The sequence below is a fragment of the Actinomyces graevenitzii C83 genome (assembly GCF_000239695.1).
Taxonomy (GTDB): domain Bacteria; phylum Actinomycetota; class Actinomycetes; order Actinomycetales; family Actinomycetaceae; genus Actinomyces; species Actinomyces graevenitzii.
In genome coordinates, this window is the sequence record NZ_JH470338.1 from 860,998 (window position 1) to 918,668 (window position 57,671).

Annotated in this window: 46 protein-coding genes, 1 tRNA gene and 1 riboswitch (1 of these 48 running past the window's edge); of the genes, 20 read left to right on the forward strand and 27 right to left on the reverse strand. The window is 59.1% G+C overall.

What is annotated here, in order from left to right; genetic code table 11:
- Positions 1–166 precede the first annotated feature (166 nt).
- A complete protein-coding gene (locus tag HMPREF0045_RS09530) occupies positions 167–1,141 on the forward strand; it encodes an alpha/beta hydrolase (protein ID WP_005985669.1) in 975 nt (324 codons plus the stop codon).
- Positions 1,142–1,272: 131 nt separating this feature from the next.
- Here HMPREF0045_RS09530 and HMPREF0045_RS03745 read toward each other — a convergent pair whose 3' ends face one another.
- The 6 genes from HMPREF0045_RS03745 to sucC form a co-directional block, all read right to left on the reverse strand.
- On the reverse strand, positions 1,273–1,587 hold the full coding sequence (locus HMPREF0045_RS03745) for a hypothetical protein (protein WP_005985671.1): 315 nt from the start codon (positions 1,585–1,587) through the stop codon (positions 1,273–1,275).
- A gap of 16 nt (positions 1,588–1,603) precedes the next feature.
- Positions 1,604–2,668, reverse strand: coding sequence for a MauE/DoxX family redox-associated membrane protein (locus tag HMPREF0045_RS03750; RefSeq protein WP_005985673.1), 1,065 nt, complete (start codon positions 2,666–2,668; stop codon positions 1,604–1,606).
- A gap of 150 nt (positions 2,669–2,818) precedes the next feature.
- Positions 2,819–4,510 (reverse strand): bifunctional phosphoribosylaminoimidazolecarboxamide formyltransferase/IMP cyclohydrolase, encoded by a 1,692-nt coding sequence (gene purH / locus HMPREF0045_RS03755; RefSeq protein ID WP_005985675.1) that lies wholly within the window; start codon positions 4,508–4,510, stop codon positions 2,819–2,821.
- Positions 4,511–4,539: 29 nt separating this feature from the next.
- A riboswitch (ZMP/ZTP riboswitch) is annotated at positions 4,540–4,646 on the reverse strand.
- A gap of 75 nt (positions 4,647–4,721) precedes the next feature.
- Positions 4,722–6,527 (reverse strand): phosphoribosylglycinamide formyltransferase, encoded by a 1,806-nt coding sequence (gene purN / locus HMPREF0045_RS10945; RefSeq protein ID WP_005985677.1) that lies wholly within the window; start codon positions 6,525–6,527, stop codon positions 4,722–4,724.
- Positions 6,527–7,459 (reverse strand): succinate--CoA ligase subunit alpha, encoded by a 933-nt coding sequence (sucD, locus tag HMPREF0045_RS03770; RefSeq protein ID WP_005985679.1) that lies wholly within the window; start codon positions 7,457–7,459, stop codon positions 6,527–6,529. Before sucD ends, purN begins: the two co-directional genes overlap by 1 nt.
- Positions 7,459–8,649: an ADP-forming succinate--CoA ligase subunit beta gene (sucC, locus tag HMPREF0045_RS03775; RefSeq protein ID WP_005985681.1), complete on the reverse strand. Its 1,191-nt coding sequence runs from the start codon at positions 8,647–8,649 to the stop codon at positions 7,459–7,461. The genes sucD and sucC overlap by 1 nt, the downstream gene beginning before the upstream one ends.
- A gap of 173 nt (positions 8,650–8,822) precedes the next feature.
- Here sucC and HMPREF0045_RS03780 point away from each other — a divergent pair, with 173 nt between their 5' ends.
- Positions 8,823–11,084 (forward strand): 6-phosphofructokinase, encoded by a 2,262-nt coding sequence (locus HMPREF0045_RS03780; protein ID WP_005985683.1) that lies wholly within the window; start codon positions 8,823–8,825, stop codon positions 11,082–11,084.
- A 250-nt stretch (positions 11,085–11,334) separates the two neighbouring features.
- On the opposite strand, the gene HMPREF0045_RS03785 is transcribed toward HMPREF0045_RS03780, so the two are convergent.
- The 9 genes from HMPREF0045_RS03785 to argS all read right to left on the reverse strand — a co-directional run bounded on the left by HMPREF0045_RS03785 (position 11,335) and on the right by argS (position 24,040).
- The gene (locus HMPREF0045_RS03785; RefSeq protein ID WP_005985685.1) at positions 11,335–14,262 is read right to left on the reverse strand and encodes an ATP-dependent helicase; all 2,928 of its coding nucleotides are present in this window, start codon (positions 14,260–14,262) and stop codon (positions 11,335–11,337) included.
- A gap of 81 nt (positions 14,263–14,343) precedes the next feature.
- Positions 14,344–15,300 (reverse strand): peptide chain release factor N(5)-glutamine methyltransferase, encoded by a 957-nt coding sequence (prmC, locus tag HMPREF0045_RS03790; protein ID WP_005985687.1) that lies wholly within the window; start codon positions 15,298–15,300, stop codon positions 14,344–14,346.
- A 1-nt stretch (position 15,301) separates the two neighbouring features.
- On the reverse strand, positions 15,302–16,393 hold the full coding sequence (prfA, locus tag HMPREF0045_RS03795) for a peptide chain release factor 1 (protein WP_005985688.1): 1,092 nt from the start codon (positions 16,391–16,393) through the stop codon (positions 15,302–15,304).
- A gap of 85 nt (positions 16,394–16,478) precedes the next feature.
- Positions 16,479–16,691 (reverse strand): 50S ribosomal protein L31, encoded by a 213-nt coding sequence (rpmE, locus tag HMPREF0045_RS03800; protein ID WP_005985689.1) that lies wholly within the window; start codon positions 16,689–16,691, stop codon positions 16,479–16,481.
- A 180-nt stretch (positions 16,692–16,871) separates the two neighbouring features.
- The gene (rho, locus tag HMPREF0045_RS03805; RefSeq protein ID WP_414105156.1) at positions 16,872–18,806 is read right to left on the reverse strand and encodes a transcription termination factor Rho; all 1,935 of its coding nucleotides are present in this window, start codon (positions 18,804–18,806) and stop codon (positions 16,872–16,874) included.
- 414 nt (positions 18,807–19,220) lie between these two features.
- Positions 19,221–20,141 carry a homoserine kinase gene (gene thrB, locus HMPREF0045_RS03810; RefSeq protein ID WP_040315989.1) on the reverse strand — a complete coding sequence of 307 codons (921 nt, stop codon included), beginning with the start codon at positions 20,139–20,141 and terminating at the stop codon, positions 19,221–19,223.
- A 2-nt stretch (positions 20,142–20,143) separates the two neighbouring features.
- On the reverse strand, positions 20,144–21,265 hold the full coding sequence (thrC, locus tag HMPREF0045_RS03815; protein ID WP_005985692.1) for a threonine synthase: 1,122 nt from the start codon (positions 21,263–21,265) through the stop codon (positions 20,144–20,146).
- A 127-nt stretch (positions 21,266–21,392) separates the two neighbouring features.
- Positions 21,393–22,361 carry a homoserine dehydrogenase gene (locus HMPREF0045_RS03820; RefSeq protein ID WP_005985693.1) on the reverse strand — a complete coding sequence of 323 codons (969 nt, stop codon included), beginning with the start codon at positions 22,359–22,361 and terminating at the stop codon, positions 21,393–21,395.
- 2 nt (positions 22,362–22,363) lie between these two features.
- Complete coding sequence (argS, locus tag HMPREF0045_RS03825; RefSeq protein WP_040315992.1) at positions 22,364–24,040, reverse strand: arginine--tRNA ligase; 1,677 nt, start codon at positions 24,038–24,040, stop codon at positions 22,364–22,366.
- 95 nt (positions 24,041–24,135) lie between these two features.
- Here argS and HMPREF0045_RS03830 point away from each other — a divergent pair, with 95 nt between their 5' ends.
- The 3 genes from HMPREF0045_RS03830 to HMPREF0045_RS03840 all read left to right on the forward strand — a co-directional run bounded on the left by HMPREF0045_RS03830 (position 24,136) and on the right by HMPREF0045_RS03840 (position 27,801).
- Positions 24,136–25,368 (forward strand): Nramp family divalent metal transporter, encoded by a 1,233-nt coding sequence (locus tag HMPREF0045_RS03830; RefSeq protein WP_005985695.1) that lies wholly within the window; start codon positions 24,136–24,138, stop codon positions 25,366–25,368.
- 418 nt (positions 25,369–25,786) lie between these two features.
- Complete coding sequence (locus tag HMPREF0045_RS03835; protein ID WP_005985696.1) at positions 25,787–26,599, forward strand: sugar phosphate nucleotidyltransferase; 813 nt, start codon at positions 25,787–25,789, stop codon at positions 26,597–26,599.
- Complete coding sequence (locus HMPREF0045_RS03840) at positions 26,596–27,801, forward strand: GHMP family kinase ATP-binding protein (protein ID WP_005985697.1); 1,206 nt, start codon at positions 26,596–26,598, stop codon at positions 27,799–27,801. The genes HMPREF0045_RS03835 and HMPREF0045_RS03840 overlap by 4 nt, the downstream gene beginning before the upstream one ends.
- A 58-nt stretch (positions 27,802–27,859) precedes the next feature.
- On the opposite strand, the gene HMPREF0045_RS10405 is transcribed toward HMPREF0045_RS03840, so the two are convergent.
- Positions 27,860–28,027, reverse strand: a complete 168-nt coding sequence (locus HMPREF0045_RS10405; RefSeq protein WP_155813086.1) for a hypothetical protein — start codon at positions 28,025–28,027, stop codon at positions 27,860–27,862.
- A gap of 53 nt (positions 28,028–28,080) precedes the next feature.
- Between HMPREF0045_RS10405 and HMPREF0045_RS03845 the strand changes: the two genes are divergently transcribed.
- Positions 28,081–28,153: transfer RNA gene (locus HMPREF0045_RS03845), tRNA-Arg, on the forward strand.
- Positions 28,154–28,374: 221 nt separating this feature from the next.
- Here the strand turns inward: HMPREF0045_RS03845 and HMPREF0045_RS09535 are convergent.
- Positions 28,375–29,055: a DUF805 domain-containing protein gene (locus HMPREF0045_RS09535; protein ID WP_005985698.1), complete on the reverse strand. Its 681-nt coding sequence runs from the start codon at positions 29,053–29,055 to the stop codon at positions 28,375–28,377.
- Positions 29,056–29,297: 242 nt separating this feature from the next.
- On the opposite strand from HMPREF0045_RS09535, the gene HMPREF0045_RS03855 reads away from it, so the two are divergent.
- On the forward strand, positions 29,298–29,960 hold the full coding sequence (locus HMPREF0045_RS03855; RefSeq protein ID WP_005985699.1) for a phosphoribosyltransferase: 663 nt from the start codon (positions 29,298–29,300) through the stop codon (positions 29,958–29,960).
- A gap of 561 nt (positions 29,961–30,521) precedes the next feature.
- Positions 30,522–31,526, forward strand: coding sequence for a hypothetical protein (locus tag HMPREF0045_RS03860; protein ID WP_005985700.1), 1,005 nt, complete (start codon positions 30,522–30,524; stop codon positions 31,524–31,526).
- A gap of 602 nt (positions 31,527–32,128) precedes the next feature.
- Here HMPREF0045_RS03860 and HMPREF0045_RS10950 read toward each other — a convergent pair.
- The 3 genes from HMPREF0045_RS10950 to HMPREF0045_RS03880 form a co-directional block, all read right to left on the reverse strand.
- Positions 32,129–34,282 (reverse strand): M23 family metallopeptidase, encoded by a 2,154-nt coding sequence (locus tag HMPREF0045_RS10950; protein WP_050807429.1) that lies wholly within the window; start codon positions 34,280–34,282, stop codon positions 32,129–32,131.
- A 105-nt stretch (positions 34,283–34,387) separates the two neighbouring features.
- Positions 34,388–35,434, reverse strand: coding sequence for a hemolysin family protein (locus HMPREF0045_RS03875; protein WP_005985704.1), 1,047 nt, complete (start codon positions 35,432–35,434; stop codon positions 34,388–34,390).
- On the reverse strand, positions 35,431–36,771 hold the full coding sequence (locus tag HMPREF0045_RS03880) for a hemolysin family protein (protein WP_005985706.1): 1,341 nt from the start codon (positions 36,769–36,771) through the stop codon (positions 35,431–35,433). Before HMPREF0045_RS03880 ends, HMPREF0045_RS03875 begins: the two co-directional genes overlap by 4 nt.
- Positions 36,772–37,026: 255 nt before the next feature.
- Between HMPREF0045_RS03880 and HMPREF0045_RS03885 the strand changes: the two genes are divergently transcribed.
- Both HMPREF0045_RS03885 and HMPREF0045_RS03890 read left to right on the forward strand, forming a co-directional pair.
- Complete coding sequence (locus HMPREF0045_RS03885; protein ID WP_040315700.1) at positions 37,027–40,776, forward strand: multifunctional oxoglutarate decarboxylase/oxoglutarate dehydrogenase thiamine pyrophosphate-binding subunit/dihydrolipoyllysine-residue succinyltransferase subunit; 3,750 nt, start codon at positions 37,027–37,029, stop codon at positions 40,774–40,776.
- 105 nt (positions 40,777–40,881) lie between these two features.
- Positions 40,882–41,472: a GDSL-type esterase/lipase family protein gene (locus HMPREF0045_RS03890; protein WP_040315997.1), complete on the forward strand. Its 591-nt coding sequence runs from the start codon at positions 40,882–40,884 to the stop codon at positions 41,470–41,472.
- A gap of 79 nt (positions 41,473–41,551) precedes the next feature.
- Here HMPREF0045_RS03890 and HMPREF0045_RS11305 read toward each other — a convergent pair whose 3' ends face one another.
- The 3 genes from HMPREF0045_RS11305 to HMPREF0045_RS03900 form a co-directional block, all read right to left on the reverse strand.
- Entirely contained in the window at positions 41,552–41,626 is a 75-nt protein-coding gene (locus tag HMPREF0045_RS11305; protein ID WP_371327667.1) for a 50S ribosomal protein bL37, read from the reverse strand.
- 98 nt (positions 41,627–41,724) lie between these two features.
- Positions 41,725–42,111, reverse strand: a complete 387-nt coding sequence (gene rsrA, locus HMPREF0045_RS03895) for a mycothiol system anti-sigma-R factor (protein ID WP_005985710.1) — start codon at positions 42,109–42,111, stop codon at positions 41,725–41,727.
- Positions 42,104–42,730, reverse strand: a complete 627-nt coding sequence (locus HMPREF0045_RS03900; RefSeq protein WP_005985712.1) for a sigma-70 family RNA polymerase sigma factor — start codon at positions 42,728–42,730, stop codon at positions 42,104–42,106. Before HMPREF0045_RS03900 ends, rsrA begins: the two co-directional genes overlap by 8 nt.
- Before the next feature lie 146 nt (positions 42,731–42,876).
- Here HMPREF0045_RS03900 and HMPREF0045_RS09545 point away from each other — a divergent pair, with 146 nt between their 5' ends.
- The 4 genes from HMPREF0045_RS09545 (at position 42,877) to HMPREF0045_RS09550 (ending at position 46,952) form a co-directional block, all read left to right on the forward strand.
- On the forward strand, positions 42,877–43,500 hold the full coding sequence (locus HMPREF0045_RS09545; RefSeq protein WP_005985714.1) for a hypothetical protein: 624 nt from the start codon (positions 42,877–42,879) through the stop codon (positions 43,498–43,500).
- The gene (gene aroA, locus HMPREF0045_RS03910) at positions 43,500–44,918 is read left to right on the forward strand and encodes a 3-phosphoshikimate 1-carboxyvinyltransferase (RefSeq protein ID WP_005985715.1); all 1,419 of its coding nucleotides are present in this window, start codon (positions 43,500–43,502) and stop codon (positions 44,916–44,918) included. Before HMPREF0045_RS09545 ends, aroA begins: the two co-directional genes overlap by 1 nt.
- Positions 44,911–45,972, forward strand: a complete 1,062-nt coding sequence (gene rsgA / locus HMPREF0045_RS03915; RefSeq protein WP_005985717.1) for a ribosome small subunit-dependent GTPase A — start codon at positions 44,911–44,913, stop codon at positions 45,970–45,972. The genes aroA and rsgA overlap by 8 nt, the downstream gene beginning before the upstream one ends.
- Before the next feature lie 62 nt (positions 45,973–46,034).
- Positions 46,035–46,952 carry a helix-turn-helix transcriptional regulator gene (locus tag HMPREF0045_RS09550; RefSeq protein ID WP_005985719.1) on the forward strand — a complete coding sequence of 306 codons (918 nt, stop codon included), beginning with the start codon at positions 46,035–46,037 and terminating at the stop codon, positions 46,950–46,952.
- A 76-nt stretch (positions 46,953–47,028) separates the two neighbouring features.
- On the opposite strand, the gene HMPREF0045_RS10955 is transcribed toward HMPREF0045_RS09550, so the two are convergent.
- Positions 47,029–49,797: a multicopper oxidase domain-containing protein gene (locus HMPREF0045_RS10955; protein ID WP_005985721.1), complete on the reverse strand. Its 2,769-nt coding sequence runs from the start codon at positions 49,795–49,797 to the stop codon at positions 47,029–47,031.
- Positions 49,798–49,866: 69 nt separating this feature from the next.
- Positions 49,867–50,964, reverse strand: a complete 1,098-nt coding sequence (locus HMPREF0045_RS03930; protein WP_005985722.1) for a hypothetical protein — start codon at positions 50,962–50,964, stop codon at positions 49,867–49,869.
- Between the two features lie 111 nt (positions 50,965–51,075).
- On the opposite strand from HMPREF0045_RS03930, the gene HMPREF0045_RS03935 reads away from it, so the two are divergent.
- The 3 genes from HMPREF0045_RS03935 to HMPREF0045_RS03945 all read left to right on the forward strand — a co-directional run bounded on the left by HMPREF0045_RS03935 (position 51,076) and on the right by HMPREF0045_RS03945 (position 53,305).
- Entirely contained in the window at positions 51,076–51,387 is a 312-nt protein-coding gene (locus HMPREF0045_RS03935) for a DUF2249 domain-containing protein (RefSeq protein ID WP_005985724.1), read from the forward strand.
- A 67-nt stretch (positions 51,388–51,454) separates the two neighbouring features.
- On the forward strand, positions 51,455–52,423 hold the full coding sequence (gene moaA / locus HMPREF0045_RS03940) for a GTP 3',8-cyclase MoaA (RefSeq protein ID WP_005985726.1): 969 nt from the start codon (positions 51,455–51,457) through the stop codon (positions 52,421–52,423).
- A 42-nt stretch (positions 52,424–52,465) separates the two neighbouring features.
- Positions 52,466–53,305 (forward strand): undecaprenyl-diphosphate phosphatase, encoded by an 840-nt coding sequence (locus tag HMPREF0045_RS03945; protein ID WP_005985728.1) that lies wholly within the window; start codon positions 52,466–52,468, stop codon positions 53,303–53,305.
- Positions 53,306–53,341: 36 nt separating this feature from the next.
- Here HMPREF0045_RS03945 and HMPREF0045_RS03950 read toward each other — a convergent pair whose 3' ends face one another.
- Complete coding sequence (locus HMPREF0045_RS03950; RefSeq protein ID WP_005985730.1) at positions 53,342–54,238, reverse strand: LysR family transcriptional regulator; 897 nt, start codon at positions 54,236–54,238, stop codon at positions 53,342–53,344.
- A gap of 72 nt (positions 54,239–54,310) precedes the next feature.
- On the opposite strand from HMPREF0045_RS03950, the gene HMPREF0045_RS03955 reads away from it, so the two are divergent.
- Positions 54,311–54,640, forward strand: a complete 330-nt coding sequence (locus tag HMPREF0045_RS03955) for a CBU_0592 family membrane protein (RefSeq protein ID WP_021603810.1) — start codon at positions 54,311–54,313, stop codon at positions 54,638–54,640.
- 59 nt (positions 54,641–54,699) lie between these two features.
- On the opposite strand, the gene HMPREF0045_RS03960 is transcribed toward HMPREF0045_RS03955, so the two are convergent.
- On the reverse strand, positions 54,700–55,323 hold the full coding sequence (locus tag HMPREF0045_RS03960) for a TetR/AcrR family transcriptional regulator (protein WP_005985734.1): 624 nt from the start codon (positions 55,321–55,323) through the stop codon (positions 54,700–54,702).
- A gap of 136 nt (positions 55,324–55,459) precedes the next feature.
- Between HMPREF0045_RS03960 and HMPREF0045_RS03965 the strand changes: the two genes are divergently transcribed.
- Both HMPREF0045_RS03965 and HMPREF0045_RS03970 read left to right on the forward strand, forming a co-directional pair.
- Positions 55,460–56,662, forward strand: coding sequence for an ABC transporter permease (locus HMPREF0045_RS03965; protein ID WP_005985736.1), 1,203 nt, complete (start codon positions 55,460–55,462; stop codon positions 56,660–56,662).
- An 11-nt stretch (positions 56,663–56,673) separates the two neighbouring features.
- Positions 56,674–57,671: the 5' portion of an ATP-binding cassette domain-containing protein gene (locus HMPREF0045_RS03970; RefSeq protein WP_005985738.1), read on the forward strand. Its footprint extends 538 nt past the window's final position; only the first 998 of its 1,536 coding nucleotides appear in the window; its start codon is at positions 56,674–56,676; the stop codon falls past the right edge of the window.

Below are 57,671 nucleotides of genomic sequence, written 5' to 3' on the forward strand. Positions count from 1 at the left end.
GTCAGCGCCTAGGTATGCAACATAATCTCAATATTTGGCTTATAGCGCTACATTCTCCGCATAGTGAGATTTTCTTACATTATTTTCTAAAATATGCATTCGCAGCATATAGCGAAATTTCCGGTCTGGCATCGTTTTAACTGCTCAATCTGGTTATGGTGAAACTATGAGCGCTAAGCAGGTAAATTGGCCCCGTTCAAAGCACAGCTATATTGATTTAAGTGACGGGCGCCGGCTGCATGTGGTTGAGCATCTGCCATTTTCCGGGCTAGCTACGACGACGGCGCCAGCTACAGCGCCACTTGAGAGGCCAGCGACGACGACGGCGCCAGCGGCTGCGGGGGCGCCGACCGGGCCAGCTGTGGATCATGGGACGAGCACTAAACCCCCGGTGGTGTTTGAGTCCGGCCTGGGACTCTCGCGCCTACTGTGGGCAAATGTGGCTCATTTACTGGCAAAAGCCGGCTACCGCACGATCAGCTATGACCGCTCAGGCCTGGGATTATCGCCAGCTGCAACAGAACGCAGCCTAGAGGCCCTGGTGGCAGACCTAGAGCAAGTGGTGCAAACTTACGCACCCCAGGGGGCCATTATTGTGGGCCACTCCTATGGGGGTATCTTGGCCCGCACCCTGACGGCGCGCCAGCCGCAGCTAGTTAAAGCATTAGTGCTGGTTGATCCCTCAAGTGAATTTGTAGGGGCCCAGATCGGGCCGCTAGGTAAACGCCTGGAGGCATTTTTTGATTCGGCGATTACTTTTAGCCGCAATCTTAAACTGCTCCCCACCTTCCTGATGGCCGCAGGCTACAAGCATTTACCGGTGCGATTGCAGCAAAAGGTACGTGTTGAGGACGTCAGCGACACTTCTTTACAGACGCGGCGGCAGGAAAATGAGGGCTACTACCCGGCTCTAGCAAAGCTACGCGAGAGCCCCCTACCCTATCCGCAGGTACCGGTAGAGATTTTATTGGCCAGCTCTAGCCCTGAGTCACAGTGGTTTAAAGCCCACAGCGAGTATGCGAGCAAGCTGCCTGACGCCCACCTGTGGCAGGCTTCAACCAGCTCACATATGGTTCCACTGCTGCGTCCCCAGGAAGTGGCTTTGGCGGTTAAACAAGCCGACGCCCGCCGCAGTGCTTAAGCCAAAGTACACCTAAAGCCGCAGGGCTGCCTAAAGCTGCGGCGTCGGTTCTGGCAACTAAGCCAACTGGCGCCCCAACCCAGCCCAGCCAGCTACGCCGTCGACCCAGCCCAGCCAAAGCAGAGCAGGTTTTAGTAGATGCGCGGCAGGTTAGCGTAGGTGGACAGCAGCACTAAACCAACAGTTAAGCCAGTGCCCACCACTAAATCTTCAAAACGAGTGCGAGCCTGAATCCAAGTGCCCTCGGGGCGCAGCAGGCGAATTATGGTAAGGGCGCCGGTTAGAGTAGCTGCTTCCAAAACCGCAAAACGCGAGTAGCCCAGCAGCGCCGTGGTCACCACGATTAGCACGCAAACCGTCACCAGCCCTACCCCGGCCACGCGGTAGTAGTGGCGTGGCGGCAACTGGTTAGGGGAAAGTACGCTTTCAGCTGTTTCTTTGCTCATTTTTCTCCTTGGCAACCTACAGCATACCTTTTACCCCGCCGTAGCTGGATGCTTCAGCGGGTAGGTCACCGGTGTCGACGGCGTCGCTGATTTGTTCCAGCATCTGCTCTACCAGCTCAATTACGGCTTTTTTACCCTCAACTGGGCCACCGGCTAAGAGGCCGTCGGTACCCAAAAGCACGGCGGCGGGCACTGCCTCAATTGCCAGTAGGCGGGAAACTTCCTCGTTAACGTCACGTAGATAGTGTCCACGCAGCGAGTAGGGATCTCCCTTGGCAAAGTATTCCTCGGCGCTACGCGGGGAGACCACCTTAATGGCCACCTGGGGAATGGCCTTGATCCAGCCGGGCACTAGGGCTTTAATGTCATCGCAGTAGCCGCATTCCATGGACAGGAATAGCAACAGGTGAGCTTGCCGGGCTGAATAAGCGCGCAGGTTGTAGCCACTTTCAAACTCATCGTAGAGGGTGGCGATGGGGATTAGGGCGCGCAGATACTCGCCTTCTTGCTGGCTAGCGGGGGCGTCTAGATAGTCTTGGGCAAAGCCGCTTTGCTCTACCGGCGCTGGGGCTTTACCCAGTGAAGCTTGGGCTAGTAGCCAAGTAACTGCCGCCACCGCTGCCAGGGCTAGAACTGGCAGGTTAGTGGCCACTTGAAGCGCGAAAACTGGTGTGCCCCAAGCTAAGGCCACCAGCCACAGCAGGGCCAGGGCCACTAGGGCCAGGTTGCGGGCAATTAGCACCGGCCCCACTTCGGTGGCATTTTTAGCCCCAAAACAGTTGCAGCTGGCCTGATCTTGGCGGGCCAGGCGCACAATCAGCGCCAGGTAGAAGCTGACCAAAACCAGCGCGGCCAGAGCCACCGGCCAAGCCAATACTCCGGGCACAACCAGTAAAGCTAGCGCCAGGGCTAGCTCGCCCCAGGGGTGGGCGCGGCGCAGCCAGGTTTGGTTTAGGAATTTGGGTAGGCCCAGTTCACGCCAAGTATCGGCGTCATCGACGCCGGAGGTGAGCTTACCGATAGCAGCTGCGGAAAATACGGTCGCCAAAACTATGGGGGCGGCTACCAGTACTAAATCCATGGGGCTCCTTGTTTAACGCCTGGCTAACATATTGGTTTAACACGCTGGCGTGGGTGGGAACTTAAAGGGGGCGGAATTTAAAAGCGGCGGGACTTAAAGGGGTTGGGATATAAAGCGGGGACAGGTATAAACCTGCCCCCGCTAAATGTATCAGTGAGCGAAGTGGCGCGTACCAGTGAAGTACATGGTCACGCCAGCAGCCTGGGCGGCCTCAATCACTTCTGCGTCGCGGATAGAGCCACCAGGCTGCACCACAGCCTTAACCCCGGCGTCGATAAGCAGCTGCAGGCCATCGGCGAAGGGGAAGAAAGCGTCAGAGGCAGCTACGCTACCCACCGCACGCTGGGGGGCGCTGGCGGCTAGGATCTGGCTGGCATCCGCCCCACCGGCACTGTTGGCCTGATTGGCGGCGGCGTCACCAGTGGCGCGCGCGCCTAGGGTGTTGGCGCGCTCAATGGCCAACTTGCACGAGTCAACGCGGTTAACCTGGCCCATACCCACACCCACAGTGGCGCCAGCGTGTGCCAGCAGCACCGCGTTGGAGCGCACCGAGCGCACAGCGTTCCAGGCAAAACGCAGGTCAGCTAGGGTTTCGGCGTCGGCACTGGGGCCGGCCACCAGCTGCCACTGGGCCGGGTCGTCACCGGTGGCGTCAACATTGTCACGCTCTTGCACCAGTAGGCCGCCGGTTACCTGCTTGAACTCATAGCCACCACGTACCGGCTTAGGCAGGCGCAAAATACGTAGGTTCTTCTTGGCGCTGAGGATTTCTAGTGCCTGCGGTTCATACTCAGGGGCCACAATCACCTCAGTGAAAATCGGCTTAACCTGGGCGGCCATGGCGGCGGTGACGGTGGCATTAGTGGCGATTACGCCGCCGTAAGCAGACACCGGATCGCAGGCGTGAGCCTTAGCGTGAGCCTTAGCCACATCCTCATCTACCGCAATGCCGCAAGGGTTGGCGTGCTTAACTACCACCACGGTGGTGGCCTCGCCTTGATCGTAGGCGGCGCGCACAGCTGCGTCAGCGTCGGTGTAGTTGTTGTAGCTCATGGCCTTACCGTGCAGCTGCTCGGCGCCGGCAATGCCCTGGGCCTGGCCCTGGGTGTACAGAGCGGCACTCTGGTGCGGGTTTTCGCCGTAACGCAGGGCGTGGGCGCGGGTAAAGGTGGCGCCCACAAACTCCGGTAGGGCTGCCTCGGTCTCTAGCTGCTGGGAGAACCAGCTGGCAACGGCGACGTCGTAGCTGGCGGTGTGAGCGAAGGCGGCGGCGGCTAGGGCGCGGCGCTGAGAGAGGGTGAAGCCACCTGCAGACACAGCCTGGGCTACCTGCTCGTAACGGGCCGGGTCTACCACTACCGCTACTGCCGGGTGGTTTTTGGCGGCAGCGCGCACCATGGAGGGGCCGCCAATGTCGATCTGCTCAACGCAGGCGTCAAAGTCAGCGCCAGAGGCAACCGTGTCAGTGAAGGGGTAAAGGTTAACCACCACCAGGTCAATGGGGGCCACCTGCAGTTCACGCAGCTGGGCCAGGTGAGCGTCCTTGCGGCGGTCAGCCAGAATACCGGCGTGAATCTTGGGGTGCAGGGTCTTAACGCGGCCTTCTAGGCACTCGGGGAAGCCGGTAACCTGCTCCACCGGGGTGACCGGAATACCGGCGGCAGCAATGGTGGCAGCGGTGGAACCGGTAGAAATTAGCTCAACCCCGTTGGCGTGTAGCTGGGTGGCTAGCTCCACTAGGTTGGTCTTGTCATAAACGCTCAGCAGGGCGCGCTTAACCGGCACCTGATCAGGGTTTACTAGACCTTCCGTGGGCACGTGAGCAGTGGGGATTGCAGTCAATTTGACTCCTTGAAACTGGAAAATAACTGCCTAGGCACCCAGGCGGGCGGCGCCATGGTTTACCCCTTAAAACTTAAGTTTCAAGGGCTCGCCGCTCCCCGGTGGTGACCCACCCACGCCAGTTACAGCGATAACAACCCCAGTCTACTGTAGAGCTGGGGTTGCTTTAAGTTAGTGCGCGCACAATATTTAGCCGCGCTAACGCCAAAATCTAGCTGCGCACTAGTTTGCCCAGCTCAGAGACAAGCTGGGGAGTTTCGGCGGCCTTAATACGCTCAGTTAGGCTCTCGTGAGTGTCACCGGGTTTAACCGGCACCTGCACCTGGGCGATGATCTTGCCGGTGTCCACGCCCGCATCCACCCAGAACAAGGTGGCTCCCGAAACCGTGGCGCCGTCAGCCAAAGCGTCGCGTACTGCATGGGCGCCAGGGTACTTGGGTAGCAAAGCCGGGTGGGTGTTAATGGTTTTGCCTCCAAATTCAGCTAGGAAGCTCTCCCCCACCAGCTTCATAAAGCCCGCGCAAACCACCAGGTCAGGCTGGTATTTGGCGACGGCGTCGGTAAGGGCCTGGTCCCAACTGGCGCGGCTGGGGTAGTCCTTTAGCGGCACCACAAAGCTGGGCACCTTGTACTGGGCGGCGTAATCGAGTGCTTTACAGGTTTTGTCAGCGCCCACTGCCACCACCTTGGCCCCATAGGTGGGGTCTTGGCAGGCCTTTAGGATAGCCAGCAGGTTTGAGCCTGAGCCCGAAGCCAGCACCACCAGGCGCTTGGGTTCATTACCGCTGCGGGCACCAGCTTTAGATGCGCTCATGGAAACTACCTCAATCTTGTGTTTGGTTTGACTTGCACCTAGACGCACACGCGGATGGGGCAACACCAGCCCCAGCAGGGTTGCGGCAAATAGTTGGGCAGCTAAAGCACCCACCACCGCCAGGGTTCTGGGGCCAGCTACGCTCATGCGCCCCGGCCCCACAGAGCCACTAGCGGCCAGGCAAAGCAGCAAAATCACCAGTGAACTAGTAATAATCGCGGTTGCCCCCAGCGCCAGGGTGGCACGCAGGCTAATTAGCTTACTGTTGGCGGCCACTTTGCGCCCTATAGCCAGCCAGGTCACCAGGGTCAGCCCCAGTATTAGAACCACGATAATGATCCAGGCTGAGCCAAAAGCTGTTTTAGGTAGCGCCCCCAGCATTGGCAGGGCCGGCACGCTACCGGCGCGCACCGCCCCCGGGCTAAACAAGCTGCCTTGACCCAGGGCAAAACCGGGGCCCGCCAGCCAACTAAGCGCCCAAATAGCAGCGGTAGGCAACCACAGGATCTGCAAGGTAAGTAGCGAAACAGTGGCCACAGTACCGGCCCCCACCAGGGAGTCATGCAGGGTGGAGATACGTGAAAAACCGGTCACTAGCGCCAGCGCTAACACCACTAGCGCCGCCGTCGCTAAAGTCAGCAGCTCAAAGCCAGCCAGGCGTAACCCCAGGCCCAGCCACAGGGGCCGCCTAGCCCAGGCCCTACCTAAACGGGTGTCATCTAAATGGCCCGCGCGCCCCAGTTCAACTGCGGCCACAACCGCCGCCAAAAGCGCACTAAAACACACCACCGGGAAAAAACTGCTTGACGAAGGGGCGGTAAATGAACCCACAAAAGCTGCCCCCGCACTAGTACAGGCAGCTACCACAATGGCGGAAACATTAAACAGCTGAGCGCGCCTAATAAAGCTACGGGCCAGCCAGAGGTTGTAAACAGTCAGCCCCAGCAGCGGCAAAGATAGGGTGCCATCAATTTCAGAATGGCGCGCGCCCCCTAGCCCCAGCAGCCACAAATTAGTGCCTGAGGCCAGGGAGGACACAGTTGAATACTGCACTGAGGGGGTGACAATCAAAGCCACCAATAAGGTGGGGATAACAACACTCAGCCACCCCAAGGCAACCCATTCGACGCCGGCGCGTACGGCTCCAGGCCAGTCGCTAGGGACAGTCAGTTCGGTTCTAGTTGGGGTGGCTGAAGTGCTCATCAGTTAGCGTGGAGCTCCTGGTAGGCCGCACGTGCTAGCTCGGCGGTTTCGGTTGGGGTACGACCTACCTTAACCCCCACAGCCTCTAGCGCTACCTTTTTGGCCGCTGCGGTTCCTGAAGAACCCGACACAATCGCACCAGCGTGTCCCATGGTTTTACCCTCAGGGGCGGTAAAGCCGGCCACATAAGCCACCACCGGTTTAGTGACATGCTCGCTGATGTAGGCGGCAGCGCGCTCTTCGGCGTCGCCACCAATTTCACCGATCATCACGATCACTTCAGTGTCAGGGTCAGCCTCAAAACCAGCCAGGGCATCAATGTGGGTGGTGCCCACCACCGGGTCTCCACCAATCCCAATGCAGGTGGTAAAGCCCAGGTCGCGCAGCTCATACATGAGCTGGTAGGTGAGCGTACCGGACTTAGAAACCAAACCCACCGGGCCGGCGCCGGTAATGTCAGGCGGGGTGATACCCACATTGGACTTAGCCGGGCTGATAATTCCCGGGCAGTTGGGGCCAATGATCTGGGTGCCGTGGGCGGCGGCGTAAGCCCTAAACACGGTGGCGTCAGCTACCGGCACCCCCTCAGTGATAACCACAACCAGGCGCATACCGGCGTCGACCGCCTCAATTACGGCGCTCTTAGTAAAAGCCGGGGGTACAAACACTACCGAAACCTCGGCGCCAGTGGCGGCCTTACCCTCAGCTACAGTGCCGTAAACCGGAACCGATACCGTACCGGCCTTAACTTCGCCGCTGCCCGGCCCAATGGGGCTAACTTCAAAGTCAACGCTGGTGCCAGCCTTGCGGGGGTTAACCCCACCCACAACTTTGGTGCCCGCGCTTAGCATACGGCGGGTGTGCTTTTGGCCTTCGGAACCGGTCATGCCCTGCACCAGGACACGATCTGAGTGCGAAAGAAAGATGCTCATTAGTTTTCCCCTAGTTCCTGGGCGATGGCGGTAACGCGGTCGGCGGCGCCATCCATAGTTTCGGCAATGGTTACCTGCGGCAAGTTAGCTTCAGCCAAGATAGCGCGCCCGGCCTCAGCCTGGTTGCCATCTAGACGCACCACGATCGGCTTAGTGAAGGACTCCCCTAGCGAGGACACTGCCGCAACAATGCCTTCAGCCACTGACACGCAAGAAGTGATGCCGCCAAAAACATTCACCAAAATGGCGCGTACCTGTGGGTCAGAGGCAACTACCTCCAGGCCGGTGGCCATCACCTGGGCGCTAGAGCCACCCCCTAGATCTAGGAAGTTAGCTGGGCGCATACCGCCGTGGCGTTCACCGGCGCCAGCCACCACATCCAGGGTGGACATAACCAGGCCGGCACCGTTACCTAGCACACCCACCTCACCGGTTAGACGCACATAGTTAAGGCCCGCTGCCTTAGCGCGAGTCTCTAGCGGGTCGGCATCTACCGTGTCCACAAACTGCTCGTGGTCACGGTGACGCATACGGGCGTTGTCATCCAAGCTGACCTTGCCGTCCAGGGCTAGAACAGTGCCCTGCGGGGTTAGCACCAGCGGGTTTACCTCCACCAAGGTGGCGTCCTCACCAGTGAAAACCTCCCACAGCTTAAGGATTACCCCGGCGACGTCGTCGGCCACCTTACCGGGCTCAAAACCAGCCGCAGCCACAATCTCAGCGGCCTTAGCGGCGTCGATCCCCACTAGCGGGTCTACTGCCACCTTAGCCAAAGCCTCAGGGCGTTCCTTAGCTAAAGTCTCAATATCCATGCCGCCTTCACGCGAGCACATCGCCAGGTAGGCCCGCTGGGCGCGGTCTAGCAGCACCGAGAAGTAGAACTCCTGCTCAATGTCGGCACCATCGCTGATAAGCACCTTGTGCACGGTGTGGCCCTTAATGTCCATGCCAAGGATTTCCTGGGCGCGCTCAAAGGCCTCCTGCGCACTGCGGGCCAGCTTAACGCCCCCGGCCTTGCCACGCCCACCAGTTTTAACCTGGGCTTTAACAACCACTAGCTGGGAGCCGTTAGCAAATAGTTCCTGGGCAATCTCGCGCGCCTGCTGCGCAGTGCTAGCTACCTCGCCACCAAGAACTGGCACCCCATGTGCCTTAAACAGTTGCCGTGCCTGGTATTCGTAAAGATCCACCGGCGTATCCTTTCAAGGGTTGACGGCATTTATTTCTATTAGGTTAACTCGCCTGTTCACGCAGTGGGGACTAAAGGGCCAAATTGGTCTTGATTTGCGTGCATACATGGCGTAAGCCACTCTTTATGTAGGACAATACTACTGGAGTTTTTTTACCCGGAAGGAGATGCAAGGTGGCTACAGAAAACACCCCGGTGCGTATTGGGGTGCTTACCTCCGGAGGCGACGCGCAAGGTATGAACGCCGCCGTTCGTGCAGTGGTACGCACCACGCTACGTTTAGGAGCACAACCCTACGCAGTCATGGAAGGCTGGGCTGGGGCTGTTGCTGGTGGGGAGGGGATTCGCCCGCTTAACTGGGACAGTGTGGGTTCTATCTTGCACCGTGGCGGCACCATCATCGGTACCGCCCGCTCCAAGGAGTTCCCCACCCGTGAAGGTATGCTCTCGGCGGCAGCTAACCTACTAGAGCATGGCATTGACCGCCTAGTGGTGATCGGCGGTGACGGTTCGCTAACGGGCACCAACGAGTTCCGCAAAGCCTGGCCCTCGCTACTAGCTGAGCTTATGACCACCGGGCGTATCACCAGCGAAGTGGCTGCAGCCCACCCCCAGCTAATGATTGCTGGTCTGGTTGGTTCGATTGACAATGACCTGGTAGGCACTGACATGACTATCGGTGCAGACTCGGCTTTGCACCGCATTATGGAGGCTATTGACTCTCTATCGTCGACGGCGGCCTCCCACCAGCGTACCTTCGTAATTGAGGTTATGGGTCGTCACTGCGGCTACCTGGCGCTGATGAGTGCAGTAGCTGGCGGCTGCGACTATGTGTTCGTGCCCGAGCTACCCCCGGCTGATGGCTGGGAAGAAGACATGTGCAACAAACTGCAGGCCGGGCGCGCAGCTGGACGACGCGACTCCCTGGTGATTGTGGCTGAAGGCGCCCAAGACCGTGAAGGCAACCAGATTACTGCCGCTCATGTCTGTGACGTACTAGAAGAGCGCCTGGGTGAAGATGCCCGCGTAACCATTTTGGGTCACGTTCAGCGCGGTGGCCGCCCCAGCGCCTATGACCGCTGGATGCCCACCCTGCTGGGTTACGCCGCAGCTCAGGAAGTTTTGCGAGCCACTCCTGAAAGTGAGCCGCACATTATTGGGGTGCGCCACAACCGTATTGCGCACCTGCCGCTAATGGAGTCGGTGGAAAACACCCGTGCTGTGGCCTCCTACATTAAGGACGGCGACTATGAGGCGGCGGTAGCGGCCCGTGGCACTTCCTTCGCGCAGATGCTGCAAATCTTTGAAAACATGTCCACCCCGCCTTCGCAGAGCCGCCACGACGACTCCCCGGTGAAGGACAAGCGTGTAGCGATTTTGCACGCCGGTGGCCTGGCTCCCGGCATGAACACTGCCGCCCGTGCTGCGGTGCGTTTGGGTATCGACCACGGGCTAACCATGCTGGGTATTGAAGGTGGTTTCCCGGGTCTGCTTGACGGCGCCGTAAAGGAGCTGTCTTGGGCCGACGTCGAAGGCTGGGTAGGTGAAGGCGGTGCAGCCCTAGGTACTCACCGCGAATACCCCACCATTGAGCAGCTTTACAGCATTGGGCGCTCCCTGGAATCCAACCACATTGATGGTCTGATTGTGATTGGTGGCTTCAACGCCTACCTGGGTGCCCACACCCTAATTAAGGAACGTGACCGCTACCCTGCCTTCAACATTCCAATTGTGTGTGTGCCCGCCTCAATCGACAACAACCTGCCCGGCAGCGAGCTGAGCATTGGTGCAGACACCGCCGTGAACTCCACGGTTTCCACCCTGGACGCCATTAAGCTGTCTGCCTCAGCTTCTAAGCGCTGCTTCGTGGCTGAGGTTATGGGTCGTCGCTGCGGCTACCTGACCCTAATAAGTGGCCTAGCTACCGGCGCTGAAAAGGTGTACCTGCCTGAACACGACGCCAGTCTTGACGAAATCGCCTCCGCCACCAGCGACATGGTTAAGTCCTTCCGCGACGGACGGCGCCTCTACCTGGTGCTGCGTAACGAGGCCGCCTGCGGCCTGTACTCCACCAAGCTACTGGCTGACGTTTTCGCCCAGGAATCCAATGGTCTGTACGACGTGCGTGAATCTGTGATTGGGCACGTCCAGCAAGGTGGCAACCCCACCGCTTTTGACCGCCTGATGGCTACCCGCCTGGTCACCAACGCCATGCAGGTGTTGGTTGACGAACTAGTTGCCGGCACCGCCCGAGGCCACTATGTGGGTCTGGTTAACGGCGAGTTCCGTGACAGCCCGCTGGCCCACATGAACGACGAGCTTGACCTAGTTAACCGCCGCCCACGCGACCAGTGGTGGCTGCGCCTAGAGCACGTAATTCCAGTGGTCAGCCAGGATGAGGTAGCTATCGACAAATCCAAGTTGCCGCCTTTGTGAGCAACCAGGTGGTAGCTGGTGGGCGGCTAGGCCGCCCACAGATAGCGGGTTGAACCCCAAACAGGTGGGGGGCACGTAAATTTCTTTACGTGCCCCCCACCCATTGTTAGCACTGGCTCTTGGCCAGATTTGGCTAGCGCCCATTCTCTGGGCGCCACCAGGGCGCCCAAGAGCGGCAAATGTGCGCGCCGGCGCTCGCAGGCTGCTGCCAGCCTTGGGCAGCTGCCCCGCGCCGGCGCGCCTTGACCAGCTAGAGCTTAACCACTGGCGCGTAGCGCAACATCAGACGTTTAACTACCCCGTCGCTAAACTCCACCTTGGCTACCGTGGATTTACCGCTACCCTCCAGGGCGATCACCGTGCCCACACCGTAGGCGTCGTGGCGTACCTTGTCGCCTAGCTTAATACCCGATTCTTCTGCCTCCGGCTCAGCTTTAACACCTAGCTTCTGGCTGCGGCGGGCCTTGGCGCGGTCTTTGGCGCGGTCTTTAGCGCTCTCAACGCGCCCCAGCTTTCCGCTAGAGCGCCGCCCGCTGCCAATTGGCGCCGAAAAGTCATCGTCTTCGTCCACCCGGCGCCCACCGCCATAGCCGCTGCCGCCGCCATAGCCACCGCCATAACTGGATCCAGTGCCGCCTTGGTAGCCGCCACCATCGCCCCGGCCCCCTCGGTAGCTACCGCCACCGCCGTAGCCGCTGCCATCACCTCGGCCCCCTCGGTAGCCGCCGCTGAAACCACCGTAGCCGGCGCGCAAACTATCCATTGAGGACGCCTCCCGCTCCCAGCGCATAAGCTCGGGCGGAATATCGTCAAGGAAACGCGAAGCCACCATCACATTGGAAGCCCCCCAGGCGCTGCGCACCGCCGCCCGAGTCAGGTACAGGCGCTCACGGGCGCGCGTTAGCGCCACATACGCCAGGCGCCGCTCCTCAGCCAGTTCACTCTCGTCAGCTAAAGACCGCGAGTGCGGGAAAGTGCCGTCTTCAAAGCCGGTGACAAACACTACCGGAAATTCCAGGCCCTTGGCGGTGTGCACGGTCATGAGGGTGACTTGCCCCTGCCCGCCGTCGTCGTCGGGAATTTGGTCTGAATCTGCCACCAGCGATACGCGTTCTAGGAACTCAGCCAGGGTGCCGGTGGGGTTTTCCTGCTGGAAGTCTTCGGCTACTGCGTGCAGTTCAGCCAGGTTTTCTACGCGGCTGGCGTCTTGGGGGTCGTCGCTGGCGCGCAACTCCGCCAGGTAACCACTGGTATCTAGGGCTGAGTCGAGTAGCTCAGCCACCCCGGCGCCTTCACGCAGCTGGGTGCGTAAACCTTCCAAAATGTCGTCAAAGCGGCGCACCTGGGTGCGGGTGCGGGTGGCTAGCCCCGCAACTGGCGGAGTAAGCGTGATTTGACCATCAGGGGTTTGCGGGCGGGCCCTGCCGGCGGCGTCGCTAATGGCTTGGCCAAAAGAGATACCGTACTGTTCGGCGTGGGCGGCCAGGGTGGCTTCAGCTTTTTGGCCAAGTCCACGTTTGGGCACGTTGAAAATGCGGCGCAGTGAGACGGTGTCGTCTGGGTTATCTACGGCACGCAGGTAGGCTAGTGCGTCTTTGATTTCTTTGCGCTCATAGAAGCGGGTGCCACCCACTACTTTATAGGGCAGCCCGGCGCGCATGAAGGCTTCTTCTAGGGCGCGTGACTGGGCGTTGGTGCGGTAGAACACCGCAACTTGGCCGGGGCGCACCCCGTTTTCTTCACCTAGACGCTCGATTTCTTGGCTGACCCAGCGGGCTTCGTCGTATTCGGAGTCGGCCACGTAGCCCACGATTTTTTCGCCGTCACCTAGCGCAGTCCACAGGTTTTTGGCGCGCCGTCCATCATTTTGGCTGATCACGGCGTTGGCGGCGCTCAAAATGTTTTGGGTGCTGCGGTAGTTTTGTTCCAGCAAAATCGTGTGGGAGTTGGGGAAGTCTTTTTCGAACTCTTCGATGTTGCGGATGGTGGCACCTCGGAAGGCGTAGATGGACTGGTCTGAGTCACCTACTACGGTTAGTTCCCCGCTGGGGCCTTGCCCCCCAACCCCAACAAGTTCACGCACCAGCACGTATTGGGCGTGGTTGGTGTCTTGGTATTCGTCTACCAGTACGTGCCTGAAGCGGCGTCGATACAGCTGGGCGATGGCGGGTTTGGCGCGCAGTAGCTGGACTGTGCGCATGATGATGTCGTCAAAGTCGAGGGCGTTGGCGGCTTTGAGGCGTTGGTTGTAGGCGCGGTATACCTCAGCTAGGTGGCGCTCGAAGGGGTTGGAGGTGTTGGCGGTTTCAGCGAATTGTAGCGGTGTGATTAGCTCATTTTTTAGGTCGCTGATGCGGTTGGCGAAGGCTTTGGGGGTGAAGCGTTTGGGGTCGATGCCTAGTTCGCGCACGATCAGGGTGATTAGGCGCTGGGAGTCGGTGGCGTCGTAAATGGAGAAGCTTGAGCGTAGCCCGGCGGCTTCGTGTTCGCGGCGCAAGATGCGTACGCAGGCCGAGTGGAAGGTGAGCACCCACATGTATTTGCCGGCCCCTCCCACCAGGGTTTCTAGGCGTTCGCGCATTTCGGCGGCGGCTTTGTTGGTGAAGGTAATGGCTAGGATTTCGCTGCCTCGGGCCCGGCCGGTGGCTAGCAGGTAGGCGATGCGGTGGGTGAGCACGCGGGTTTTGCCTGAGCCGGCGCCGGCTACGATCAGTAGTGGCCCGCCTTGGTAGATGACGGCCTCGTATTGGGCTGGGTTTAGGCCCTGTAGAAGCTGCTCTGCTGCGGGGTTTGCGCTCTTGTTAGCGACGGCGCCCGTGTGGGGCTTGCTTGCAGTGGCACCCGCGTTGTAAGCGGCGACGGCGCCTGTGTGGGTTGCGTTTGCTGCGCTGCTCGCCTGGCTACCTGCCTGGCTAGGGTCAGCCGCGTCAGGGCCAGCTGTACCAGCCGCCGCGCCAGCGTAGTCGCCACCGCTGGTGAAGCCAGCGCCGCCAGGAATGGCGGTGGGCCACTGTTCATAGTCTTGAGCCGCCCAGGCGGCCAGGGCTGCTTTATCTTGACTATCTAGTTCGGGCATGTCGTAGCCCTCTTCATAGTCAGCAGGGGGCTCAACCAGCTGCCAAGCTTCCTCGTCGGCGTCGCTAAGGGACGGTAGTACGGCAGCAGGGTTTAGTCGCATGGGGTCGCCAAAAAGATCCACGGGCCCAGTCTAGCCATCCGCGCCCCTCGCCGTCGTCGAGCCTAAAGCCGCCACAAAACGCTACTTAACCGCCTGCAGGTAACGCTGGCGGCCAGTTAGATCCCGGTGGCACCCGCTCTGGCTAAAACCAGCTGCCTTAGCCGCCTTGACCAGGGCCTCTACCTGGCTGGGGTCATGCTCCATAACCAGTACTCCCCCCACTCGCAGCAAGCTAGAGGCCCGTTTAATCAGTTTTAGGGGTAGCTCCAAACCATCTACTCCCCCGCCAAAAAGCGCCAGGGGCGGATCATAACTAGCGGTTTCACTATCCTCAATAAGCCCTGCGGGCACATACGGCGGATTAGTTACTACCACATCCACCTGGCCCTCAATTTCAGCTAACTCAGTTAAGGGGCCGGTGGCGTCGGCTTCAATTACGTTCACGTTGGCCTGGTTTTTTTGCGCATTAACGCGGGCTAAAGCGGCTGCCTGGGAATCTAGCTCAACCGCCCACACCCGGCAGCCGGGCACCTCGCTGGCCAGCGCGCAGGCAATTGCACCTGAACCAGTACACAGGTCAACCACCAGCGGCGCAGCCAGGGTGCTGGCGGCCTCGATCGCGGCTCCGGCCACCACCTCAGTTTCTGGGCGCACAATAAACACCCCCGGCTGGCTTAATAGCTCCAGGTGGCGAAAATACATGCGGCCCGTGATTAGCTGTAGCGGTTCACGCCCAGCGCGCCGGGTGATCACCTGCTCATAGCGGTCAAAAAAGTCCTGCGGCGCCTGGCTAAGCAGGTAGAGTTTTTCGCCCAGCACAAACTCCGCCAGTTGGCGCGCGTCACTGTGGGCACTAGCCACCCCTCTTTCAGCTAGGCGCGCAGTGGCCTGGGAGATAGCCTGCATAACTTGGGCGCGTCCCTGCCCAGCCAGCGAAGTTATTGGCGTTTTCTCGCTCTGCCCAGCTGGCGCCCGCATTGCTCGCTCTGGGGCGCCAGAGTCTGCTGCCAGCGGCTGATCCGCCAGCGGCGCACCCATTTCAGTTACCTACAGCAGCTAGACGCGCGGCCTCATCCATAACAATCGCAGAGTCAATTACCGGCCCTAAATCACCGTCAAGCACATTAGACAGGTTATAGGCCTTGTAACCGGTGCGGTGGTCAGCGATACGGTTTTCGGGGAAGTTGTAGGTGCGGATGCGCTCAGAGCGGTCCACAGTACGTACCTGGCTTAGGCGCGCCGCGTTAGCTTCAGCCTCAGCCTGGGCGGCCTGCTCAGCTAGCAGGCGGGCCCGCAGCACGCGCATAGCCGCTTCCTTATTTTGCAGCTGGGACTTTTCGTTCTGCATAGACACCACAATGCCGGTGGGTAGGTGAGTGATGCGCACAGCCGAGTCGGTGGTGTTAACGCTTTGACCACCGGGACCTGAAGAGCGGAACACGTCAATACGCAGGTCGTTGGGGTCAATTTCAATCTCGCCAGGGTCATCAACTTCAGGCATCACAAACACACCGGCAGCTGAAGTGTGTACGCGGCCCTGAGATTCAGTCACCGGCACGCGCTGTACGCGGTGCACGCCACCCTCATATTTCAGGTGCGCCCACACCCCATCCTCAGGGGCCACCGTGCCTTTAGCTTTGACGGCCACCTGAATGTCTTTAAAACCACCCAAGTCAGAGTCGGTGAAGCTTAACACTTCGGTACTCCAACCCATACGCTCAGCATAACGGGTGTACATACGCACCAGGTCTCCGGCAAATAGGGCGGATTCTTCCCCACCCTCACCAGCTTTAACCTCAATGATTACGTCACGGGCGTCGTCGGGGTCACGCGGAATCAAAAGCTTACGTAACTTATCTGCAGCCTGCGCCTCAGCGTCCTGCAAAGCCGGAATTTCTGCGGCAAAGTCGGCGTCGGCTTCAGCTAGCTCACGGGCGTCAGCCAGATCCTGTCGTAGCGAATCCCAATCCCTATAGGCAGCTACTGTCTGTCCAAGCTCTGCATAGCGGCGTCCTAGCTTACGTAGAGCCACAGGATCAGTGGCCGCACTAGCCATTTTCGCTTCAATATCAGTGTATTCATCAACAAGTGCGCGGGCGGCAGAGAAATCCTCAGCATGGGTGTCAGACATACTTAAAGCCTACCAGGGTCATAAGGACGCAAAAATGCCCCGAACCTCTCGGCCCGGGGCACCATTTAGGGCAGTAAAACCCAGATCACTTCTTGCGCTTGCCGTAGCGAGCCTCGAAGCGAGCCACACGACCACCGGTGTCCAGAATCTTCTGCTTGCCGGTGTAGAAGGGGTGGCAGTTAGAGCACACGTCTACGCGGATCTCACCAGAGGTGACGGTAGAGCGAGTCTCGAAGGTGTTACCACAGGTGCAAGTCACCGTGGTGGGCACGTATTCGGGGTGAATACCCTGCTTCATTTAGGAATCTCCTTATAGCTTCAGAGGTTGCCGGGTCCTAAAACCGTTTTTTAGGTGAACCGGTCAACGTGGCGATTATGCCAGCCAATTACCTCGCATACAAGCAATGGGAACCTCACGCTCAGCGAGATTCCCACCACTTGTTTTATTCAGCTTTGCCGCAGTTGGCGTTGGGGCCACCTAGGCTTTGGCGTTAACTTCCTGCTCAGCAGCGCTTACTGCCGGTGTTTGACGTGAAACAGCCATCAGGAACTCAGCGTTGGAAGCAGTGTCTTTGAGCTTGTTAAGCACCAGTTCCAAGGCGGCCTGCTGGTCAAGACCAGCAAATAGGCGACGCAGTTTCCACATGATCTTTAGCTGTGCCGGGTCAATTAGTAGCTCTTCGCGGCGAGTACCCGAGGCGGCCACATCCACCGCCGGGAAGATACGACGCTCAGATAGCTGACGCGACAGGCGCAGTTCCATGTTACCGGTGCCCTTGAACTCTTCGAAGATCACCTCGTCCATCTTGGAACCGGTCTCTACCAGTGCGGTTGCCAAAATGGTTAGTGAGCCACCGTTTTCTACGTTACGGGCGGCACCGAAGAACTTCTTGGGCGGGTATAGCGCGGCAGCGTCCACACCACCGGAGAGGATACGGCCAGAGACCGGGGCGGCCAGGTTGTAGGCGCGGCCCAGGCGGGTGATGGAGTCAAGCAGCACCACCACGTCCTGGCCTAGCTCTACCAGGCGTTTGGCGCGCTCAATGGCCAGTTCAGCAACCACGGTGTGATCGGAGGCGGGGCGGTCAAAGGTGGAGGCAATAACCTCACCCTTAACCGTGCGCTGCATGTCGGTAACTTCTTCAGGACGCTCATCAACCAGCACCACCATTAGGTGCACTTCGGGGTTGTTAACCGCGATAGCGTTGGCGATTTGCTGCAGCACAATGGTCTTACCGGCCTTGGGCGGCGAAACGATCAGACCACGCTGGCCCTTACCAATGGGGGCTACCAGGTCAATTACGCGCGGAGTTAGAGCCTTGGGAGTGGTTTCTAGGCGCAGGTGCTCTTGCGGGTAAAGCGGGGTGAGCTTAGCAAAGTCGGGGCGACGCTTAGCCGCTTCCACATCCATACCGTTAACGGTTTCTACCGAGTGGATGGGGTTGTATTTGGGGCGGATCTGGCGTTGCTGTTGCTGTTTGCGGCCCTGGTAGCGGGTGTAGGGCTCAGGTGAGCCTTCACGTACCCAACCGGTTACCGCGTCACCGGGGCGCAATCCGTTGGCTTTAACCTGGGCGCTGGAGACGTAGATGTCGTTGGGGCCCGGTAGATAGCCGGAAGTACGCAGGTAGGAGTGGTTAGGGCCAACTTCAAGGATGCCGGCCACGGGCACTAGTACTTCTTCTTCGCGTTCGCGCGGCTCGTTGTTTACGTTGTCGCGGTTGCGTTTTCTATCACGGGGACGACGGCGCTCGGCGGGCTCTTCGGCGCTGGACTCAGCTCTGCGCTCAGTGGGCTCAACTGCGTTAGTGCCGGTCTGCTCGGCTAGTTCACGCATCAGCGCAGCCTTGGCGTTGATGTGTTCTTCAATGCCGCCGCGTTTGCCCGGGTCTTCCTCGATTGCCTGAGCGCCGGCTAGGCGACGACGCGGACGACGGGTGCGCATTTCTTCACGCTCACTCTTGTCGCCTCTCTCAGCGCGGCGCGAACGCTCAATTTCTCGCGCAGCAGCGCGGGCGGTAGCACGTGCGTTCATTTCAGCTTCGCTGCGCGGGGCCGGTAGCTCTAGGCCTAGGTCCAGGCTGCCCAGGTCAGTGCGGGGGGCGGAGGCAGGGGCGGAAGCACGACGGCGCCCCAAACGGCGGACACCTTCAGCTTGAGACTGTTCTAGCTCATTTGCCTCAGCTTCGCGGCGAGCCGCTAGACGCGGATTAATGCTTAGTTCGGGAATTTCGTTTGTATGCACGGTAGCGGCCGGGTTTAGTGCAGTGGCGGTACTAGTGTTAGCAGCAGCGTTGCTCTTAGCAGCTAGGCGGGCTGCACGAATTGCTGAAGTTAGCTCAACCTTGCGCATCCGCGAGGTACCAACAAGTCCCATGGAGGCGGCTAGCTCTTGCAGGTCAGCCAAACGCATGGTTGACAATGGTCGGGATGTGCCAGGCTTGGCATTGGGGGTCTCGGTCACGAGGATCCTTCTATGGTTTTTACCACCTATTTAACGCAGGTGGTAATGAGGATAATTCGAGTGCCGGATAAACGCGGACTTGTATTAAGCATCCAGTTGCGAAGACCTCGCATAAAAACTTGGGTGCTGAGCTTGAACTGCATCCAGTCCTTGCTCATGCATCACTGTAGCAGATAGATGCTAAAAACACCTATCTTCTACCATATTTGTGCCACAAATTCGACGCTTTCCAGCATTAAAGTAAACACTCTACTGCCCTTATGATACAGCTAAGGGCCGACGATTATTAAACCGTCAGCCCTTAAAGCTAAATTCAGCTGCTCAGCTGATCTAGTCAGCGCCGTCTTTAGGACGCAAACAGATCTAGTGCAGTTGCAGCGGCGACAGCGGCAGCGGCACTGCCCCCTGAGTGTCTACACCAGGACTAAGCACGCTCCAGCCGTGGCGGCGCAAAGTATTGCGAGTGTGGCTGGGGAGCTTATCTAACACCAGCACAGTTGGCCCAGCCCCACTAATAACCGCAGGCAGGCCCTCCTCACGCAGGGCGCGCATCACCGCCGTCGAGTCTTCAAGTACCCCAGCGCGGTAATCCTGGTGCAACCTATCCTGGGTGGCGCTCATTAGCAGCTGCCTTTGGCCAGTTAGCCCCAGCATCAGCAAAGCTGCTCGCGAGATGTTAAAGATAGCGTCTTCACGCGAGACCATCTCAGGTAGTACCTCACGAGCCTTAGCGGTAGACAGGCGGATACTTTCCGGGGGCACCAGTAAAGTCACCGGTAGGGAGGCGTCGAGGTGGATCTGGGCGCTGTGGGCTTTACCTGCTTCCATCCAGGAAACTGTGGCGCCACCGTAAACAGCTGGAGCCACGTTGTCGGGGTGGCCCTCCATTTCAGTGGCTAGCTGCAAGATGACCTCGTCGTTAAGCGCTTCAGGCTCGTCGATAAGGCCGCGTGCCAGCATCAGCCCGGCCACCGCCGCACTGGCTGAAGAACCCATACCTGAGCCGTGGGGCACCCGGTTGCGGCAACGCATATCAAAGTTGGCTTGCGAGGCCCCAACCGCTTCTAAACCAAAACGCAGGGCACGCACCACCAGGTTATTGTCGTCGGTGGGGACTTTGCCGGCCCCTACCCCTTCAACATCCACATGGGTGGCGTAGGTTACCGGGCGTACATCAACCTCGTCATAAAAACGCACCGCCAGCCCCAGGCTGTCGAAGCCTGGGCCCAGGTTGGCACTGGTGGCGGGAACACGAACTGAGGCGTATTCGGCGCTGATGCGCACGCTCATAGACCCAACAGCTCCACAGCAGCCTCCACGGTGGGGGCAATAGACTCAGTGGTGATTTCCTGGCGGCTAAGCGCAGTGGCGGTGTCTTTGAGACCATTACCGGTCACGGTGCACACGATCTTCCAGCCCTTTTGTACCAGGCCCGCCTCGCCAGCCTTGATCAGGCCGGCCACAGAAGCGGCTGAGGCCGGCTCTACGAACACGCCGGCTTCAGCGGCCAGTAGCGCCTGGGCGTCAAGGATTTCACTGTCGGAAACGGCGGAAATAAAGCCGTTTGAGTCGTCGCGTGCAGCCACGGCATAGTCCCAGCTGGCCGGGTTACCGATACGGATAGCGGTAGCTACAGTTTCGGGGTTGGCTACCGGGCCGCCGTGCACGAAAGGCGCGGCGCCTTCAGCCTGGATGCCCCACATGCGCGGCACGCGGGTAGCTACCGGCGCAAAGTCACGCGGGTCAGCAGCGGCGGCGTCGAAGTCGGCGCTCATTGTGGCCGCAGTAGTGCGCCCAGCGTACTCGTTGTAACCCATCCAGTAAGCGGAGATGTTACCGGCGTTGCCAACCGGGAGCATGTGTACATCGGGGGCGTCACCCAGGGTGTCTACCACCTCAAAAGCGGCGGTTTTCTGACCCTGCAGACGGTAGGGGTTAACTGAGTTAACCAGCGCCACCGGGTAGGAGCGGCTCAGCTCGCGGGCAATGTTTAGGCCGTCGTCGAAGTTACCGTCAATTTGTACCAGGCGGGCGCCGTGCACAATGGCCTGAGCTAGCTTGCCGGCAGCGATCTTGCCCTTGGGCAGCACCACTACGCAGTTAACGCCGGCGGCCACCGCGTAGGCGGCAGCGGAAGCCGAGGTGTTACCGGTGGAGGCGCAGATAACCGTGTTGGCTCCCGACTCGGCCACCTTGCTCATGGCCATGGTCATGCCACGGTCCTTGAAAGAGCCGGTGGGGTTCATGCCTTCAACCTTCACCCACACCTGGGCGTCAAGTTTCTTAGAAAGCGTGGGCACGGGCACCAGCGGCGTGCCACCTTCGCCTAGGGTGACGATCGGGGTTGACTGCGAAACGGGCAGTCGGTCGCGGTATTCGTTAAGCAGGCCTTGCCAGATGTGGGCCATGTTTTCTCCTCGCTGGTTCCTTAAATCTAAGTCTGTTTTTAGCTGTTTGCGGCGGCTGGGCGCCTAGCGCTGTGGCTCCTTTTAGTGGCGTGCCACTGGCACCTTTAGCGGCGAGCCACTGGCACCTTTAGCGGCGGGCCACTAGGGCGCGGGCGGCAGCCACTACGTCACCCATAACTGCGCTGGCAGTGGGGGCGCCGCCGGCACCGGGGCCGGTTAAGGTGAGGCGCCCGGCGTTTTCGCATTCAATTACGACAGCGTTGCCCGGGCCGTGGATTGCGGCTAGGGGGTGGTCGTTAGCTACAAATACGGGTTCGACGACGGCGCTGGGCTGGCCGGCGGGGGCCTGCACCGTGCCCAGCAGGCGCAGCACTCCCCCACGCGCGCCAGCCTGGTCAATGTCGGCCTTGGTGATCTTGGAAATGCCGGTGACCGACACGTCAGCTAAGGTAACTTCCTGACCAAAAGCCAAAGTTGCCAAAATGGCGGCTTTAGCGGCGGCGTCGAGACCTTCCACATCAGCGGTGGGGTCAGCTTCGGCGTATCCCAGCTGCTGGGCGGCAGCTAACGCAGTGTCGTAATCCAGGCCCTTGGTGGTCATTTCATCCAGGATGTAGTTAGTAGTCCCGTTCAAAATGCCGCTGATGGAGATGATTTTGTCGCCAGCTAAGCCTTCTTTAACGGTACGCACCACCGGGATAGCCCCGGCTACAGCCGCCTCAAAAAGCAGGTCTACGCCCTTGGCCTGGGCCAGCTCCAGCAGCTGGCCGCCGTGGGTGGCCAGTAGAGCCTTGTTGCCGGTAACCACGCTGGCACCTGAGTTTAGGGCGGTAGTGATTAGCTCACGAGCCGGGTTGATGCCGCCGATTAGCTCAATGACCAGGTCACATGAGCCGGCTAGGGCCATGGAGTCGGTGGTGAGCAGATCTGCTTCGGGCTGCCAGTCACGCTTAGCGTCAAGCGAGCGCACCCCGATACCTACTAGCTCTAGTTTTTCGCCTACTGCCTTTTCTAGGCGCTCGCTGTCCTGGGTGAGGATGCGCGCTACCTGGGCACCTACCGTGCCCAGGCCTAGCAAACCGATACGTACGCTCATACTTACATCCTCTCCGGGGCGCTAACACCTAGCAGGCCTAGGCCGTTAGCAAGTACCTGGGCGACGGCGTCGTTAAGCCACAGGCGGGCTACGTGTCCGCTGTTGACCGGCTCATCACCGCGCGGGGTGACGCGGGTGGCGGAGTACCAGGCGTGGTAGGCGCCGGCTAGCTGCTCTAGGTAGCGGGCCACGCGGTGCTGTTCGCGCAGGCTGGCGGCCTGGGCCACGATGGCGGGGTACTGGGCGAGCACCCCTAGCAGGGCGTTGTCTGCCGGGGTGTCTAGCTGGGCCGGGTCAAAGCCAGCGTCGCGGCTTACCCCGTGCTCGACGGCGTTGCGGGCCACGCTGCGGGTGCGGGCGTGGGCGTACTGGACGTAGTAGACCGGGTTTTCGTTGGAGCTGGAGGCCAGCAGATCCAGGTCAATGTCAATCATGGAGTCCATGGAGGAGCGTGCCAGGGCGTAACGGGCGGCGTCCACCCCTACTGCGTCAACCAGGTCGTTGAGGGTAACTACCGTGCCTGCGCGCTTGGACATGCGCACTGCCTGGCCGTTCTTGACCAGGTTAACTAGCTGGCCAATGAGGATCTGTAGGTTAACCCTGGGCTGGTCACCGAAGGCTGCACACATGGCCATCATGCGACCGATGTAGCCGTGGTGGTCGGCGCCCAGCAGGTAGATGGCGCAGTCGGCGCCGCGTGAGCGCTTGTCTAGGTAGTAGGCTACGTCGCCGGCAAAGTAGGCGGCCTGGCCGTCAGACTTGATTAGTACGCGGTCTTTGTCGTCACCAAATTCGGTGGTGCGTAGCCAGACGGCGCCGTCGCGGTCGTCAATCTTGCCCAGGTCACGCAGGCGGGCGATAGCGCGGTCAACTGCGCCGGACTCATGCAGGGAGTCCTCGTGGAAGAACACGTCAAATTCGCTACGGAATTCGCTTAGCTCCGCTTTGATCTGGTCAAACATGAGCCCTACGCCGACGGCGCGGAAAACTTCCTGAGCCTGTTCGTCTTCCAGCGTGGCCGGGTCGGGGTGACCGGCCTGAGCTTCAATGGCACGCACCTGGTCGGCGATTTCGGCGATGTAAGCGCCGCCGTAACCGTTTTCAGGAGTTTGCTCGCCGCGAGCGCTTGCCAGCAGGGAACGGGTGAAGTTGTCGATCTGGGAGCCGTGATCGTTGAAGTAGTATTCGCGCGTTACCTGGGCGCCGCTGGCCTTGAAGATACGTGCTAGTGAGTCACCTACTGCCGCCCAGCGGGCGCCACCTAGGTGTACTGGGCCGGTGGGGTTGGCCGAGACGTATTCAAGGTTGATGTTTTGGCCGGCCAAGGAGGTGTTGCAGCCGTAGTTGGCGCCGGCGGTGAGGATGGTGCGGGCTAGCTCGCCGGCGCTGGCGGCGTCGAGGCGGATGTTGATGAAGCCGGGGCCGGCGATTTCGGCGCTAGCAATGCCGGGGTTTTGGGTTAGTCGCTCAGTTAGTAGCTGGGCGAGGGCGCGGGGGTTGGTGCCGGCTTTTTTGGCCAGCTGCATGGCGACGTTGGTGGCCCAGTCTCCGTGGTCACGGTTGCGCGGGCGCTCAACTTTAGGTTCAGGAATTTCTTCGCTAGCCAGATTTAGGGAGCCGTCTGCTACCAGTTCGTGCAAAATCGCGCCGATGGCGCCGGAGAGTTCTTCTGGAGTCACGTTTAATAGGCTACCTTTTGACAGCGCTAGCCACATAGCCGCTAAACTGAGACATAAAGATTTCGGGTACCCTAACTTTTTTATGGAAGCACCTAATGTTAAGTTCATCGATCCGCTCTGCACGAGCCCGACTGGGATTACTAGGGCCAGCGTTTGTGGCCGCCGTCGCCTATGTAGACCCGGGCAACGTTGCCGCTAATATCACTGCCGGCGCACGCTACTCCTATTTACTAGTGTGGGTGTTGGTTCTTTCCAGTCTGATGGCCGTGATGATCCAGTACCAAAGCGCCAAGCTAGGTATCGTTACCGGCCGTTCCCTACCCACCCTGGTTGGTAACACCCTGGGGCGCAAAGCCCGCCTGGCCTACTGGGCCCAAGCTGAGCTGGTGGCTGCTGCCACGGACCTGGCTGAAGTAATTGGTGGCGCCTTGGCGCTGCACCTGCTTTTCGGGCTGCCGCTACTAGCTGGAGGCATTATTGTGGGTATTGCCTCGATTGCTCTGCTGGCTATTAGTGAAAGGCAAACCCAACGCCACTTTGAGGCGGCAGTTATTGCGCTGCTGATCGTTATTACTTTCGGCTTTCTGGGTGGATTGGTGATGGCCCCACCTAACTGGGGCGAAACCGCCGAGGGGATGATCCCAGCATTTAAGGGATCGGATTCAGTTTTGGTGGCCGCCTCCATGCTGGGGGCCACGGTTATGCCGCACGCTATCTACCTGCACTCCTCCCTGGTTAATGACCGTCACGGCAGCGAACATGACGATCAGCGCAAGTGGTCACTGATTCGCGCCACCCGCGTAGACGTTGTGGCCGCGCTGCTGCTGGCGGGCGCAGTAAATATTGGTTTGCTGCTATTGGCGGCCTCTGCACTTGGTGGCGTGGAGGGCACCGACACCATTGAGGGTGCGCACCAGGCTATCACCGCCCACCTGGGCCAAGGCGTGGGGGTTATTTTCGCAATTGGTCTGCTGGCTTCAGGTCTGGCTTCTACTTCTGTGGGCGCCTATGCCGGTTCAGAAATTATGGCGGGCTTGCTGCACATTCGCGTGCCGCTGCTGGCTCGGCGTCTGGTTACTTTGATTCCGGCTCTGCTGATTATTGGCTCTGGGGCTGAGCCCACTTGGTCGCTGGTGGTCAGCCAGGTAGTGCTTTCCTTCGGTATCCCGATGGCGCTGATCCCGCTAACTATGTCCACCGGCAATAAGGCACTGATGGGGCGCTACACTGACGGTTTGCCACTGCGTATAGCCAGCATCTTAAGCGCAACCATCATCATTATTTTGAACCTGTTCCTGGTTTACCTAACCCTTACTGGCCAGGACTAATACTAGCCACCGGCCAGGACTAAGCGACTGCGGCCAGCAGCACTACTAACGGTGCCCGAGGTCGGCAGCGTTCAAAACTAATAGTGGGAAACTAGTGGCCATTTAAGCCACTCACACCGGGCCGGCCTGTTTTGGGCCGGCCCGTGCTTTTGGGGCCAGTCCGCACTCTTTGAACTGTTCCGTGCTTTTGGGGCGGTCCACGTTCTTAGAACCAACGCGTGTCCTTCAGGGCCGGCTAGCCAGGCACAGTCGACGCCGCCATACCCCTCCCTACAAGCCCCAGGGGCGCCGTCGAGCCCTCGCATACAGACCACACGGGCGCCGTCGAGCCCAAAACCACAAACAAAAGCGCACAGAACCACACAAATTCTTAGCTATTTTGGCCCGCTAAGCCCCTTTTAGCAGCTAAGATTGAGCCATGACTTCAACTGTGACAAAGGCTGTCATTCTTGCCCGAGGCCTGGGCACCCGGATGCGTGCCAACGATGGTTCCCCAGACCCCACCCACAACAGCGCCGCCGTAAACGCCGGTGCCAAAGGCATGATCGATGTCGGCCGCCCCTTCCTTGACTTTGTAATCAGCGCCCTAGCCGATGTGGGCATCACCGACGTGTGCCTAGTGATCGGCCCCGAACACAACATTTTCCGCGACTACTACGACAACCTGGAGCTAAAGCGGGTGCGCATCCACTACGCCATCCAGGCCGAGCCCCTGGGCACAGCCAACGCCCTAGCCGCCGCCGCAGAATTTGCCGGCCAAGACCGCGTTGTGGTGCTTAACTCCGACAACTACTACCCCATCGAAGCTCTAAAGTCGCTGGTGGAGCTGCCGGGAGCGGGCGTGGTTGGCTTTGAACGCGAAGCCCTGATCGCCAAATCCAATATTCCCGCCGAACGCATCGCCGCTTTCGCGGTTATCAGCGTCGACGAACAAGGCAATCTCAGCGACATTATTGAAAAGCCCTCCCCCGCCGAACTTGAACGCCTGGGCAGCCACGCCCCCATCTCCATGAACGCCTGGCTGTTCACCGCCGACATCTTCCCCGCCTGCGCCGACGTCGATAAGTCCGTGCGCGGCGAATATGAGCTGGTGGACGCGGTGCGCCTGGCCCGCAGCCGGGGCCGCAGCTTCCGTGTCACCCCCGCCGCCCAAGGCGTACTAGACATGTCCCGACGCACCGACATTGACGCCGTGCGCCAGGCCCTAAGCCACACGCAGGTGTCCCTATGAGTCAGCACTCAGCATGGTTTGTGCCCGGACGCATTGAAGTGCTGGGCAAGCACACCGACTACGCCGCCGGGCGCTCGCTAGTGTGCGCCAGCAGCCAGGGCATCACCCTGCGCGGCCAGGCCATTGATGAGCCGGTAGTGCGGGTTCGCTCTGACGCAGCCAGCGACATGGTTGAAATTGGTTTACGCCAAGACCCGGTAGACCGACGTGGGCACTGGTCAGGCTACCCGGCCGCCGTCGTGGCCCGCCTGGTACGCAACTTTGGCGACGCCGTCGGGGGCGCCGAGGTGGAAGTAACCTCCACCTTGCCGCTAGCTTCAGGCATGAGCTCCTCCTCAGCCATGATTGTGGGGCTGGCGCGGGTGCTAATTGACCTGGGCGACATTGAATCCACTGAGCTGTTTAAACGCAATATTTGCTCTATTGAGGACTACGCCCACTACCTGGCCTGCATTGAAAACGGCCAGACCTTCAAAGAACTCGAAGGACACATGGGGGTGGGGACCTTTGGCGGCTCCCAAGACCACACCGCCATTATGTGCTCGCATCAAGACCAGCTCAGCCAGTTCTCTTTCTGCCCCACCCGACGCGAGGCGGATATTGATTTCCCCTCGGATTACTCCTTTGTAGTGGCGGTTTCCGGGGTGCTGGCTGAAAAGAGCGGGCAGGCGCGCGAACTGTACAACCGTGCTTCGCTGGCCACAACCGAGATCGTTAAGCTGTGGAACCAGGCCACTGGCCGCAGTGACGTCTACCTGAACCAGGCTGTGCAATCTAGCCCCCAGGCCCCGGCGCAGCTGCGTGAAATTGTGGCTGGGCGCGAATATTTGCCCCAGCGTTTAGAGCAGTTCTTGGTGGAGGCACATGAGGTGGTGCCGGGAGCTAGCGCGGCTTTGCGCGACGGCGACCTGGCTGCTTTTGGGCAGATCGTGGACCGCTCCCAGCACTACAGCGAGCATTACCTGGGCAATCAGGTGCCTGAAACCGTCTATCTGCAAGCTAGCGCCCGGCGCCTGGGGGCTAGCGCGGCTAGTGCTTTTGGGGCCGGTTTTGGTGGCAGCGTATGGGCGCTTGTGCCCAGCGCCCAGGCCGAGGACTTTGCCCAGCGTTGGCTTGATGATTATCGCCAGGCTTATCCAGAGCCTGGCCAGCGCGCAGCCGCCTTGGTCACTCGCCCCGGCCCCAGCGCGCATCGGCTCTAAGTCGGAGGCTCTAGGCAGCTTGGGCAGGCAGCCAGGGCAGGCGGCTCGGCTGGGCAGCTCAGGCAGGCAGCTCAGGCAGGCGGCCCGGCTGGGCAGCCTCGGGCAGGCGGCCCGGGCAGGCAGCCTGGCTGGGACCTAGCGCCGCAGTGCGGGCTGTTTGCCTGCCCGGCCCGCATTTGTCTAGGGGCCAGAGGGCACTTACGTGGGCCAAAGTGAGATCAGGCATGGGCGACGTCGAAAAATGCGCTTGCCCAAACACCCTGGTAAGCTTGGCCCTGCGCCCCAGTAGCTCAGTGGATAGAGCGTCTGCCTCCGGAGCAGAAGGTCGCAGGTTCGAATCCTGTCTGGGGCACTTTTCATACGCAAAATAGCGAGGCGCGCCAGCTTTTAACGCGGCGCAGGCTTGCGGCAGCTTAACGCAGTGCCGCCACAGCGGCTCAACGCATTAGCCGCGCTAGCTGGCCGCGCTGGCGCCTACAAACTAAGTAGGCAAGTTAAATCGCAAACGAAATTGGGCGCCTACCAAAGTAGACGCCCAATTTTTCTCGTTTAGCAGTCAGCTAGTAGCTCACATCAGTAGCTGGAGGGAGCGCTGCCGCCCTGGCCGTAAGGAGCCTGCGGACCACCCTGACCATAGGGGGCCTGAGGGGTAGGCTGACCGTAAGGAGCCTGGGGGACGCCCTGACCATAGGGAGCACCCTGGCCAGCAGGACCCTGGGCGTATTCGGGCATCATCGGGGCGCCGTAAGCACCCTGAGCGTAGGGGTTAGCGCCACCGAGCATGTGGGCCTGCAGAGCGCGTGCCTCGTCGTCGAGCCAAGAGGGGTTCCAAGCTGCGGGCTTAGAAGGCAAGATGCACAGAATTACGGGCACGATACTTAGAGGGCCGAGGAAGTTAAGCAGAATAAAGAAACCTGAGTAACCAGCGTCGTGCAGACGGCGAATGGTCAGGCCCAGTCCAGGCAGGAGTACCGCCAAACCATACAAGCCAAGAATCAACAGCACGATTCCGCCCGAAACTCCGGCAGCCTCCTCGTCACCGCTGCCTGCCGCAGCCCCAATAGCCAGGACAATTGCCAGGAAATACAGAACACCACCAACAATGGCGTTAAACAGAACAAACCACCAGTATTCAGCAATGGATGCCACACCGTCGAACTTGGCGTACTGACTAAAGGCGCGCTTAACGGAGTCAACGAAGCCGTAGTGGCGCGGATCCATACCTACCGGATCTACATAAGGTTGATAGCTCATTTATTCCTCAGCTCTAGTTATTAACGCTTAGCTGCGTCTAGCCACAGTCTAACGCGGCCAACCTGGGAAAACCCTAAAGGTGGCACTAGACACATTCAATATCAGTCCGTCATGCGGACAGGTGCTTTAGGTGTTAGCGGTTTAGGTGTTATTTTCTGCGCTGACTTAAATATATGCGGCTTAATACCTAACGCAATTGCTCCACAGCAGGTATTAGCAGCTGGGGCGCGTTAATATAAAGCATGAGCAACGTAACAGCTTTTGATGATGGCGCTTCTGGTGTGCGGGCAGCCGACGTGCAGATGCCCGGCGCGCAGGATTCTGGCACGCAGGCGGCAGGCATGCGGCCGGGCGGCACACAAGCGGCCAGTGCACAGATTTCTGGCACACAAACCGCCGGCGCACGGGCGGAAGATCGCGAGAACCTTACCTGGCAGGGATTTGGCGATGCCTGTCGACAAATCGCTGAGCAGATAGCCGATTCAGGCTGGATGCCGGATCTGATTGTGGCAATCGCGCGCGGCGGCATGCTGCCAGCTGGAGCTATTTCATATGCGCTAGGCGTTAAGGCTAATGGCGCTATAAACGTGGAGTTTTATACCGGCGTGGGCAAAACCATGCTGGAGCCAGAAATTCTTGAGCCCTATATGGATATTTCCTCGCTTGAAGGTAAGCGAGTGCTAATTGTGGATGATGTGGCAGATTCGGGTAAAACCCTGAAGCTAATTATGGATTTAATTTCTGAAAAAGGCCTATCTATGGGTGGCGACAGTGCCAAAGTGGATGCCCGTAGTGCCACAATTTATTTAAAACCCACCAGCATTATTAAACCAGACTATGTTTTTAAGCAGACAGATAAATGGATTAATTTCCCCTGGTCTGTGCTGCCACCGGTCACTGCCTAAATACAGTCACTACATACAAACACAGGCAAAATCGTCCCTTCCCTATAAAAATTTCGTGGGGTTTTATAGGGAAGGGACGAAATGTCAGTATTTGTGCGGCCACTACTGGCGTATCCCAGCACTAGAGAGACTAGGTCTCAACAGTTGGTATGCATGAACTTTTAGAGGCAACATGCATCAACTAGCACCTGTCCCCTCCCCCTGACTGACGACGACGTCGACCCTGCCCCCCCAACTGGCGGCGTCGGCCTAGCGCACTCACGACGCGGCCCCGCCTGACCGCACCAACCCGGTCACCGACGTCGTCGCCCCAACCCAACCCGCCGATGCCGTCGACCCCGCCTGACCAGCAGAACCTGCGACGTCGCCCCAGCCGGGCCCATAGCCAAGCGTTCACAGCCACCCACGCCACTCGTCCACACGCATCCCACACCCAAACACATGAGAGTACAAGCCAGCGCGCACTGACAAAATTAACCACAGGTGGATAAAAACCAAGCGCAAATACACTTATCCACAGCCTCCAAGCGTTAACTAGCGTTTAGGCCTCATCATTGTTCTATGAACATCAAGGACATCCCGGTATACCGCAGCAGCGACCTGGCCACCACCAATTACCGCATGGACTCCTACTCGCGCCAGTCCAAAGGCAACGACCCGCAGCTGGCCAAAATCATGCCCGGCTGTTACATCCCCATCAGCGATTATGAGCGCGTTACCCAGGAGGAGCTGCATCTTTTGCGAGTTTATATTGCTGCCGACGCCGCTCGACGGCGCAACACCCCAGCTCGCAAGCTTGCTCAGGCTGGCGCTGAGGTGCGCGGGCAGTGTCGTGAGGAAGGCCCCTGCCCGTGGCCTGTGTTTGCTGGAGAGTCCGCCGCGCTGCTTCACGGGCTACCCATGGTTGGCCCTATGCCCAACCAAGTGCAGGTAATTAGTGGTTTGAAGATCCACGCATCGGTCACCACCTGGCGGCGCACCCGCAGCTGGCATTATGATTCCCAGCCGGTGCAGGTCGAGGGGATGTACTGCACCGATGTTTTATATACACTTGCGGATTTGCTGTGTTCGCGTGATTTCTATTCAGGAATTGCAAGTGTGGACTATGTTTTGCGCGAAAAAATAGCTACAAAGCAGCAAATTTTGACTGAATTGGGGCGGCGCATCGGTTGCAAAGGAGTTATAAAAGCTCGCGACGTTGTAAAACATGCCGATGCCCGCAGTGAATCGGTGGGGGAATCACTTAGCCGCGCAGTCATGCTCAAGGGTCACCTGCCCATGCCACGCCTGCAAGAAACCATCTACGATCACGGAAATTTTGTAGGCAGAGTCGATTTTTACTGGCCAGATTTTAATATAATCGGCGAATTTGACGGCCTGGGTAAATACAACAGCGGCACTTACACTGACCTCTCGTCTGGACAAATAGCCCAAAATGAGCGCCAACGCGAAAATGCCCTGGAGCTGGCCACCGGTGCCCGCGTGGTGCGCTGGACTTGGAGGGAGGCAGTGGACAAGGATGCGCTGCTGGTCAAGCTAGGGCGCGTCGGCATCGAGGGCTACTAATCGGCATTGAGGTCTACTAAGCGCAACTAAGCACTCACCTACTAAGGTCCACTAAGAGTCCAAGGTAGCCGTCGAGGTCCCTAAAAGTCATCTGCAATTTCGTAGGGCTGCCGTGTAAAGCTGCGCCACATGACGCAGCCTTGCCGTCAGTTTCAATCCGCTGCGCCGCGCTAGGTAACTTTGCCCTCAGCTTCAGTCTGCTGCGCCGCCGACGCCGCTAGCAGACTGTCCCTCCCCCACCCACACCATCACACACAGATACGCAGATTTCGTCCCTTCCCTATAAAACCCCATGAAATTTTTATAGGGAACGGACGATTTTGTATATAAATAGGCACTGGCACTGTGCTGCGCAACCTGCCGGCGCCATCACCGCCACCTATGTTGCCGGCACCGTCGCCGCCGTCGGCGGAGTTGCCATCTTCAGCTTGCACCGCTCAACAGTTAAGACCCACCGTCTCCAATGCTGGGACACAGACGTAGTTGCCGCACAGATACTGACATTTCATCCCTTCCCTATAAAACCCCATGGAATTTTTATAGGGAAGGGACGATTTTGCCTGTATTTGTAGGTTGCCTGTATTTGTCTGTAGTTGGTGTACTCAGTTGCCACCACTGGTGGAACCATCAGAGTTGGATTCCCCAGTGTTTCCCTCAGAGGTCCCAGTGTTGCCGTTAGCTCCGGTACCACCGTTAGTACCAGTTCCAGAATCATTAGTGCCAGTGCCGGAATCACTGGTACCGGTGGAACCGTTTGAGTTATCGTTCAAACCAGCCGAGTTACCACCAGTGCCGCCGGTGCCGGTACCATCGCTAGAACCACTGTCGGTTGTGCCGCCAGAGCCGTCACCAGTACCGCTACCGTCACCTGTGCCAGAAGTGGAGTTGTCACTGCTGGACTTACAGTCGGTAGACAGCTCAACCGCCTTGTGGTCACTGAGCCACTTCATCGGGTCAACCGTGGAAGCATCCGCCGTGTCGTTCTTAATTCGCACCTCAAAGTGCAGGTGGGGGCCGGTTGAGTAACCGGTGGAACCAACTGCCGCAATCAGCTGACCAGCCTTAACCTGCTGACCCTTCTTAACGAAAATACCGTCCTGGTACATGTGCAGGTAGGAGGTGTACCAGATCTTGCCGTCAAGCACGTGCTTAATGGTGACCGTACCGGTGGAATCGACCATGCCTGCCTCAACCACCTCGCCGCCAGCAGCCGCATAGATGGGAGTACCAGCCGGCGCAGCCATGTCCTGACCAGCGTGCATCTTTGATGTGCCCAGCACCGGGTGGATACGGTAACCCCAGGGGCTAGAAAGCGTGTAGGTACCGGCAACCATCGGCTTAAACACGTCAGGGGTGGTGTTAAAGGCCGTGGTGTCACCGCTGGCACCCTGCTGCGGGGCACAAGTAACCACCGGGTTCTCGTAAGCGGCCCGGATACGTGCCTTGGTGGCCGCATCGGGCACGTTACGCAGTTTCACATCAGAGCTTTCCAGCGGCGAGTGGTCCACGCTACCGGCCACAGAGTCTTTACCACTGATGACCTGGCGCGAACTTTGGCCTCGGTGGGCGCCCAGCGCGGTGTTTAGCGGCGAGTCAGCCCCCATCATGGCCGCCGACACCGGCGCCACAATTGTCACTAGCGCCAAGGCACTAACCGCGCAGATCTGCCCTACGCGAGCAAACGCGGCTCGACGGCGTGCTGCCGCGCCTTTACGCTTAACTGGCGGCGTGGTGCCGCAACCTAGCCGGGTGGGCTCGCTCAGGGAGTTGGTCTCTACTGGGTTGCTAGTCTCTAGTGGATTGCCGCGCGCCGGGGTCTGGTCTACCTGGGCTACGGGAGCCTGAGGAGTTAGGTTAGCGCTGTTAGCTGCTGCCGACGTCGCCTGGGCGGCTATGTTTAGTCCTTGCGCTCCAGCTGCCGAGGCTGCTGTGTGCGCACTAACGGCGCTGGTCACACTAGCTGCGCTAGCTACACTGGCAGTACTGATAACGCTGGCAGTGCTGACAGCGTCGGCTGCTTTAGCAACCTTGGCGGATGCTGCCGCGCTCCAGTTACGGATAGCGACGTCGTCGATAATCTCGTCTTTAATTGCTGAGATTATCTGGGTGGGCTGGTAGTCCACACCGTCGTCGACAGGATTTTGGACGGCGCCCGGATGAGCAGCGCCCGGCTGGCCAGTGGCTACCTGGCCGAGGCTTGACTGAGCAACACCCGGCTGGACGGCGCCCGGCTGGCCACCACTCCAGGCGGTGCCTGCGAAGCTGGAAGGGGCGCTGGCAGCCGAAGCAGCTGCGCTGAAAGTAGATGGAGCACTGGCAGCAGTAGCAGGGGCACCAAAAGCGTATGGAGCACTAGCTGCCGAAGCTGGCATAGCAAAGCTCGACGGGGCGCTGGGCGCGGAAGCGGCAGTGCCACTAGTAAACGAAGCCGCCGCGCTAAAAGTAGAAGGTGCACTGGCAGCAGTAGCAGCATTGAAATCAGCAGCCGGCGCGCTAAAGGTTGAAGGCGCGCTGAAGGTTGAAGGCGCACTAGCCGCAGAAGCCGGCGCACCAGACCCATAGCCGCCGTTATAGGAGCCGTTGTAACCGGCGTCGTTGTAACCGCCGCCGTCGTAACCCGTATTGGCGCGCCCGGAAAAACCGCTGTCGTCAGGAGCCTGCGAAAGTAACTCGCGGGCGTTTTCTCTTTGCAGCTGGGCCTGTCGCTCGCGCTCAAGTTCACGTCGCTGGCGACGCGTCATCGGCTGATCGCTCATCCACACCCAACTTTCTACGGACTTATGTCATTCAAATACCACTGGTACCAGCGGTATCATACCTTGGTCACTTTAGCGAGGCAGCTAAACTGACGCATCTAACACTTAGCGTAACTGGTGGCGCTGCAAAGCGTCACGCACTTCCCCTACCAGTTCTTCTAGCACATCTTCGAGGAAAACTACACCGACCATCTGCCCGCTTTCGTTAGTTACCCACCCCAAATGGGCACCAGTACGCTGCATGGCAGCAAGCACATCTTCAATCTCATCGTGCGCACGTACGGGCACCAAAGCCCGCAAACGCCAGGGCGCCACCGGCTGTTCACGCTCTTCGGTGCTGGCGTAAAGCACATCTTTAAGGTGGATATAGCCGCTGATTTTGCCCTGCTCGTTAGTGACCGGGAAACGCGAGTAACCAGTGCGGGTTACTTCCGCCTCCACCTGGGCCGGAGTGCACTGCTCAGACAAGCAGGTGAGTTTATTTAGTGGCACCATCACTGAGCCGGCGGTTTCCTCAGAAAACTCTAGCGCCCCAGCCACCAGCCCAGAGTCATCCTTGAGCACGCCCTCATCACGTGAGCGCTCCACAATTGAAGCCACTTCTTCCATGGTGAAAGCAGTTTCAATCTCATCGCGTGGCTCTAGCCCAAAAAGTTTAAGCACCGCGTTGGCCAGGCCATTTAAAGCGGTTACCGCCGGGCGGGTTACCCGCTCGCAAGCCACCAGGGCGGGGGCGAAAATCAGCACCGCCTTATCAGGCATGGAAATAGAAACATTTTTGGGCACCATTTCACCCAAAACCACGTGAGCCGTAACCACTAGCAGCAACGCCACCACTACCGCCAGGCCGTGGGCCACTTCGGCCCCTAAACCCACCGCATGTAGCGGAGTCGCCAGCAGGTGCGCCAGCGCCGGCTCGGCAATTACACCCAGGCCGGTGGAGCATAAAGTCACTCCCAGCTGGGCGGTAGCTAGCATCTCGGAAATATGCTGCACGGCCCATAGGGCTGTGCGCGCCCGCGAGTTGCCCTCAGCGGCTAAAGGCTCAAGTTGGCTGGTGCGCGAGGAGGTAATGGCAAACTCTGCACCCACAAAAAACGCGTTACCAACCAGTAGGATAACCGTCAAAATTAGCGCCAAAGTGGGGTTCACTGTAGAGCCTCCAGCTCCTGCTCAACCGGGGTGATGCGCACGCGGGTGACGCGCCGCCCCTCCATAGCGTCAACCAAAATGGTGCAGGTGGACAGGGTTACTTCATCGCCAATTTGGGGTATGCGCCCCAGCTCATTCATGACCAGGCCGCCCAGGGTTTCGTAAGGGCCGTCGTCGGGAATGCGGATGGCGGTGCGGGCCGTAACCTCATCGGGGCGGCTCCAGCCGGGGGCGATCCAGCGCCCAGCTGAGTCTAGGTGGATGCCGGCGCGACGGCGGTCGTGTTCGTCGGATACTTCCCCCACGATCTCTTCGACGGCGTCCTCCAAGGTCACCACTCCGGCAGTGCCCCCGTACTCGTCCACCACAATGGCCATTTGCAACCCGAAAGATTCCTGCTCGCCGTATCCACGCAGCTCCACCAGCAGGGAAGCTAGGGGCATGGTTTCTGGTACGCGCGGGGCGGGAGTCATGATTGAAGAGGAAGTCACTGGCACTTGGGCTCGGCGCTCATAGGGCACCGCGATGGCGCGGCGCAGGTTGACTAGCCCAAGTACGTCGTCGGGAGAGTCACCAAAGACAGGGAAACGTGAGTGCCCGGTTTGGCTGGCTAAAGCCACCAGGTCAGCGGCGGTGGAGGATTCTTCCAGCCAGTGAATGCGCCCACGGTCAGTCATTACATCTACAGCGCTGAGCTCATCTACGCCAAGTGAACGGGTAAGTAGGCGGGCGGTGGAGACCTCTAGTGTGCCCTCCTCAGCGCTGCGACGCAGCAGGGCGGTAAGCTCGCCGGCGCTGCGGGCTCCACTGGCCTCCTCAGCAGCCTCAATACCAAAGCGTGACAGTAAAGCATTAGCCATACCATTTAGCAGATTTACTAGCGGCCTAAACAGCCAGGTGAAACCGGTGATGAAAGGGGTAACAAAACCGGCAGCAGCCAGCGGATCAGCCAGGGTAGCGTTTTTGGGGATCAGCTCGCCAAACACCATAGAGAAGGCGTTAACAATAATTAGGGCGCTAACCACGGCGATGGTGGCCGCCAGGGTTTGCCCCAGCCAGGGGCTCAGCCATTGCGAAAGCAACTCATTAAGGGCGGCCTGCATGGTGTAACCAAGCAAAATGGTGGTTAGGGTAATACCCACCTGCGCGCCCGAAAGCAGAGTGGATAGGTGACGCAGCGCCTTGGATACTCGCCCGGCACGTTTATCTCCGGCCTGAGCGCGGGCGTCAACAACCGATGGGTCTAGGGCCACCAGGGCGAATTCTCCGGCCACAAACACCGCAGTCCCAGCGGTAAGTAGCACCCCCAGAACTATCATTAGCCATTTAATGACCATGCAGCGTTTAGCTCCCTATCAAAATCTAGTTGGTACCACTAACGCTATACCAAGCCCACAGCTTTAGCACGCAGCCAGCTCACAGCCTTGGTGCCGGGCGCCGTCATCGTGGCAGCGCAGCCAATTTCAGCCCTAGCAACCCCAAGCGATGCTCAACATGCGAGAACATTTAAAAAATATCTAGGACTAAAGGCTACAAAGTACTCTGCAAGTCAGCTTTGCAGTATTAGACTTAAACCACAGTTTTAGCACGCAATGCCATATAAGGAGCAGCTAACCGTGTCTGAGAACGACTTCGCTCAGGGCTTTGGCACCAACGAATGGATTGTCGAGGATATGCGGGAGGCTTACCTAGCCGACCCGGCCTCAGTAACCCAATCATGGCGCGAGTTTTTCAGCGAAAACCCGCAGTATCTAGCAGGCCAGTCGCCGGCCACGCCCTCAAAGCCGCTTAGCGCTAGCGTTGGCGTGCAAATCCCCGGGGCTGCCACCGCCTCCGCTAGCCGGCGCCCCGTTTTGGCCAGTGAGGATGTTTCCCGCTCTGACCTACCACCCGCACCCACAGCCCAGTTCAAGTCCCCCACCTCACCTTATGCCTACAACCAGGCGCATAGTGACGCTGGCGAAACCAGTAACGGCGTGGTGGAAAGCGTTGATACCCTCAAGGGAGCCAGTGCCCGCACAGCCAAGAACATGGAGGCTTCCCTCCAGATTCCTACCGCTACTTCTGCCCGTGCTATCCCGGCTAAGGTGCTGATTGAAAACCGTCTGCTAATCAACACTCACCTAGCTTCCACGCGTGGTGGCAAGGTTTCCTTCACTCACCTGATCGCTTGGGCCCTGGTGGAGTCGCTGGCAGAGATGCCGGAAATGAATGTGGCTTACACCCTGGACGAAAAGGGTAAGCCGGCGCTACACAACCCCGCCCACGTAAACCTGGGTCTGGCAATTGACGTGCCCAGCGCTAACGGTGAGCGTCGCCTGCTGGTCCCCAGCGTTAAGAACGCCGACACCCTAGACCTGGCTAGTTTCATTGACGCCTATGACGCACTGGTAGTTAGAGCCCGCAAGGGTCAGCTAACTGTCGATGACTTCAAGGACACCACCGCCACCCTGACCAACCCCGGCATGATCGGCACCCTTAACTCTGTGCCGCGCCTAATGCCCGGTCAGGGCTTGATTATGGGTGTAGGCGCCATGACCTACCCGGCCGCGTTTGCTGGTGCCAGCCCTGAAACCCTAGCCCGCCAGGCTGTAGGCAAGGTCTTGACACTGTCCAACACTTACGATCACCGCGTCATCCAGGGCGCCCAGTCCGGCGAGCTACTGCGTCTAATGGAACGCAAGCTCATGGGCCTAGATGGCTTCTGGAACCGCTCCTTCAAAGCGCTACGTATCCCCCACGAACCGGTGCACTGGGACCAAGACGTCACCTACGACCCGCTAGCCGACGCCGGCAAGCCCGCCCGTGTAGCTGAGCTGATTCACGCTTTCCGTCAGCGCGGACACCTAGCCGCCGACACTGACCCGCTGGCCTACCGCCTACGCCGTCACCCTGACCTGAACTTCTCCTCCTACGGGCTAAGCCTGTGGGACCTGGACAGGGTCTTCCCCACCGGCGGCCTGGGCGGCAAAGACCGCGCCACCTTGCGCGAAATTTTGCAGATGCTGCGTGACGCCTACTCGCGTTATGTGGGCGTGGAATACATGCATATCCAAGACCCAGCCCAGCGTCGCTGGTGGCAAGAACGCATGGAAGGTGTTACTCCCAGCATTGATACTGCTGAGCGCCGTCGCATCCTAACCAAGCTGATGCAGGCAGAAGCCTTCGAAGTGTTCTTGCAAACCAAGTACGTGGGCCAAAAGCGCTTCTCGCTAGAAGGTGGCGAGTCACTGATTGTGCTGCTGGACCGCCTGATCGACGACGCCGCACATGATGGCATTGAAGAAGCCGCTATTGGTATGGCCCACCGTGGCCGCCTAAACGTGCTTACCAATATTGCCGGCAAGTCTTACGGCCAAGTCTTTGACGAGTTTGACGGTAACTACCTGACCAACGGCCAGGGTTCTGGTGACGTCAAATACCACCTGGGCACCACCGGCACCTTCACCGGCACCGATGATGTGACCACCAAGGTTTCCCTGGCTGCCAACCCCTCCCACCTGGAGACAGTAGATGGGGTGCTGGAAGGTATTGTGCGCGCCAAGCTAGATCGCAGCGGCTCCGGCGCTGACGGCAGCTACAATGTTTTGCCGATTTTGGTGCATGGTGACGCCGCATTTGCAGGCCAGGGCGTGGTTTACGAAGTGCTCAACATGAGCCAGCTACCCGGTTACCACACCGGCGGCACTATCCACGTGATCGTCAACAACCAGATCGGTTTCACCACCGGTAACGCGCTGGGACGCTCCACCACCTACCCCTCGGACCTGGCTAAGGGGCTACAGGTGCCGATCTTCCACGTAAACGGTGACGCCCCCGAATCTGTGGCACGCGTAGCCCGCTGGGCTTGGGAATACCGCCAAGAATTCCACAAGGACGTCATTATCGATCTGGTTTGCTACCGCCGTCGTGGTCACAACGAGGGTGACGACCCCTCAATGACCCAGCCGGTTATGTACAACCTGATCGACCGCAAGCCCTCCACCTTCTCGGTTTACACCACCAACCTGGTGGGGCGCGGAGACCTCACTGAAGAACAGTGCGAGCAGCTACTGGACGCCTACCGCGACAACCTGGAGCACATCCTTAACGAGGCCCGCGCCGGTCACCTCAATGCTGACACCCCTGCCTACAGTGGCCCTAAGGCTGGCGAAACTTCACATTCACAGCCCACTGCGGTAGCCCGTGAAGTGATTGAACGTATCGGTGACGCCCAGGTATCTGTCCCTGAAGGCTTCCAGGTACACAGCAAGCTGATGAACCTGCTACGCAAGCGTCAAAGCATGAGCCGCCAAGGCGGCATTGACTGGGGCTTTGGTGAGCTGCTGGCCTTTGGTTCGCTGCTGATGGAAGGCGTACCGGTGCACATGACCGGTGAAGATGTACGCCGCGCTACCTTTGCCCAGCGTCACGCCGTCATGCACGACCAGCGTAACGGTTCAGAATGGACCCCGCTGGACTACCTGACCCCCAACCAAGCCAAGCTGTCAATTGTTGACTCGCTGCTAAGCGAATACGGCGCTATGGCTTTCGAATACGGCTATTCGGTAGAGCGCAGCGAGGGCCTAAACATTTGGGAAGGCCAGTTCGGTGACTTCGCTAACGGCGCCCAGACCGTAATTGATGAGTACGTCTCTTCCGCTGAGCAAAAGTGGGGCCAGCACTCTGGCCTGGTTCTGCTGCTGCCGCACGGTTTGGAAGGCCAGGGCCCGGACCACTCTAGTGCCCGCATTGAGCGCTACCTGCAGCTATGCGCTCAGGACAACATGCGCGTGGTGCAGCCTTCCACCCCGGCTAACCACTTCCACACCCTGCGTGACCAGGCTCGGCGTGAACCGCACCGGCCTTTGATCCTGATCAGCCCCAAGCAGATGCTGCGTTTGAAGGTCGCCGTCTCGCCGGTAGAAGACTTCATCAGCGGCGGCATGCAAACTGTCATTGGTGAAACTGATCCGGAAGTTTTAGCTGCTGCCGCCGCGAACAAGGTGGATCGAGTGCTGCTATGCTCAGGCCGTATCTACTGGGATCTGCTGGCCCACCGCCAGCACGCGGAAGATAAGCACACTGCCATCGTGCGTCTAGAGCAGCTCTATCCTCTCGACGAGCCGGCCCTGTTGGAGGCCCTGGCACCGTTTGCGGGAGCCGAGCTGGTTTGGGTCCAGGATGAGCCGCGTAACCAGGGCGCTTGGCCTTGGTTGGCCCTGCACCTGCCTGACTCGATCACGGCTGGACGCTTGCCGCGAGTGGTGGCTCGCCCTGAGGCTGCCGCCCCGGCTGTGGGTACTTCAGCAGCTCACGTAGCTCAGCAAAAGCTGATCCTAGACGAGGCTTTTGCCCGCTAAGTAGGGCTTTGCTCGCTAAAGACACGCGCGTATTGGCCCGGTCAGCATCTGCAGGCCGGGCCAATGCTACGATTTTTCCCTAGTCAAGCAGGAAGGATGCTGGCCGTGAGTGAGATCAACCTGATCTTCATCGGCGATGAGCTGATTACAGGTCGCGGAGATGCACGGGCCCTGGGCTGGGTGGGGCGCGTTATGGCGCGCACCAACTCGCTAGAGGTTATTGATGCCCCCTCCTGGTCTACGCTGGCCGTTCCTGGTGAAGTTAGCGCCCAGCTGTCTAACCGTTGGCGTGATGAGGCTGCCCGCCGGGTTGTTCCTGGCGCCCGCAACCTACTGGTAATTGGGGTTGGGGTGGCAGATGTTACCCACAATGTCAGCACGGCCCGCTCTAGCCTGGCTTTAGCCAATATCATCGACGCCGCCGTAATGTACGAAAAGCTTGAATGCCTGATGGTTGGCCCGCCGCCGCTAACCGTAGCCAACCCGAAGGCGCTGGCCGCTCTAAACAATGCAGCCCGTGAAGTGTGCCGCCGCCGTAATGTCACCTACGTGGACACCTATACCCCGCTGGTTAAGCACGAGCAGTGGCTTACTGACATTGCGCTTAACGACGGCGCCTACCCCGGTCAGGCCGGTTACGGCCTATTGGCTTGGCTGGTACTGCACCGGGGTTGGAACCAGTGGCTGGGGCTGTAAAAGCTAAGGTTCGCCGCCTGCCACTGGCTGCATAAACAAAAAGCGCTGAGCACCTTGGGTGCTCAGCGCTAAGTTTTACTCAGGCGTTGGGACGCTTACCGTGGTTAGCGCCGCCCTTGGCACGGGCCTTACGCTTACGACCGCGCTTGGACATACTGGCCTCCTCGTAATAGGGACTAACACCCCACGAGGGGGCATATAACTAGGCTATTTTTACACATTCGACGCCATGCCACCAAGTGACAAGCGCCGCTAACTGCGGTAGGTCACTGAGCGAGACACACTCGCTACAGTCGAATCGCTAACCAGCGTGGTGGAAGTAGCCAGCGTAGTGGTGCGCTTTTCTGCGCGTCCATGGCCGCATTCGCACAGGCCAGGAGTGCATCCGCAAGTGCTAACCACTGCCAGTTGGGTGCGTACCCGCTCCACCAGGGATTGCGGGGCTTGCTCAGCACACCGCGAGCGCAACAGACCCTGTAAGTGACGTACGGCGTCGGCCTGGGCTTTGCAGTGCGGGCAGCTGGCCACATGCGCCTGTAGGCGGGCGGTGAGCTGTTCGTCGCATTCGCGGTCAACAAAGGCGTGTAGGTGCGCCAAGGTTTCGGTGCAGGAACAGCCTTTCGCGGTGGTTTCAGGCATGAGTTTTCTCCTTCGCAACGGCTGCGCTAGTTTCAGCGTTCTGCTCGTAACCGTAGTCACGTGCATAGTCGGCTAGTAACTCGCGCAGCTGGGCGCGTCCTCGGTGCAAACGCGACATAACCGTGCCTAGCGGGGTATCCATGATTTCGGCGATCTCTTTGTAGGAGAAACCTTCAACATCCGCTAGGTACACGGCCAGGCGGCGGTCTTCGCTGAGCTCTTGCAGGGCAGACTTGATTTCACTGTCGGGCAGAGAGTCCAGGGCGAAGTCTTCCGCACTGGGTAGTCCTACCGAATCGTGGCTGGCGGCCCGGTGCAGCTGCCAGTCCTCAACGGAGTCTGAATCTGCCTGTATGGGCTGGCGTTGCTTTTTGCGGTAGGAGTTGATGAAGGTATTGGTCAAAATCCGGTACAGCCAGGCTTTAAGGTTGGTGCCGTCCTGGTACTGGTTGAAAGCTGCGAAGGCTTTCATGTAGGTGTCTTGAACCAGGTCCTCGGCGTCAGAACTGTTACGGGTCATGCGCAGGGCAGCCCCGTAAAGCTGGTCGAGGTAAGGCAGAGCGTCCGCCTGGAAGCGAGCCGAGCGCTGCGCGTCCGTTTCGGTTGTTTGTTCACTCATCACTTACCAGCCTAGCGGTTACGGGCGTGACGCGCCGGGTGGATCGTGATTTCATGCCGGCTTAAACGTTTTGGGGGCGGTGGTGATTCCCTTTCGTTTAGGGTTTCTCTATCAGCAATGCTGGCCTATTTGAGACAATGGGGTTTATGAGCGTGCTTTTGCCTTTCTTGCGTCCTTTAGCGGCTATGCCTTTCATCATTGATGGTTTGGATGCTGTGGTTAATAGTGATGAACATGCCCAGCGTGCTCAAGGTTTGCTGGAATATGCAGGTTCCTATGGTTTAACCACGCCGCCGGTGGCGCTGGTTGAAAAGGCTGCTACGGCTACTGGGGCGGTTAGCGCGGTTGCGGGGACGGCTTTGAGTTTGTCGATTGCCCCTGCGGCTAGTGCCTATACGTTGGCGGCTTTGAATGTGCCGGTTACGCTGATTAATTCCACTTATTTCAATGGCCGGCAGCTGGTGGTGTCGCTAACTCCGGCGCTGCGTGGGGCTGCGCTTAGTGCCGGTTTGTTGGCTTTGGGGGTGGCCGCTTGCCAGCGTCGCAAGCTTAAGCGGGTTGCTGTTACCGACGACGACGGCGCCACCGGCCAGTGCTGTAACGGCAAGGCGCATGGTTCTCACCCCGGTCACGGTCACTGCCGCAAGCACAATCATGGTCAGCCGGACCAGTGCCGCAAGCACGGCAAGCACCCGCATGGTCACGGCCCCCAGGGCCACGGCCATGGCCCGGGACGTTGCTGCCGGCGTCGTCGTAAAGAGCAGGACTAATGCAAGCTTGGCGCTGTCCTACCCCAAGTGAACCGATTGACGCCACTGTTTCACTGCCGGGCTCTAAGTCTTTAAGTGCGCGCGCCCTGCTGGCGGCGGCGCTGGCTGATGCCCCTAGCCAAATTGAGGGTCTGCTTGAAAGCCGCGACACGGCCTTGATGCGTGCGGCGCTGGAGACTTTGGGGGCTCGCTTTACCTGGCATGGTGGCCTGCTGCAGGTAACTCCGCTGGTTGCTGATCAAAAACCGGCAGGCCCAGCCTCGCCCAAGACAGACTCAGCCGCTCCAGAAGCAAGCCAGGTACAAAAACCGGCAGGCCTGCCGCCTGACAACTCCATCCCGGTTATTGACTGTGGGCTGGCGGGCACCGTGATGCGTTTTGTACCGCCCCTGGCCCTGGCCCTGGGCGTTAGTTTGACTTTCACCGGTGATCAGGCGGCTTTGGCTCGGCCTATGGAGCCGCTAACCGATGCCCTAGAGGCGTTGGGGGCCAGATTTGAGTGGCATGGGCAGCGCGGGCGTTTGCCTTTCACTATTCATGGCGCTGGTTTAAACCCTCAAGAGCATCTACAGGTGCAGGTCGATGGCTCTAAATCGAGCCAGTTTGTCTCTGCCCTACTGTATCTAGGGGCGGCTTTGCAGCTTGGCAGGGCACAAAGCTTAACTATCAGCGCTAAGCAACCTTTGGTATCTGTTCCGCATTTGCAGATGAGTGTGGCCAGCTTGCGCCAATGCGGCGTGCAAGTGCAGGCTCCCGAGGATTACCGCGCCCAGCAGCTGAGCTGGTGCGTTAGTGGGCGCCCGCGCGGGGGCCGCAGCGTGATTGAACCTGATCTTTCCAATGCGGGGCCTTTTATTGCCGCGCCGCTGGTGTCCGCTACAGGCGGGCAGGTGCGGATTTTGCATTGGCCCACCCACACCACCCAGGTGGGGGCTAACTGGGTGGAAATCCTTAAGCTTTTCGGCGCCCAGGTGCAGCTGGATCAGGGCACGCTACTTAGCTCCAGCGGCGCCCTGCGCGGCATTGAACGTGATGCCAGCGGGGAAGGCGAGCTGGTACCCACCATGGCGGCGCTAGCTTTAGTGGCTGCCAGTCAGGGCCAGCCCAGCAAGATTTGGGGTATTGGGCACCTGCGCGGTCACGAAACTGACCGTTTAGCGGCCATCGCCGCCCAGGCCCGCAAACTTGGGGGGAACGTGGATGAGGGCCAGGATTATTTAGTTTTCCACCCCTGTACTTTGCACCCAGCTCACCTGGAGGCCTACGCCGATCACCGCATGGCAACTTTCGCGGCTATTATGGGTTTAAATCTGCCGGGAATTAGCCTGGATGATGTGGATGCCACCACCAAAACCATGCCCACATTCACCCAGCTTTGGGACGCCATGCTTAAGAGTGCAGGAGAGGCTATTGGCTAGACGCGATATTGGTACCGATGATCCGCGTGTGCGGGTGCGTCCCGGTAAGGGTTCGCGTCCACGTACTAAAGTGCGCCCGGCTCATGCTGATGCCGTCACCGGCATGGTTACCCGTATTGATCGCGGCCATTACCGTATTCACTTAGATGCCCCATCCCTAACTGAGGATGGTAGCGGCGATATTACCGCCATGAAGGCCCGCGAGCTGGGCCGAGGCAAAGTGGTTGTGGGCGACCAAGTGGCGGTGGTTGGTGACGTGTCGGGGCGCAAAGACACCTTGGCACGTATGGTGCGTATTGAGCCCCGGCGCACCTTGCTGCTGCGTAGCGCTGAGGATGGAGACAGTGCCGGCTCGCAAAAGCCGGTGGTGGCTAACGCTGATTTGCTGGTGGTGGTCACGGCTTTAGCTGACCCGCCCCCGCGTCCACGCATGATTGACCGCTATTTAGTGGCCGCCTACGACGCCGGCATGGAACCGCTGCTGGTGCTGACTAAATCTGACCTTGCTGACCCCACCGAGCTACTGAGCCTGTATCAGCCCCTGGGGGTGCGTTGCTTAGCAACCACTATCACTGAAAGTGGCATTAGCGGCATTGAGGTGGTGCGTCAGGCCCTGACCGGTAAGGTTTCGGTGCTGGTAGGCCACTCTGGGGTGGGTAAATCCACCCTGATTAACGCCCTAGTTCCGGCTGCTAACCGAGTAACTGGGCATGTCAATGAGGTTACTGGGCGCGGCCGCCACACCTCCACTAACTTGCAGGCTGTGGTTAATCCCGATGGCGGTTGGGTAATTGATACTCCCGGGGTACGTTCCTTCGGGGTGGCGCATGTGGCCGCCGACGACGTTTTGCGCGGCTTTGCTGATTTGGCTCAGGTAGCTCAAGAGTGCCCACGTGGCTGCAGCCACGAGCCTGGCGTGATTGACTGCGCACTTGACCAGTGGGCGGATAAAGCAGACGAGGCTTCTACTCGCGAAACTCGCTGCGGCCGGGTAGATTCCTTTAGGCGCCTGCTGACAGCCTCCCTGGATGCTCAAGATCCAACTAAGGCTTAAAAACACTTGTAACGTAGACTGGGACTAAGGTCCACACACCTAGCAATCTGGCGAGGCATCGCATGACCCATTCACCACTTCCATACCCAACTAGTGTGCGTTCATCATTGCATGATATTCGCTCGCAAATCAGCCTGTTGCCGGCGCAAAGGCGAGTTTTAGAAGTAGTTGAGGGCGCTGGCCAGCCTATTTCCAGTGCTGAGGTGGCTAAAACCTTAAAGCTGCATCCCAACACTGCCCGTGAGCATCTTGATGCACTGTTAAACGCTGGCTTGGTTACCACGCTGCCGATGCGCACGGGTAAGCGCGGACGTCCGACCTTGCTTTACAGTGTCACTACCCTGGATCCCAACCAGATTTTAAGCACCTATCTGGATGTTATTACTGCTACCGCTATTTCTTTAGCTGAAGGTAGCGATGGCGTGGCTCAGGCTATTGCGGTAGGTAAAAACTGGGCGGGCTTAACCTGCCCGCAACCTGCCCAAACCGGCTTCCAGGGCACCAGTGGCGCCGTCGCCCCCAGCGCCGTTAGCAGCGCAGAAGCGGCAAGCGCAGCCGCAGCAACCAGCGACGCCGTCGCCACCAAGTCCAGCAACCTAAGCCAGGCATGTGCTGACGGGGCGGGTGACGCCAACGGGGTAGATGAGGCAAGCGCAGCCGATGAGTCCAACATGACCCAGCGCCTGGAAAACGCTATTGCCCAGCTCAGGCCTATCTTCACGGTTATGGGTTTTGCGCCGGAACTAGCCCAAAACAAGCTAGTGCTGCGCTCGTGCCCATTCGCTAAAGGCGGCTGGCCCCACCCCCTGGTGTGCATCATTCACGAGGCCTATATTGCTGAGCTGCTGACGCGTTCCAGTGGCGTGAGGGTGGTTTCTAGCGCTGAGCTCAAGCTACACCCGCAGCTGGCTAGCGCCTGGCTGGTGGAGCTAAAACGCAACAAAACCACCTGCTCGGTAGGTGTTTGCGACTGCTGCTAAGCAGCTAGCGCACTAACCAGCTTCTGGGCTGACCAGCCACTTTCTGCGCCGACCAGCTGCCTTCTGCGCTGACCAGCTACTGCACCTGCAGCACGCCCACGGCGCCTTTTTCCATGTCGGCAAAAGCGTGGGTGACAAAGGTGTAATGGCCCGCCTGCGGCGGCACGAATTCCACAAAGCCACCCTGGCAGGGCCCCAGGTTTAGCGCCTGCGAGCCACCTGACCAGCGCGCACCGATCTGGTCGGGCCCGCCTAGCGTCCAGGCTCCCTCATAAAACACCTGGTCAAACTGGCCTCCCACCACGTGGAAAGTACACGGCAGTGAAGGGCCCGCGTCCATCAGCCAAAAACGCACCCGCTGGCCTACCCCCACCTGCAAGGGACGGTATTTGTATTGGAAAGCCATGCCGTTAAACGCCATTAGATCTGGGGTTTTGGCAGCCACCTTAGCTTCATCGGTGGACCCACCTTCAGGCCCTAGGTAAATTTCCGACTGGATCAGCACAAACTCGTGATCCACCTGGCTAAGCCCAGGCGGGTCAATAATCACCGCGCCATGCATACCTGCTGCCAAGTGCACACTCATGGGCGCAGTTGAGCAGTGGTAGAGCCAAATGCCGCTGCGGGTGGCAGTGAAGTTATATTGCAGGCTTTGGCCCGGCGAGATTGAACGCATGGGTTTATCGGGCGCCAGCACCCCGGCATGGAAGTCAATGGAGTGACTCATAGTGCCGTCGTTGACCAGGGTGATTTCAAAGCGGTCACCTACCTGGCCGCGCAGCACCGGGCCTGGCACAGCCCCGTTATAGGTCATGCGTTTTTGGGTTACCCCCGCCCCCACCTGGGCGGTTATTTCGCTAACGCGCAGAGTGTGGCGGTGCACTGTGCCCGGCGCCTGGGGGCGTGGGGCACGCGCGTCATGGGCTTTAAAGTAGCTGGGCGGCTGCCAGTTTAGATCCACCTGGGCGCTTTGGCTGCTGGCCGAATGCTGGTGCCCGCTGTGGCTAGTGTTGCTGGAAGCCCCAGCCACTTTCACGTCAAACACCATCCCCATGGCGCGGTGTCCGGCCACCGAGCACCAGCCAGCAATTGGCTCGCGCACATTGTTAACCGTAATGGTTTTACTCTCCCCCACCGCTAAACGCCCGGTGGTTTGCCCAGTTGCCAGCACTAAATCATGCACTTCAGAGCCGGTGTTTTTCAGGGTTAGCCGCAGCGTCGCCCCCACTGGCACATCCACACTGGAGGGCACAAAGCTCATGCCTTTAATGGTGATGTTGGCGTTGACCACCTGGCCGCTGCCGCCAGCGCTGGCACTGCCCTGCCCGGTGCCTAGCCCCATAAGTCCGCCCGGGGTTTGGGTTGAGCTGGCACTTGCACCAGCCACGACGGCGACAGCGGCAGTTACCAGCCCGGCTAGGGCCCCGCGTCGGTCCGGGGTTTGGGTTGCGCCAGTGGCCCCCGCACTCTGCGCGCTCGCAGTTGGCGCGGCACCTGCCCTCTGGGCAGCGGCGTTTGTGTTCTTAGCTGCCCGGGTTTTAGCGCCACCGGCAGTGGCCGTCTTAGTTAAGGTGACGGTGGAGGGCGGGGCGGCGCTAGTGTCTCCCTTGCGTCGGGCCTGAATAGCTTGGCCTGCGGCCACAAAGAAATAAGCCCCGGCCAGAGCCGCGCTCAAACCGGTTACGCCCCGCACCGCAGGTGGCAGCGGCAGGCAAGCTAGCGCCAGGCACAGGTTAATGGTGGTGATCCGCCACCAGGTGTAACGGTCCATAATGGCGTGGGTTAGGCGCGACATTGCCGGGCCTCCCCCAAGCATCACCGGGGTTAAGAAGCTAAGCGCCGCCAGCAAGATTTGCAGGGCAAAACCGCTAACCACCGCTAAACGCAGGCCATGGGCCACCGCGCGGGCGGCGTCGTCGTTAGCGGCGTAAGAAACCCCCACGCCTAAACGAATTACGCACCAGGCCAGCCAAGCCAAGGCGGCGGCAGTAGACAGGCCCGCATAGTTAGTTACCCCCTTGCGTGCCCCGGTACGCCACAGCGGCGCCACCACGGCGACGGCGCTTAACAGATAAAGCAGAGCCCCAATCCCAGCCAGGGGCCGCCACAACCCAGAAAAAGCAATCACCGCCACCGCTAAAGCCAGGCCGGGCAAAGCTCGTTGCGCTTGACGCGGGGCTACCGGCTCCATCTTGGTGCGCAGCATGGTAGGCCACAGCACCACCAGCGTGCCCAGCACAGTGATACCCAAAACCCCCAGTACCATGATCGGCACATGGGCTAAATACATGCGGTTTGACCAGGCCGCTTGCCCTTTAAAGTCAAAGTATTTAATAGACCAGCCGGCCAGTGCCCCCACCATTAGGTAGCTGAGGGAGCAAATGTAGTAGTCCACCAGCGCCGCCATGCGGGCCGCCACCGCGCGGCGTTTTTGCACCACCATGGCCACCACGCCCAGCGTCGCACTCACCGCCACGCAGCTAGCCCCCACGCCAATTACGATCTGGCTATTAATGCACACCCCGGTGATTACCAGAGCGGCGCCCACGCTGTGCAGGCCTAGGCGCCCATTTAGCATCAGCGCTCCACCCCAGGCGGGCCGGTGTAGGAGGGTGTCGGCAAAATGGGCGCTCCAAATAGTGATAGCGCTACCCAAGGCCCCTAGCAGGGCCGCATGTAGCGGCGCCCAAGCATCTAGATTGGGCCACAGTTGGGCGTATTTGCCAGCTAGCAGCACCAGGGCAGTAAAAATCCAAGCCACCACCACAGCGTTGCGTTTTATCTGGGTGGTGCGCCGATGCGGTCGGGGTTGGGGGCTTTTGGCTGGGGGCTGGGTGATTTCCATGGCAGTTTTCTTGGTAGCGAGGCGGGCTTGGAAGCCAGAAGCTTGGTTGCTTAGCTGGGCATAATCGGACTATTTGGCAGTTACCGCCCGGGTAACTGCGATAAGTAGGAACAGCACTATTGCGGTGATGGAAACAGCTCCACCTACCTGCCAGGATAGGCCACCAAGGTTAGCGGTTAATACCCTTACAATCAGGCCGCCGTGTAGGGCGCCAAGGGGCAGATACATAAGCGGGTGGTAGGGCAGTTGGCGGTGTAGCACCCCGGGCAAAATAATGGAGGCGTGGGCCATCACCATTGAGAGGGCGTAACCGATTGTGACCGTGTGGATGACGACGTCGTAAGCAGCCCCATTAAAACCGTAAAGGCACCAGACCGTGGCGCTAATAGCCAACCAAAAGTAGCCACTTAGCATGGCGGAGCCGGCAAAACGCACTTGGCCACTGCCGCGCACAGTGCGCCGAGCTACATCGTGGTAGCCCATTATGAGCGCTAGGGCTAGCAGGGCTGCGGCCGCCAAGATTTGGGCTGGCCCCCACACCAGGGACAGGGCGCTAAATGAAAGCACCGCTAGGCACAGGCCCAAAACCCGCCCCTCAACTTTGCCGATAAAAGCCACGCGGGCTAGTTCCAGGCGCTCGCCGATAATGGTGAAAATCAGAAATTCCAGCCAAAGCGTGGCCACGGTTTCAAGAGGTTTATCCATTAGCCACAGCCAGGTACCCAGCGTGAGACTGAGCGCCCCTAGGGCTTCAATTTGGGTGGCCACAGCCCCGGCGCGGGTGCGCAAAATATATAGATAGACGGCGTCTAGGCCGAGCGCTCCCACTAGCAACAGCCCTTTACCTACCGCACTTGGGGCCCCGGCCAGCAGCGCTAACATGCCGACGGCGTGCGCATAGGGGGCCACCCAAGCCCAGCGCCTACGCGCGGCCACGGCCCGCTCTAGGCTGATAACTGTGCCCAAGAAGCCTGCCAGCATCAGCGGCCCATGCAGCGCGGCCAGGTGCGCCCCGGTGACGGGAGCGGGCAGGTTTAGCCGCAGCAGGGCGGCGTCGAGCCCAGCCATTACGCAAACGCCACCTAACAATAAAGCCAGGTAGCGCGGCGCCAGGGCAGCGCGTTTTTCGCTGTTGGCGGCCTTGGAGGCAGCCGACTTATTTTTCATAGTTAAAACCGTAATAATATTTCTAGTGGGCTGGCAATCTATGCTAGTTACAGATACTTTCGTCCCATTGCCCGCCCCAATCACAACAACTCAAAACTTTTAAGGACTCCAATGAGCCAGAACCAGATCCCTGTTACCGACGTTTCTAGCCAGGGCCACGGCGGTTGCGGCTGCGGCTGCAGCTCCGTGCAAGATGAACTGCCGCGCCTAGACGCCCGCCCCTTCCCGCCCAAGCTACGCCACGCCGCCATTTTGGGCGCGGTAGCCTCCCTAGCTCCGGGTGAGGGCATGGAGCTGTTTGCCCCGCACGTACCGCGCCCGCTGTTGATGCAGATTGACTCCCAGATTCCTGGCGACTTCAGCTATGAGCTGGTTTATGAGGGCGACGACGGCGCTATCGTAGCCATCCGCCGTACTGCCTAAAGTCTGCGCACTGCCTAACTCATTCGCCGCGCTAATTCACCACACCCACTAAAGGTCATAAACCACTGTGAGCGCTCCCAGCTTAGCCACTGCCCCACCCGCCCTACGCGCCCCTGGCGCCGAGGCGGGTGGGCAGCTGGTTGACCGCTATGGCCGCCAGGCCAGAGATTTGCGTTTATCTATTACCGATAAATGCAATCTGCGCTGCACCTATTGCATGCCTGCGCAGGGCCTTGAGTGGCTAAAAAATGAGCAGCTACTAAGCCTTGAGGAACTGGTGCGCTTAGCGCGCATTGGGGTGGAACGCTTAGGCATTGAACGCATCCGCATTACCGGCGGCGAGCCGCTACTGCGGCGTGATTTAGAGCAGCTGGTGGCGGCCCTAGCTCAGCTGCGCACTCACGCTGGCATTAAGCCCGACCTGGCCCTTACCACTAATGGCTTGGGCCTGGATCGGCGCGCAGCCCAGCTGCGCAGCGCCGGCCTAGACCGGGTTAATGTGTCGCTGGATTCTGTCGATGCCAGCGTTTATGCCACTACTACTCGCCGCGACCGTTTTGCTGACGCCCTACGCGGTATCCAAACTGCTGCGATGGTGGGGCTAAACCCAATTAAGGTCAATGCCGTAGCCATGGCGGACACAATCGAGCAGGTAGCACCAAGCCTGCTGGATAAGAGCCTGCGTGAAGGCTGGCAGCTGCGTTTTATTGAGCACATGCCACTAGGTGCGCAGGCTTGGAGTCGCCAGGCAATCGTTAGCGCCCAAAGGATTTTGGATATTTTTGCAGCTAATGGCTTCGAACTAACCGAGTTGGGTCGCCCTGACCGACGCCCAGCTCAGCTATGGCAGGTGGCCCCCACCGCCACACGACCCGGCGGCACAGTGGGCATTATTGCCTCAATTACCAGGCCATTTTGCGATGACTGCGACCGCACCCGCCTAACCGCCGCCGCCATTGCAGAATTAGGCATCCAGGTGGGCACTAGTCTGTTTGCAGTTATCAAGGCCACGGCTATAACGCTGGAAGCACGCTAGAGTTACCTAAGCAAATATTTATCTGACCAGAGGGACCTTTACATGAACTGGATCGACGCCATCATCCTAGGCGTGATTGAGGGCATCACCGAATTCCTACCGGTGTCTTCCACCGGACACCTCAACATCGTGGAAAAACTGCTGGGCTACCAGATCAACTCTGCTGGTATGACCGCGTTTACCGCTATCATCCAGATTGGCGCGATCCTCGCTGCCGTAGTTTATTTCTGGTCTGACATCGTACGCATTGCCACGGCCTGGATTCGCGGCCTGCGCAACAAGGAGCACCGCACTGACCCCGACTACACCCTGGGTTGGGGCATTATTGTGGGCTCCATTCCGGTGGCTGTGCTGGGCTTGGCACTGAAGAACTTTATTGAAACCACTTCGCGTAGCTTGTGGATTATTGCTGGCGCGCTAGTGGTGTGGTCGCTGGTGATGTGGCTGGCTGACCGTAAGAAGAACCTGGACCGTTCTATGAGCCAGGTGACCATTATGGACGCGCTGATCATTGGTCTGTTCCAGGCTTTGGCCCCGATTTTCCCGGGTATTTCTCGCTCTGGGGCCACCATCAGCGCGGGCTTGTTCCGTGGCTTTGACCGCGTAACTGCTACTCGTCTGTCTTTCTTCATGGGTATTCCGGCACTGGTGGCCGCAGGTTTACTGGAGGCCGTTACCGCCAGTGAAGATATCTCTTCTGACATTGGTTGGGGCCCCACCATTTTGGGTACCGTGGTTTCGGGCATAGTCGCTTATGCCACTATCGCCTGGCTACTCAAGTTCGTCTCCTCCAACAAGTTCACCTCATTCCTGATCTACCGCGTGATTTTGGGTGCGGTGATTGTGGTGCTGGTGCTTACTGGAGCTGTAGCCACTTCCTGAAACAAAACCCACTGAGCCTAGCTTTAGGCGCCGTCGTCAGTGTCCTTTCGCCGTTAGTAGGCGGATTACTTCACTGGCGGCGGCGTCTGGTTCTAGGCGGGTGGCCCGATGGCGCAGCACCACTTTGCGTCCGCCTAGTCCAGTTAGGTGGTGTAGGACAACTCCGGCAGGTGCAGGGAAACTACCTAGAGCCAGATGGGGTACCAGGCAGTAGCCCAAGCCTTGCGCCACCATGGTTAGCCCAGTGGAGTAGTCGTTGATTTCGTGGGTGGAGTTAAAGCGATGCCCCAGGGCCCCCTCTAGGCGCCGCATGGCCGCACCGCCCGCCGTCGAGATATCCATATCCAGCCAGTTGAGTTTAGTTAGCTCGCTAAGTGAGGTCGGCACGGGCTGGTGTGGGGGCACTGCCAGCACCCAGGGGTCTGAGGTTAGGGGAATGTCTTTGGTGGAGCGGGTGGGGGTGAAAGTAATTGATTCATCTGCCTCTAGTAGCATCATGTCTAGCTCACCGCTGCGCAGGCGCCGGCGGGAAACTGCATCATCAAGCTCGTAAATGCGTAGTTCAATACCTGGATGCAGCTGGCTGATTTGTTCACGTACCGGCAGTAACAGCGCCAAAATACCGGTTTGAAATGAGCCCACCCGCACCATACCGGTCACGCTTTGGCCACTGGAGGCTAACAACTCACGCTGCGCCCCTGTGATTTCAGCCTCTATACGTTCGGCAGCGTCAGTTAACAGTCGGCCGGCACTGGTTAATTGTGCACCCCGGGGCGTGCGCTCTAGCAGCTGTACCCCGGCTTCTTTCTCTAATAGCCTGATCTGCTGCGAAATAGCACTGGGGGAAATGCGCAAAGTATCGGAGGCGGCCACAATTCCACCGTTACGATATACAGCCAGCAGAATAGCCATGCGTCGCGGATCCAACTGCATGAAGTAATTCTACATACCCAATGCGTTTTTATTTAATTGATCTTCATTCTAAAAGCGCGTAAAAATATCTGCGTGACTTCCCTTGTTGACATCAGCGTCGCCGTTATCGGCTGGATCGGTTCCCTAGCTCTTGTAGCCGCCTACTTCCTAGTGGCGCGCGGCGTGTGGGCCGGCGATTCCCTAAAGTACAACGCTCTGAACATGTCGGGTGCGATTTTGCTGATTATCAACTGCGCCTACGTAAACGCTTGGCCTTCGGCTGTAGCCAACCTGTTCTTCCTGGCAGTGGGCGTATACACGGTTATCACCGTTAAGCGCGCTTACATGAAGCAGCTAGCCAAGCGTCAGGCCGCAAAGTTGCGCCGTCGCAACAGCGAGCTTGACCTGCCGGTAGCCGCCTAAAATCTATTCAAAGCATCCGCTAATGCCTGCCCTGCCAAAATATTGGCAGGGCAGTTTTATTACTTAGTAAATAGGTCTGGAGACATATACCGATCTAACGTTGGCCCCACCAGGGCAGCTACTTCATCTCTTGGCATTGAGGCTAGAGGCTCAAACTTCATGATGTAGCGCACGCTTATTAGGCCTAAAAGCTGGGTGGTCATTAGATTCATGCGCACTGGCACCTGATCTAAACCCAAACTGGTAAATGTTGGCAGAGCTACACGCGAGCTAATGCGGTCTAGAAACATTTGTCGCACCTGCTCTTCAGAAGACAGTGCGCGCACCATGGCCACATAAGCTGGCCCCGATTCATTAGTTTCCACAAAGTTCAGCAGCTGGCGCAGTACCTGCGTTCCTCCACCCCCACCTTCTGCGGCTTGACTTATCCACCACTGGGCAATCTGCAGCGATTCCATTACCTGCGAGATAGCTTCAGCGAACAGTTCATCTTTGGAGCCAAAGTAGTAGTGAATCAGCTTGGCATCACACCCGGCCCGGCGCGCCACTGAGCGCATGGTGGTGCCTTTGTAGTCATGCAGCGCAAATTCTTCGCGTGCGGCAGCCAAAATTTGTTCTTTATCCACTCCACCATTGCGCGGGCCACGTTTGGCTCCCCCGACGGCGTTAGCAGCTGAAGTCACGTCTCTACCGTATAGCGCGTCACATTACAGAGCAAGTATTTCCACAGTTGATGAAATATCTTAATATTTTCATCAAGCGATGAAATACCGCGCCTGTTGCCCTACTGGACACCAGACACAATCAAAGGAACACACCATGAGGGCCTTATTCATCAAGGAATTTCAAGAACTCAAACGTGACCGGCGCACGCTAGCCATGATCATCATGCTGCCACTGCTACTACTGCTAGTGTTCGGCTACGCCGCCAACTTCTCCGTTGACCACATCAACGTCAAAGTCATCGGCCCCCAGGCCAGCTCAACTGTCAGCTATCTAAAATCCCTACCGGGAGCCGACAAATTCAACTTTGTGGCCGACACTTCAGCCCCTGCCACCCCCACCCAGGCCCAAAAGCTACTGCGCTCGCCCAGCGGCGACGTCGTCGTTATCCCCAAAGCCAAGGCGGGAACCTTAAGCCAGCGGGTGGATGTCTACTTAAACGGCGCCAAACTCTTTACCGCCCAAAGCGCCAAGGCCGACCTGGTGCAAATGCAGGCAAATGACATGCGCGCCCAGTTAAAACAGCTTTCCAGCGCCGCCACCCAAGCCCAGCAAAGCGCGCAGGGGCTACGCACTAACCCTACCCAAGCCGCCCAAGCCGCTAAGGAGCAAAGTCAAAAGCTGCAGGCCCTAGCCAAGCAGGCTCAGGAAACTAACACCAACTGGATCAAGGTGGAGTTCAACCCTGATCTAAAAACCTCTTGGGTGATGATTCCTGGTCTAATCGGCCTGGTGATGGCGGTTATAGGCACGCTGATCACCTCTATCGGCATGGTGCGTGAGCGCGAGGCCGGCACCCTGGAGCAGCTGGCGGTTATGCCGATTAAGGCCCGCTCAATTATTGCCGGCAAAATTTCGCCCTACTTTATGCTGGCGATTGTAGATATGAGCGCAGTGGCGCTGGCCGGCGTGTACCTGTTCGATATTCCCTTCAACGGACAGCTGTGGCTATTTGCGCTGGCCGGGCTGCTGTTCCTGGGCGTGGTGTTAGGGCTGGGAGTGCTGATCTCCACAGTTTCGCAGACCACGGCGCAGGCGGTGCAAATGGCGATTATGACCATCATTCCCCAAACACTGCTTTCGGGCCTGGTTTTCCCGCTGGAATCTATGGCCACCTGGGTGCGCTGCATCGGCTATCTACTGCCGCTGACCTGGTTTGTGCAGGTTTCGCGCGGGGTGATGCTTAACGGTTCTAACGCCGCGCAACTGTGGCTGCCGCTTAGCATTATGGCGCTGCAATGCGTACTACTTTTCGGGGCGGCCACGGCCCGCTTGGCCCGTTCGCTACGCAGCATTTAAGGGGGTTAGCCGTGATTAGTTTTGAAAATGCGTGCTGCTCAGGGTTGGAGGGCACCTGCCTTAGTTTTGCCCCTGCTAGCGTCAGCAGCATTATTGGCGACGGCGCTAGTGCTAAGGATGCGATTTTGGCGCTGCTTAACCGCCGTCGTCGCCCCACTCAAGGTAAGGTAAGCGGCCTGCCGGACTCTGCCCAGATTGGCTATATGCCTAGTGATTCGGGTACTTGGCCTAATTTGAGCGTAGCCGAGAACTTACGTTTTGTGGCAAAAATTTTTGGTCATTACGACGACGCCCGCGCCCAGCAGCTACTCAAGGCAGCTGACCTGGATCGTTTCACTGACCGCCTGGCCCGCAACCTCTCTGGGGGAATGCGTAAAAAGTTAGGCGTGATTATGGCGGCCCTGCCTGAGCCGCAGCTACTGGTGCTAGATGAGCCCACCACCGGGGTGGATCCTGACTCGCGCGCAGCTATTTTGGCTTTGATTAAGGCTGAAGCTGCCCGGGGCGCCACGGTGGTGGTAGCCACCACCTATATTGATGAGGCGGAAGACTCTAGCCAAATTATTTTGACTTTGGGCTCACGTGTGATGGCCACCGGCACCGCTAAGCAGCTAATTGCCTGCGCTTCCCAGCTTGATGAGCAAACCGTGGCCAGCTTGGGCGAGCCTTGGCAGCGCAGCGCGCCGTTAGAGCGAGCCTGTATTGCCTGGCAGCTTTGCGCCCAAAGCGGCTCCGATTGGCAAGGTTTTAGCACAGAGCTTGGTCAATCAAGCCAAGCGGGGGCTAGCGACTCAGTCCCCGCACAGCCCGCCAGCTCAACCCCCGCACAGCCCACCAGCTCAACCCCCGCACAGCCCGCCAGCTCAACCCCCGCACAGCCCGCCAGCTCAACCCAGGCAGGCAGCGGCAAGTCAGCAACGGCCCCCTCCCCCAAAGCGCAGGACTTGATTAGTGTGCAGGAACTGCGCAAACGTTTTGGCGATTTTGAGGCTCTTAAAGGCGTGTCTTT

Coding starts and splice junctions, on each gene's coding strand:
- HMPREF0045_RS09530 (WP_005985669.1), top strand. CDS start 167: ATGAGCGCTAAGCAGGTAAATTGGCCCCGTTCAAAGCACAGCTATATT.
- HMPREF0045_RS03745 (WP_005985671.1), bottom strand. CDS start 1,587: ATGAGCAAAGAAACAGCTGAAAGCGTACTTTCCCCTAACCAGTTGCCG.
- HMPREF0045_RS03750 (WP_005985673.1), bottom strand. CDS start 2,668: ATGGATTTAGTACTGGTAGCCGCCCCCATAGTTTTGGCGACCGTATTT.
- purN (WP_005985677.1), bottom strand. CDS start 6,527: ATGAGCACTTCAGCCACCCCAACTAGAACCGAACTGACTGTCCCTAGC.
- sucD (WP_005985679.1), bottom strand. CDS start 7,459: ATGAGCATCTTTCTTTCGCACTCAGATCGTGTCCTGGTGCAGGGCATG.
- HMPREF0045_RS03785 (WP_005985685.1), bottom strand. CDS start 14,262: ATGCGACTAAACCCTGCTGCCGTACTACCGTCCCTTAGCGACGCCGAC.
- prmC (WP_005985687.1), bottom strand. CDS start 15,300: ATGGGTGCGCCGCTGGCGGATCAGCCGCTGGCAGCAGACTCTGGCGCC.
- prfA (WP_005985688.1), bottom strand. CDS start 16,393: ATGTCTGACACCCATGCTGAGGATTTCTCTGCCGCCCGCGCACTTGTT.
- rpmE (WP_005985689.1), bottom strand. CDS start 16,691: ATGAAGCAGGGTATTCACCCCGAATACGTGCCCACCACGGTGACTTGC.
- rho (WP_414105156.1), bottom strand. CDS start 18,806: ATGCGTTTGGCTGACCTGCAAGAGCTAGCCGCCTCCATGGGACTTGTT.
- thrC (WP_005985692.1), bottom strand. CDS start 21,265: ATGGCCCACATCTGGCAAGGCCTGCTTAACGAATACCGCGACCGACTG.
- HMPREF0045_RS03820 (WP_005985693.1), bottom strand. CDS start 22,361: ATGAGCGTACGTATCGGTTTGCTAGGCCTGGGCACGGTAGGTGCCCAG.
- HMPREF0045_RS03830 (WP_005985695.1), top strand. CDS start 24,136: ATGTTAAGTTCATCGATCCGCTCTGCACGAGCCCGACTGGGATTACTA.
- HMPREF0045_RS03835 (WP_005985696.1), top strand. CDS start 25,787: ATGACTTCAACTGTGACAAAGGCTGTCATTCTTGCCCGAGGCCTGGGC.
- HMPREF0045_RS03840 (WP_005985697.1), top strand. CDS start 26,596: ATGAGTCAGCACTCAGCATGGTTTGTGCCCGGACGCATTGAAGTGCTG.
- HMPREF0045_RS10405 (WP_155813086.1), bottom strand. CDS start 28,027: ATGCCTGATCTCACTTTGGCCCACGTAAGTGCCCTCTGGCCCCTAGAC.
- HMPREF0045_RS09535 (WP_005985698.1), bottom strand. CDS start 29,055: ATGAGCTATCAACCTTATGTAGATCCGGTAGGTATGGATCCGCGCCAC.
- HMPREF0045_RS03855 (WP_005985699.1), top strand. CDS start 29,298: ATGAGCAACGTAACAGCTTTTGATGATGGCGCTTCTGGTGTGCGGGCA.
- HMPREF0045_RS03860 (WP_005985700.1), top strand. CDS start 30,522: ATGAACATCAAGGACATCCCGGTATACCGCAGCAGCGACCTGGCCACC.
- HMPREF0045_RS10950 (WP_050807429.1), bottom strand. CDS start 34,282: ATGAGCGATCAGCCGATGACGCGTCGCCAGCGACGTGAACTTGAGCGC.
- HMPREF0045_RS03880 (WP_005985706.1), bottom strand. CDS start 36,771: ATGGTCATTAAATGGCTAATGATAGTTCTGGGGGTGCTACTTACCGCT.
- HMPREF0045_RS03885 (WP_040315700.1), top strand. CDS start 37,027: ATGCCATATAAGGAGCAGCTAACCGTGTCTGAGAACGACTTCGCTCAG.
- rsrA (WP_005985710.1), bottom strand. CDS start 42,111: ATGCCTGAAACCACCGCGAAAGGCTGTTCCTGCACCGAAACCTTGGCG.
- HMPREF0045_RS03900 (WP_005985712.1), bottom strand. CDS start 42,730: ATGAGTGAACAAACAACCGAAACGGACGCGCAGCGCTCGGCTCGCTTC.
- HMPREF0045_RS09545 (WP_005985714.1), top strand. CDS start 42,877: ATGAGCGTGCTTTTGCCTTTCTTGCGTCCTTTAGCGGCTATGCCTTTC.
- aroA (WP_005985715.1), top strand. CDS start 43,500: ATGCAAGCTTGGCGCTGTCCTACCCCAAGTGAACCGATTGACGCCACT.
- HMPREF0045_RS09550 (WP_005985719.1), top strand. CDS start 46,035: ATGACCCATTCACCACTTCCATACCCAACTAGTGTGCGTTCATCATTG.
- HMPREF0045_RS10955 (WP_005985721.1), bottom strand. CDS start 49,797: ATGGAAATCACCCAGCCCCCAGCCAAAAGCCCCCAACCCCGACCGCAT.
- HMPREF0045_RS03930 (WP_005985722.1), bottom strand. CDS start 50,964: ATGAAAAATAAGTCGGCTGCCTCCAAGGCCGCCAACAGCGAAAAACGC.
- HMPREF0045_RS03935 (WP_005985724.1), top strand. CDS start 51,076: ATGAGCCAGAACCAGATCCCTGTTACCGACGTTTCTAGCCAGGGCCAC.
- HMPREF0045_RS03945 (WP_005985728.1), top strand. CDS start 52,466: ATGAACTGGATCGACGCCATCATCCTAGGCGTGATTGAGGGCATCACC.
- HMPREF0045_RS03950 (WP_005985730.1), bottom strand. CDS start 54,238: ATGCAGTTGGATCCGCGACGCATGGCTATTCTGCTGGCTGTATATCGT.
- HMPREF0045_RS03965 (WP_005985736.1), top strand. CDS start 55,460: ATGAGGGCCTTATTCATCAAGGAATTTCAAGAACTCAAACGTGACCGG.